This is a genomic window from Photorhabdus noenieputensis (genome assembly GCF_018448935.1).
Taxonomy (GTDB): Bacteria; Pseudomonadota; Gammaproteobacteria; order Enterobacterales; family Enterobacteriaceae; genus Photorhabdus; species Photorhabdus noenieputensis.
Window position 1 is genome coordinate 346,029 of sequence record NZ_RCWC01000001.1, and the last position, 57,671, is coordinate 403,699.

Sequence of the window (57,671 nt, forward strand, 5' to 3'; positions counted from 1 at the left end):
TGATCACGTATAGGTGATATTATTCGCTACAATTAAGCCTTACAGGAAATTATATGCCACAGATTAGTCGCTCTGCGTTAGTACCATTCAGCGTGGAACAAATGTACAAATTGGTCAATGATATAGGTTCTTACCCGGATTTTTTGCCGGGGTGTGTCGGCAGTCGGGTGCTGAGTGTTAGCAATAATGAAATGACTGCATCAGTCGATGTTTCGAAAGCGGGTATAAGTAAGACTTTTGTTACCCGGAATATTCTGGCCGATAACCAAAGCATTAATATGCAACTGGTCGATGGGCCTTTTCGTAAGTTAATGGGAGGCTGGCAGTTCATACCATTGAGTGAAGATGCCTGTAAAGTTGAGTTGCACCTTGATTTTGAGTTCACTAATAAACTGATTGAATTGGCTTTCGGTAAGATTTTTAAGGAACTGGCCGGGAGTATGGTGCAAGCTTTTACTCTGCGTGCACGCGAGGTTTATCGTGTCTGATATTAATGTCGAAGTTGTTTATGCATTGCCTGATCGCCAATATCTGCGTACGGTGAAATTGGCTCAAGGCGCAACTGTCGAGCAAGCAATAGTTGCATCAGGTTTGCTGACTTTGCGTAATGATATTGATCTGCAAAAGAATAAGGTTGGAGTTTATAGCCGTCCTGTTAAGTTGACGGATGTTTTGGAAGAGGGTGATAGGGTGGAAATTTACCGCCCATTATTGGCTGATCCAAAAGAAATGCGTCGTAAGCGTGCTGAGCGGGCTAAAAATAATGCTCAATAGTTACTATAGACAGCCAGTCATCCATTTTTTTGACTGACTGTCTATTTATATCTCTTTGGTTATTGAAGATCTTCGGTAAGTGAATTTTCGTTTTTAATGTCAGTCAGTACACCATTACTGTCAAATGTCAGTGTCAGAGTTTGTTGAGTCACTTTTTCGTGCCCAGGTTGCTGGCGAAATACATAAAACCACGTTTGAGTTCCAAACGGGTCCTGTAACATTGGTGTTCCTAATGTGTAAGCTACCTGTTGCTGGGTCATTCCTTTATGAATTTTTGATACACTAGTCGGTGTTAGGTAGTTCCCCTGATTAATGTCAGGGCGGTAAACAGCCCGTTCCAACGTAGAGCAACCCGCAGTCAGCATGACAAATGATACAGCAGCGGCAGTCAACATTTTACAGCGCATGGTAATTACATTCCTTTAGGAGTCAGGGGGTTGATAATAATAGACCTTGACGAGATTGAAAACCTTTATACCCGTTATCTTTCAAGTTGCCTCTTTGTTGGCTGCGCTCGCTCACCCCGGTCACATAGTTTGCTATGCTCCCGGGGATTCTCTCCCTTGCCGTCGCAATGCATCTTAAAATCCATAGGGTATACAAGCTTTAGCTATGACCTTAAATATACGCAAAAGTTGCGTCAAATTATGCTGCCAGCAGTTCTTTGGCGTTTGCCAGGGTATTTTTTGTCACTTCATTACCTGCGAGAAGCCGCGCCAGCTCTTGTAATCTGGCTTTTTTATCCAGCAACTGCATTTGAGTTTCAGTTTCTTCACCGTCAGTCTGTTTACTGACATAAAAATGTTGGTGGCCACAACCAGCTACTTGAGGCAGGTGGGTGACGCACATAACCTGTGTAGATTCGCCTAATTCACGTAATAGACGGCCGACAATTGCGGCTGTCGGGCCGCTGATACCAACATCTACTTCATCGAAAATCAAGGCGGACGTTTCCATTTTCTTAGCCGTTATAACCTGAATTGCCAGCGCAATACGGGAAAGCTCACCACCCGAAGCGACTTTTGCGAGAGATTGGTGTGGTTGACCTGGGTTAGTGGTGACATTAAATTCAACTTTATCTGAACCATCAGCATTCAGATGTTCAGGTGCAAAAGAGACATCAATGGTAAAGCGACCATGTGGCATGGCGAGCTGATGCATGCTGTGAGTAATGAGTTCACTTAATTCTTTGGCATATTGCTGGCGAACCAGATGCAATCTTTCTGCGACTTCCAATGCTTGCTTATGATGTTGATTAACTTGTTCACTAAGGTGGGTACAGTCATCTTCTTGCTGCGCCAATAATTGCTGTTCTTCCAATAATTGTTGATGTAGTGAAGGAAGTTCTTCTGGGACAACGTGATGTTTACGGGCTACCCTAATTTGTTGTGAAATTTTTTGTTCCAGTTCAAAAAGACGATTTGGGTCCATATCCAACTGATCACCGTAGTGGCGGAGTTCATCGCTGACTTCATTAATTTGAATGGATGCTTCTTCCAGCATAGTGAGTAATTGGTTGAATTTATCATCCATAGTGATGAGTTCTGCCAGCTCGTGTTTAGCGTAATTCAGCAGGCTGATAATATTTTGTTCATCGTTATCACTGAGTAGCTGGAGTGCGGTTTGGCTGACAGAGAGTAACTGACCGCGGTTTGCTAACCGTTTATATTCATTATCTTGTTCCTGATATTCACCTGGTTGCGGTGCCAACTCATTGAGTTCTTTTAAGTGATACTCCAGCAACTGTTGACGAGATTGACGTTCAAGCGCCTGTTGTTGAAATCGAGCAAGATCCTGACAGCTTTGGTGCCATTGCTGATATGCCTGTTTCATTTCATTGTGTAGATTGGATTGATTAGCATAAGTATCGAGCAAGCGTTTTTGGTGACCATTATTCAATAGTAATTGGTGAGCGTGTTGACCATGAATTTGAATAAGATGGGTACCTAGTTCACGTAATTGAGAAAGTGGTACGGCAGTGCCATTGATAAAGCCTCTGGAGCGGCCATCTGACGTTATTGTGCGGCGTAGTAAGCATTCATTGCTGTCATCAAGTTGGTGATCTTCTAACCATTGACGAGCAGAAGGCGTATCAGAAAGAGAAAATCGGGCGCAAATATCAGCACGAGAAGCCCCGTTACGCACCATATTGGCCTCACCACGATTACCCAGACATAAACCTAATGCATCAATTGCGATGGATTTACCCGCGCCGGTTTCACCCGTGATGGCTGTCATACCTGGCTGGAAGTCAATTTCCAGCTCACGAACAATGGCAAAGTTGCTAATGGTTAACTGGGTGAGCATCACACTTCTCCTGTGTATAAAAACACCTCTGTATCTTCATACAGTATAAACTGGTTTTTTATACAGTAAAGTGGTGAAATCTAATTTTTTTAGAACATTTTTTTAGACCAGCTTAGTTTTGTACTTAATGTATTGAAATAATTATAGTCTTTAGGGTGAATGAGATTGAGCTTCTGTTTGCTGCGGCTAATAATCACATCTTCTCCGTCCTGTATAGGCAGAACTATTTGGCTATCGCAACTGACTTCATAGTCGTTGCTATTTTGGGAAAATTTCAACCTTATATTGCTTTCGCTACTGATAACTAATGGCCGGGAAGACAATGTATGTGGGAACATCGGTACCAGGACGATAGCATTCAGGTTAGGTGTCAGAATTGGCCCACCCGCGGAAAGCGAGTAAGCTGTGGAACCCGTTGGCGTTGCGATAATGAGTCCGTCAGAACGTTGGGAAAAGGCAAAACGTTCATCGATATAGACTTCGAATTCAATCATATGTGCCACTTTCCCCGGATGGAGTACGACTTCATTGATTGCGGTACTGATGCGGGGTTTATGGCCGTTTCTTCTGACTTGGGCTTCTAGCAGGAAGCGGTGTTCGTTCCGATATTCGCCATCTAATACTTCAGAAAGTTGCTGTAGGGCATTATCAGGATCTAAGTCCGTCAGAAAACCCAGATTGCCTCTGTTAATGCCAATGACTTTTATGTCATAACGGGAAAGGACTCGGGCAGCGCCCAACATATTGCCGTCGCCACCAACGACAACAGCTAAATCAGCCTGTTTACCAATTTCAGTCAGACCGCCAGTTCGTGCATCTTTTAAACCAATGTCTTTGGCAACCTGACGATCAATAATGACAGAATAACCTTTGGATTTTAACCAATGATAAAGCATCTCATGAGTAGCAAGCGCTTCTGGGTGGCGAGGATGACCAACAATACCTATGCATTTGAATTTTTTATTCATCGTTGTAATTTCCTTCTAGCAAGAGGTTTTATCCTCACAATATGGCGGGTTCCCTTGAATCCCCAGTTTAGATCCCCATAATAGGCTAAGTAGCGAGATTAATGCCAAATACGCGGAGATATTCATGAGTAGTAAAGAACAAAAAATGCCTGACGAGCAAGTCTCGGAAGATATGGAAGTTGTATCTGAACAGCAAAACAGTGCGGATAAAGCAGAAGCATCGGAGACTGAAAGCGTTGTTGATCTGCGTGTCGCAGAGCTGGAAGAACAGCTCAAGCAGGCGCAACAACGTGAACGTGATGCCATTTTGCGTGCTAAGGCTGAAGTTGAAAATATCCGTCGTCGTACTGAGCAAGATGTGGAAAAAGCCCATAAGTTTGCGTTAGAAAGATTTGCCAATGAACTGCTACCGGTGATTGATAATCTTGAGCGCGCTTTGGAGGCAACAGATCGTACTAATACCGAAATAGCGCCTATGGTTGAAGGCGTCGAGCTGACGTTGAAGTCTTTCCTTGGGGCTGTGGGTAAATTTGGTATTGAAGTTGTTGGCGACACAAATGTTCCTTTTAATCCTGAAATTCATCAGGCCATGACCATGATGGAATCCGATCAGCATGAACCGAATCATGTCATGATGATCATGCAGAAAGGGTATACCTTAAATGGCCGTTTGTTGCGCCCGGCAATGGTAGCCGTATCGAAGTAATTTTAGCTTAGTCGTAATTTTAATTCAGTAATAAGTATCAGTGCCGCTCCGACAGGGGCGGCATTTTTTTATTGTGGCAATTCAGGTGTCCAGTTAATTGGTGCGACGCCTTGGTTTTCTAGCAATGCATTGGCTTTTGAAAAGTGTTTGCAGCCAAAGAACCCTCGGTGGGCAGATAGTGGAGATGGATGAGGTGCTTTGAGAACATGATGTTTATTAGCATCAATAAAGTAGCCCTTTTTTTGAGCGTGGGAGCCCCAAAGCAGAAAAACGACGCCTGAACGGTGCTCATTGATAGCGGCAATGACTTTATCAGTGAAAGTTTCCCACCCCAGATTCGCGTGGGAGTGTGCATTACCACGTTCTACGGTGAGTACGGTATTGAGTAGTAACACTCCTTGTTTAGCCCAACTGACTAGGCAACCGTGATTTGGATGCTGGAAGTCAGGTATATCGGATGCCAATTCTTTGTACATATTAACCAGAGAAGGTGGTGCAGGAATACCCGGTTGTACAGAAAAAGAGAGGCCATGTGCTTGATTGGGGCCGTGGTAAGGGTCTTGCCCAAGTATCACCACCTTAATATCAGCCAATTCGGTGTAGCGGAATGCATTAAATACATCCTGTTGTGGCGGATAAATGGTTTTACCTGCCTGACGTTCTTTTGCGACATAGGCCAGTGTGTCGAGAAAATAGGGTTGTTTTTTCTCGTTACCGATTACGTCATGCCATGTGAGAGGTGCGGACATAGTAAATCCTTTTTATAGATTACCAAATGGATGCTAGCTGACCGATTACAAAATCAGAGGAAAACCTTTGATGCACACTAAAACTAAATTCTTGATAACTATTTCAATGTTGTAAAGTATTTTTGAAAGTTTATCCAAAGAATTGCTTTGTGGTTAGCTATAGAAACTTATTTAAAACATAAGGTAGCAATATGTTTTATAGTAACTATATGAAATTAACTGTTCTGAATCAATGAGTATCCTCATTTGTGTGAGTATATCGGAATGAGACATATTGGCCTGATCGAATAACCCAGATAAGTCATTGATAATTTTGTTTATTGTGCGGACGTAGAGATAGAAATGATTACAAGTATGCAATACCGTGAAGGCCAGATTGTAGTTAAGGATTAAGCTGGATCGTTTGAATATCGTATGAAACCAAAACAATACTTGTTGTAAGCAGTCAGTTCACTTTGACTCTTTTCTGGCTATTTATTGACAAATAATAGGTATAAATTTCTCTGTTATCAGAGAGAAGAATCACAATTGATTAATTTTGTTAACAAAATTTAAACATTTATTTAACTTAATGGTATTCCCTGCCGATAGATTAGTTGTACTAATTAGATCGTCGATTATTTTCAACTATCTTTAGGGGAATTTTATGAGTTTATCAATTGAAATGAATCTATCAGTCGATTCAAGTTTTCCCGTTTTAAATAATCTTCAACTTGTTACACCGCCTTCTGTTCCAGATCAGAATATTGAAAAAGCGACCACAGAAGTTTTTTCCCTCTCTGAAACAACTAAACAAAGTAATAGAGTCTATCAATCATTAATTAATGAGCAGAGTATTAACATTAATTTAAAGTCAATCACCGGAATTAAGTCTGAACAAATTAGTGGTAAGCAATCTCATGAAATTGATTATATGTTAACCTTAATTTCTGATGATGTTTATATACGCACCACGATGGGAATAGGTGATTATGTTCGTCTTTCTGATGGTGAATTATTAAAGGCAGGAATAGAACCGGCAAATTTAAGGGATGAAACAACGGGTTTTCAGGCAGGTATTTATCGGAAAGATGATCTCTATATAGTTGCTTTTGTGGGCACTAATGATTTGAAGGATATATTAACTAATTTACGACAAGGTTTTGGATTTGATGAAGCTCAATATCATCAAGCCATTGATTTAGCTCGTACCGCCAGAATGGCATTTGGGGAAAACTTATTATTTACCGGGCACTCTTTGGGAGGGGGATTAGCCGCGACAGCCGCATTATCAGTTGGAAAGCCTGCGGTAATATTTAATTCAGCCGGTGTTTCTGACAATATGATGAAAAATTTGGGGTTTTCACCCCAAGAGGGTAGGGCTATCGCTGAAAATGGATTGGTGCGTCATTATGTTGTGGAACATGATTTGCTTGATGTATTACAACAGAAACTGCCCGTATCTCAGCCGATAGGACATAAAATCTTACTGAAATATAATGATAATTCAGGAGAATCAGATCAAGGGTTTCCTCATAATCTGATACGTGGACTAAAAGCACATTCTCTTAAAAAGATGCTGGAATTATTAACGATATACAAACCTTGGTCATCTTTAAATGATGAACAGCAAGAAGAATCTCTAGTCAAGCTTAATGAACCGGATCTGAGTGTTTCCATATAATAAAGAGAAGCGCGATGAAAATTGGTGAAGTAATTGAGCCTGAATCGGAACCAGATTGTCAGCGGAGTGAAGAAAATATAACTCCGTTACAATGGGCTATATTCAATCAGCGAATGGATGATGTTAATAATTTGCTGAAAGAGGGCGCTGATCCTACTCAACCTGGTTTGCAACAAGAAAGTGCTTTACATACGGCTGCAAAAATCAACAGCCCTGATTATCTTAAATCTTTGTTATCAGTCGTGCCGGATGTGAATATTATGCATCCTGTAACCTTAGCAACACCTTTACATGTTGCAGTTCAGGTAAGAAGAAGAATGCAGATTGAATTACTGTTGGCCGCCGGTGCTAATCCCAATCAGGCTAATCGGATTGGAGATACGCCGTTACATATTGCAGCCAAAATCAATTCGCCGGAACTGGTGTTGATATTGTTGAAGTCAGGCGCTGATCCTAGATTGCAAAACAAGCAACAATCAACGTTCCAGATGTATCTCAATCTTACACCGCTAAAAGCGCGGAGCTATGAGATGCAAGCGGAATATGATGAAGTCAATCATTGGCTGAAAGCTCAGCAAGTCAGCCGGTATTATTTGAAGTAAGATAAAAACGGGCTATTTGGCCCGTTATTTTTCATTTAAAGATCAATAAGTTATATCCTATTGATTTCAAGATGCATCGCGGCGGCAAGGGAGCGAATCCCGGGAGCATAGAGAACTATGTGACTGGGGTGAGTGAGTGCAGCCAACAAAGAGGCAACTTGAAAGATGACGGGTATAAATCAGTAATTGTGGGTTGGAGCATTAGGAGCAATTCACAAATCACCATGTTTTTATCGCGTTTTATGAATATTATATATTAATTTATTTCTCTTTGATTTCTCTGATGAAGTCAAGCGAGTAGCATTCAACTTTCAGCTTACGCGGGCCACGTGTCTCTGAGAAAAGACTTTATTTTCGTCCCCGGTTACCATCCGACTGGGATTCCTATCGGTTCATGCTTTATTTTTGTGGGCGACGACTTATGGTCAGTGTATTTGCGGATGGCATCATTGGCATCTACTGTGGAGGGGAGAAACTCATTATCGAATGTTGTCCAGATGGACGTATCTATATTTGTGGAGAAACAAATGACTTCATTTGCTGAACGAGCATCGCCTTATTCCGAAGCACTACGTTCCTCATCATTCCGGAAATTGCTTATTGGTCAAGGCTTGTCAATGATTGGTGATGCAGTCTGTTTAGCTGCCCTTCCTGTTGCGTTGATTCATGCCAAACTGAGTGGAGAGGTTTTTGGTGTCGTCATGGCTGCGGTAGGATTAGGGACGGTCATTGGGGCTGTCGCTGGAGGTCTGCTAGCAGACAGAAAGTCACCAAAACACATTCTCATTGCAACAGATACCGCCAGAGGGTTGGCGCAAGTTGCTGCAACTATGTTACTTGTGTTAAACGCCCCGTGGTGGGGATTAGTACTTGCCTATTTAATATTTGGTATTGGCATTGGCGTCTCTCGCCCATGTGCTCAAGTTCTGCTTGTAAACTTGCTACCCAAGCAAGCCTTAGTGGCAGGAAATGGAGCCATGAATTTTATAGATAACTTTGTGGCAGTAGTCTTTCCTGCCACAGTAGGAGTTATGATCATATTGTGGGAACCAGCATGGGGAATACTGGTTGATGGTATTACGTTTTTCGCAGCAGCTCTTTTTACTGCCCTGATACCCGATATAGGGGTTCGTGGTTCTGATAATAAATTCTCTATACGTGAGGTATTGAACGGTATCACAGTCATTACTGGTAACTCTGTATTGCTACTCGGATTTATCGCGACATTGATCCTGAATGTGTTGTGTTTCCCTATTTTCTTAGTCATCGCTCCATACGTAATCAGTGATAGATTCAGCGATACAATGTGGGGGTTTTGTCTGGCAGCTTCGGGAGCTGGTGCATGTATTGGCTCTGTTATTACAGTACTTACTGCTGGTCACCAACGTCTAATAAGACTTGCCGTGATTTGTGGTTTATTTCTCTGTAGTGCAATGCTTTTATTGGGGATAGGAGGCTTCTCTTGGATGGTCATTCTGGGGGCAATGTTTGTTGGGATTGTTGAAGCATCCTGGCTTACTGGTTGGGCCACTGCTATGCAAACCCTCTCTCCAGAAAAAGACCTTGGAAAAGTTGTAGCGGTAGATACTTTTGTTACCAGTGGTGCACACCCATTCATTTATCTTGGAGCAGGAATCATCGGTGCAACAGTGGGATATTCTGAAACTCTAACATTGACTGCAATCGTCAGTGCTATTGGAATCATTGCTATCGCACTTGCTGCGATCACTCGCAAAATATGAAAGGAGAATAACATGTCACTGACCACCATTATTAAAGATACCCCAATATGGGTCTGGATTCTTTTTGTTTTTCTCATCAGGCGCGGGATCAGTGCCTTGTCCGATCGTGAAATGCGAATTGATCGTCTTTTCTTACTACCAATAGTATTTCTGGTCTGGGGAGTATATAGCGTCATTTATGAAACCACATTCTCAGATTTAGCCTTGATAACGATGATAGCGGGTTTATTTGTCGGGATTGTAATAGGATGGGGTCTGTGGCGTTCTCAACCAAGATTACGTGAAAAAGCAGGCAGTGATTTAATCATCCGTCCTGGTACTTGGTTAACGCTGACGCTGATTGTTATCACATTTATCGTTAAGTTTATTATTATGGCGATGTTAAGTATTCACCCTGCGTTGTTGCATTCGTTACACTTCAATCTGTTTTTTGGCTTTAGTAATGGTGTGCTTGACGGTATTTTCTGGGGCGGAACACTAAATCTTTTTATTCCTTGGTATAGAAACAGGACCAAGAACGTCTACAAATAGTGTTTATGAAACCAAATAGCATTTATGAAACCAAATAGTGTGATTGCAAAAACTCGGGATGGCAAAATGCCCGATGAGTTATTTAAAGAAATAAAGAAGCGTTTGCTGAGGACCCTATTTACTCACAGAATAATCTTACTATGCGAAACTGCATATTATAATTAACGGGCCAATCGGCCCGTTTAAAGATTTACGCATCGCTACTGACTGGCGCTTCCGGTTTTGGATTACCGGAAGGTTTACGGCGTTTACCGATATTTTTACTATCCCGATGACGTATTTTGGCTTTTTTCTTCGATTCTTCCGCTTTCTTTTTCTCTTTGCGTTTAGCCAATACTTTTTTCGATGGCTTATTGCGGGCTTTATCACTTGGTGCTTTGGTTGTTGGGCGAAGTTCATCAACCATCCGCGATTTTAGTGGTTCATTCAGATAGCGACTGATTTTGCCTAATAAAGGATGATCATGCGCTTCCACTAAGGTAATTGCAGTACCTTTGCGACCTGCACGAGCTGTCCGGCCGATACGGTGTAGATAAACATCGGCAGTACGCGGTAAATCGAAGTTGAATACATGGCTGATATCATCAATATCCAATCCACGGGCAGCAACATCTGTTGCAACCAGAACAGTGACGCTGCCATCATTCAGGAGCTTAACTGCTTCCGTCCTTTTCGCCTGTACCATTTCCCCTTCAAGGAACCGGGCTTTAATGCCGGCTTGATGCAATTCACCCACAAGTTCGTGTACACGTTCACGTTTGCGAACAAAAATAATGGATTTAGTGACATCAGGTTGTTTCAGTAAATGGCAGAGCAGGGCTGTTTTGTGTACCGAATTATCTGCACGGTAGTAAAATTGCTGGATTTTTTTGCGTTCACGGCGTGAGGGTTCAGCATCAATTTCAACTGGATCTTCCAGTAAACGTTCAGCAAAATCACGAATGGCTTCCCCTTCCAGAGTAGCAGAGAACAACATGGTCTGTTTGCGCCAACGGGTTTCACCCGCTATGGTTTCAATATCATTGGCAAAACCCATATCCAGCATACGATCGGCTTCATCAAGGATCAGTGTTTCAACTGCCCGGCAATCAAAGTTTTCTTCCTTGATATATTGCAGCAGACGGCCTGTAGTGGCGACGACAATATCTTGATTCTCGCTGAAAATTTCTGCGTGATTCATATAGGCTACGCCGCCAGTAATGGTAGCGATATCCAAATGGGTATGCGCAGCGAATTCTTTTGCCTGATCTGCCACTTGCATGGCTAGCTCACGGGTGGGCGTCAGGATCAGAATGCGTGGTGGTCCAGATTTCTTGCGTGGAAAATCCAATAAATGCTGCATAGCTGGCAGCAGGAAAGCTGCGGTTTTACCGGTACCGGTAGGCGCTGATCCTAGTACATCACGCCCGTCCATTGCTGCCGGAATAGCAGCAGCCTGAATTGCTGTCGGGCGGGAGTAACCTTTATCGTTCAGGGCGTCAAGCAGGCGTTCATCAAGTTCAAGTTCAGAAAAGTTTGTTGCAGTCATCATATACCTCTGTTTAGGCCGCCGATTATAAACAGGTTGGGCGCATTGTTCATCTATTAAAGCGGTCAATTAAGGTAGATAGCTTTTACCGAAACATAATAACCCTTATCCTATGGCGAAATTTTTTTATACTAAATAGATGCAGGTTATTAATTTGAAACAGAAACGACTTTTACGCCGAGGTGGATTTACTTTCAAGCAATTTTTTGTTGGTCATGATCGGTGTGCGATGAAAGTCGGGACTGATGGCGTTTTATTGGGAGCATGGGCCCCGGTGAGTGGCAAAAAAGCGATTTTAGATATTGGCTGTGGCAGTGGGCTCATTGCGCTGATGCTAGCACAGCGTACCGATGAAAATACTAAAATTGATGCAGTGGAACTGGATACCGAGGCCGCATTGCAGGCGCAAGATAATGCAGAGCAATCTCCTTGGCAGAAAAAGATAGATGTTTATCAGCAGGATATTGGTGATTTTGCTGAACAGTATTCGCAATGTTATGACTTAATTGTCAGTAATCCCCCCTATTTTGAACCGGCTGTTGCTTGTCGAAATGAGGCAAGGGAACAGGCTCGTTATACGGGGTCGCTGACTCACCGGCGGTTATTACAGTATGCAGAGACGTTGATTACAGAGGATGGTCTGTTTTGTGTGGTATTGCCATATGCCATTGGGGAGGAATTTGAAACAATGGCATGTCGTCTGGGCTGGTTTTCCCATCATCGGGTCAATATTCGCGACAGGCAAAGCAAGCCATTGCATCGGGTGTTATTGGCATTTTCTCGTCAGGAAAAAACCGGCTTAACCAGTGAATTAACTATTCGTCAGCCAGACGGTACATATACGCAAGAATTTCAGCAATGGGTGACGGATTTCTACCTCTATTGTTGAATTATTCATTGAGTTATTGAAAGAACCACGCCGGAACGTGGTCATGCAGAGGTCTTGCCAGCAAAAATTAGGGTGTTAAAATCGTTGGTTTTGATTCTGGCAATAAATCGGGGTAATCCAGTGTGAAATGCAGACCTCGGCTCTCTTTCCTTTCTAACGCACAACGCACGATTAATTCAGCGACTTGCACCAGATTTCGTAATTCCAACAGATTGTTAGAAATCCTGAAATTGGAATAATAATCGTGAATTTCCTGTTGCAACATATTAATACGGCGTAATGCTCGTTCCAGGCGTTTGGTTGTACGCACAATGCCGACGTAATCCCACATAAATAGGCGTAATTCGTGCCAGTTGTGTTGAATGACGACCTGTTCATCTGAATTGTCAACCCGGCTCTCATCCCAGAAAGGGAGTTGCGGTACTTCTGCTATTGTTTCAATCTGTTGTTGGATACTCTCCGCAGCAGACCAGCCATACACTAGGCACTCCAGCAGAGAGTTAGATGCCATACGGTTTGCGCCGTGCAGACCTGTATAGCTGACTTCACCGATAGCGTATAAATTGTTGAGGTCAGTATGTCCCTGATGATCGACAACAATACCACCGCAGGTGTAATGGGCAGCAGGAACGATTGGAATCGGTTCTTTTGTTAGATCAAAACCCAGTGTCAGCAATTTTTCATAAATCATTGGAAAATGTTGGATAATGAAATCCGCTGGTTTATGGCTGATATCCAGAAACATGCAGTCAGCACCCAGGCGTTTCATTTCATGGTCAATCGCTCGTGCTACGATATCGCGAGGGGCGAGTTCAGCACGTTCATCGAAATCAAGCATAAAACGGCTACCATCGGGGCGTTTCAGATATGCGCCTTCACCTCGCAGGGCTTCTGTCAACAGGAAATTGCGTGCCTGTGGATGGAAAAGACAAGTCGGATGAAACTGGTTAAATTCGAGATTGGCGATGCGGCAGCCCGCGCGCCATGCCATTGCAATGCCATCGCCGGATGAAATATCGGGATTGGTCGTATATTGATAGACTTTAGCCGCACCGCCTGTTGCCAGTACCACGACCTTCGCGCGATAAGTTTCCACCTGTTCTTGCTGACGGTTCCAGATATAAGCGCCGACGACTCGGTTTTCACCATCTAACCGGGCTTTATTTGATGTAATTAAATCAACCGCGTTGCAGCGCTCTCTCACCGTGATATTTGGATGAGACATCGCTTTATCAACCAGTGTCGTTTCTACCTCTTTGCCGGTTGTATCAGCATGATGCAGAATACGACGATGGCTGTGACCACCTTCGCGGGTCAGATGATATTGTTTTTCTCCATCTTCGCTGGTTTCTGTATCAAACATAACACCTTGATCAATCAACCATTGCACGCAATGACGGGCATTACTGGTGATAAACTCAACAGCGCTTTTATCGCAAAGCCCTGCCCCGGCAATAAGGGTATCTTCAACATGAGATGTGATACTGTCCGTTTTATCAAATACAGCGGCGATACCACCCTGTGCATAATAGGATGCACCTTCACTAAGAATACTCTTACTTAATACCGTGATTTTATATTGTGAGGCTAGCCGTAAAGCCAGAGATAGGCCAGCGACACCGCTGCCAATAATAAGTACATCGCTGTAATGTTGAGAGAATAATGATTGCATAATTGATGATGTATGAATGAAGATGGGTAAAAATCATGTTAGCCTATCAGATATTATCAAAGCTATGATTGCAACAAAATGATGACAAAAATTGAACTTCGCAGAATTTTATTACTCAAAGCCATGCTTGCTCAGGAATAGGACATCATGGTTAGTTCAATAAATATCAATGTGGAGCTTTGCTTCGGGAGATTTAACCTCGGATGAGCGAGCAGTTAACGGATCAAATGCTGGTCGAGCGAGTGCAGAAAGGTGACCAAAAGGCGTTTAACCTACTGGTAGTCAGATATCAGCATAAAGTGGCGAGTCTTTTATCCCGCTATATTCCGCAGGGTGATGTTCCTGACGTTGCTCAGGAAACATTTATTAAAGCCTATCGGGCATTGGCTTCGTTTCGTGGTGATAGTGCTTTTTATACTTGGTTGTATCGTATAGCAGTAAATACTGCAAAGAATTATCTGACCTCTCAAGGGCGCCGTCCGCCGTCCAGTGATTTGGATGCCAGTGACGCAGAAAATTATGAAATTTCGAGTGCATTAAAAGAAATTTCGAACCCTGAGAATTTAATGTTGTCAGAAGAATTGAGGCAGGTGGTTTTCCGCACCATTGAATCTCTTCCCGAAGATTTGCGAATAGCAATAACGCTGAGGGAATTAGATGGGTTAAGCTATGAAGAAATAGCCACCATTATGGGTTGTCCGGTTGGTACGGTTCGTTCCCGCATCTTCCGTGCAAGGGAAGCCATTGAGGATAACATTCAACCACTGATTTAAAATTAAAAATAGTGGAACAATACTGAAGGGTACTTTGGCATGCAAAGAGAAAAACTTTCCGCATTGATGGATGGCGAAACTCTTGATAGTGAAGTCGTTAGTATTTTGTCTAAAGATTCTGTAATGCAGAAACGCTGGGAAAATTACCACTTGATCCGTGACACATTGCGCGGTGATGTGACGGAAGTACTGCACTTGGATATTGCTAGTCGGGTTGCATTGGCACTTGAAAAAGAGCCGGTTCATTCCGTCCTTGAGGCTATTCCTGAATCTCAGCCTCAACCAGAGAGCTGGCAAAAAATGCCGTTCTGGCAAAAGCTTCGTCCTTGGGTGAGTCAAATGGTTCAAGTAAGTGTTGCAGCCTGTGTTTCGCTGGCTGTATTGGTTGGTGTACAGCAGTACAACAGCCATAGTGCTGAGGATCTTGAATATCAATCTGATACGCCTGCATTTAACACTTTGCCAATGATGGGATCGGCTTCTCCGGTGAGTTTGGGAGTGCCTTCTGGTGATGATGTATTTGGCAATGATCAGCGCATTCAAATGCAGGAGCGTAATAAACGTATTAACATCATGCTGCAACAATATGAACTCGATCGCCGTGTGCATTTTAAGCAAAATGACGAACGGGGAATTTCGCCACAGGTTGCTATTCCGGTTCCCGGAACGCAATCTTTAGGAACACAATAGCAGTAATGAAACATATTTGGTTTTCCGTTTGCTTGCTGGCGGGCTGCTTGTTTGCTCCTTTACAAGCTTCGGCGCAGCTCAGCAGCGCTGAAGTTTTGTTGCAGGAGATGGGTAATGCCACTCAGTCTCTGACTTACGAGCTTGCTTTTATTAATCTCAACCAGCAGTCAATCGTCTCAGTTCGTTATCGCCACGCCGTTATCGATGATATTCCAATTGCTCAGATTATGCAGATGGATGGTTCTCGTAGGGAGATTGTCCAGCGTGGTAATGAGATCAGTTATTTTGAACCTGGATTAGATGCTTTCAGCCTTAGCGGTAATCATATTATTGATTATTTACCAGCCGTCATTTTTGCTGACTTCAATCAGTTGAAAAAATATTACAATTTCATTGATGTTGGTCGTACCCATATCGGTGATCGGCCTTGTAGGGTTGTACGTATCACCTCCAAAGATGAAGTGCGTTATAATTATATTTTACTGATCGACGAAGAGACTCATTTGCCATTACGTATTGATTTACTGGATCGTGATAGTGAGGCGCTTGAGCAATTTAGGGTTGTTTCTTCCACCATCGGTGGGGGTATCAATGATGCAATGAGTGTGATTACTCGCTTGAATATGCCGCCAATGCTGGTCATTCCACCGTCAGAAAAGGTCGTATTCAATTGGAAAGTGGGTAAATTGCCGGCTGGTTTCGTTGAGGTTTCGCGTAACCGTCGTAAATTGTCAAATAGTGACTCACTTGAATCCATTATGTTCAGTGATGGCCTATTTAGTTTTTCCGTGAATGTGACTAATGTTAATAAGACCGGTAAGTTGGAATATCCTCTCCGTCGTGGGCCCCGAACGATTTATAGTGTGATACGTGGAGCAAATGAGGTGACAATTATTGGTGAATTGCCATTGGCAACCGCCAAGCGTATCGCCGCTGGTGTTGCGTTTATAGGAGCTGATTGATGGTCAAAGAATGGGCAACAGTAATTCACTGGCAACAGGGGCGGGCATTATTACGTTATGGTTCCTCTTCTGGTTGTGGCAGTTGTCAGGCGCGAGCGACGTGTGGTTCTTATTTGCTTAATAAATTAGGGGCTGATGGCATACATCAGCTTGAACTTGAGATTTTACAACCGTTGCAACCGGGGCAAAAAGTGGAAGTTGGGATTCCTGAGGGGAGCTTATTACGTTCGGCGTTGCTGGTTTATTTGACTCCGCTGATTGGGCTATTCCTTGGTAGTGCACTTTTTCAGTTATGGATGACCAATCAATTATGGGTGTTTTGTGGCGGTGTTTTAGGCGGCGCGTTAGGATTCTTCTCTGCCCGCAGAATCGCCACTTACTGGGATAATCGGCAGGAATATCAACCTGTCGTTTTGCAAATCGGCTTGCCTCCTGATGCCATTCACATTCAGCAGCGGGAATAAACCTACTTTAATCATCCAAGACGTCTAACAATTCATACTTTAAAGCCGCAGGCATGACTAGGTTTTCGTAGATTTGGCATGTAGAATACAGCCTTTCAGGCCGGTGGCCGACCTAATAAACCGTCGCTTTATGTCCCTCTGTGTGTCCATTAGGCGAATGATTCAGAAATATCAAGGCAGAAAAATATTTATAATGAAGCAAATACGAAATTTCTCCATTATTGCTCACATTGACCACGGTAAGTCGACGTTATCTGACCGTATTATTCAAATTTGTGGTGGCTTAACAGATCGTGAGATGGCAGAGCAAGTGCTAGATTCAATGGATCTTGAGCGTGAGCGTGGTATCACCATTAAAGCCCAAAGCGTTACCTTGGATTACAAGGCGAATGATGGGCAACTCTATCAATTAAACTTTATCGATACGCCGGGGCACGTTGATTTCTCATATGAAGTTTCCCGTTCACTAGCTGCCTGCGAAGGGGCATTGCTGGTGGTTGATGCGGGACAGGGAGTGGAAGCCCAGACGCTGGCTAACTGTTATACCGCGTTGGATATGGATCTTGAAGTTGTTCCTGTGCTGAATAAAATTGATTTGCCAGCGGCAGAGCCTGAGCGTGTAGCGGAAGAGATCGAAGATATTGTCGGTATTGATGCTACCGATGCAGTGCGCTGTTCGGCCAAAACGGGTGTTGGTGTACAAGACGTCATTGAGCGCTTGGTTAAAGAGATTCCAGCACCGGAAGGCGATCCTGATGCGCCATTACAGGCTCTTATCATTGACTCATGGTTTGATAATTACCTTGGTGTTGTCTCCTTGGTGCGGATTAAAAACGGTACCTTGCGCAAGGGTGATAAAATCAAGGTAATGAGTACCGGCCAGGTATATAACGCCGATCGTCTCGGCATTTTCACCCCTAAGCGTATTGATCGTGATGTATTGGGTTGTGGTGAAGTGGGCTGGCTAGTGTGTGCAATTAAAGACATTCTTGGCGCGCCTGTCGGGGATACTTTGACATTGGCCCGTCAACCTGCGGAAAAACCACTTCCGGGCTTTAAAAAAGTGAAGCCACAGGTTTATGCGGGGCTGTTCCCGGTTAGTTCTGATGACTATGAAGCATTCCGTGACGCATTAGGTAAATTGAGTCTGAATGATGCTTCGCTATTTTATGAGCCAGAAAGTTCTTCTGCATTGGGTTTTGGTTTCCGTTGCGGTTTCCTTGGCCTGTTGCATATGGAGATTATTCAAGAACGTCTGGAACGGGAATATGATCTCGACCTTATTACAACGGCCCCAACGGTTGTGTATGAAGTGGAGACAACTAGCCGCGATATTCTCTATGTGGACAGCCCATCTAAACTACCACCGCTGAATAATATTGAAGATTTGCGTGAGCCAATTGCTGAGTGTCATATGTTGTTACCTCAGGAGTACTTGGGGAACGTGATTACATTATGTGTTGAGAAACGTGGGGTGCAAACCAACATGGTTTACCACGGTAAGCAGGTTGCACTGACTTACGAAATACCGATGGCGGAAGTGGTTTTGGACTTCTTCGATCGATTGAAATCTACCTCTCGCGGTTATGCTTCACTGGATTATAATTTCACTCGTTTCCAGTCATCTGATATGGTTCGTGTGGATGTATTGATTAACGGTGAACGAGTTGATGCATTGGCGCTAATTACTCACCGTGGCAATGCACAGTACCGTGGCCGGGAACTGGTGGAGAAGATGAGAGAGCTTATTCCTCGTCAGCAGTTCGATATCGCAATTCAGGCTGCGATTGGTAATCATATTATTGCTCGCTCAACAGTGAAGCAATTGCGTAAAAACGTCTTGGCGAAGTGTTATGGTGGTGACGTCAGCCGTAAGAAAAAGCTATTGCAGAAACAGAAAGAGGGTAAGAAACGAATGAAACAAGTGGGTAACGTTGAGTTACCACAGGAAGCTTTCTTAGCCATTCTTCATGTTGGTAAAGACAATTAATAAGCTTGTAAGGAGTCTAAATGGCTAACACTTTTGCCCTGATCCTAACGTTGGCAACGTTAGTCACCGGAATTATTTGGTGTATTGATCGTTTCAAATGGGCACCAGCGCGCAAGAAAAAACTTGCCAGATTGCAAGAGTTGACTGAAGGTACAATGGATCAGGAGCATCTGGCTGAAACTATTAACAAGCCAACATGGGTGGATACTTGCTCATCTATTTTTCCTGTGTTAGCCGTGGTTCTGATCCTGCGCTCCTTTGTTTATGAGCCTTTTCAGATTCCATCGGGTTCCATGATGCCAACTTTATTGATTGGTGATTTCATTCTGGTGGAAAAATATGCATACGGATTGAAAGATCCCATCACTCAAACAACATTGATTAAGACCGGCGAGCCAAAGCGTGGTGATGTTGCCGTATTTAAATACCCGTTGGACCCCAGTTTTGACTATATCAAACGGGTGGTTGGTTTACCGGGCGATAAAATTATTTATGATCCGGCAAAGAAAGAGTTACGTATTTTTTCTAATTGCAGCAAAACAGGGAATTGTCAGGAAGAATTACCGGTTTCTTACGGTTCACTATTCCCAAGTGAATGGACAATGCAGCAATATGGTGTCGATTCCAAGGGTGAAAGTTCGAAAAAGGTCGGTGTTTTCCAAATTCCAGTTGAAGAAACGTTGCCGCCTTACAGTATGCGACAAGGTGAACGGATTGAGAATTTGGACGCGGTAACTCACCATATTTTGGAGATTCCAGGTGTACTATCGGTACCTAATTTCCGTCAGCCTGGCTTGCCAGAGGGAATGTGGGTTGTGCCCGAAGGCCACTATTTTATGATGGGTGATAACCGTGATAATAGCGCTGATAGCCGTGTATGGGGCTTTGTCCCTGAGAAGAATCTGGTCGGTCGCGCTTCCGCCATCTGGATGAGTTTTGAAAAACAGGAAGGAGAATGGCCTACCGGAGTTCGCTTCAGCCGTATTGGTGGAATTAATTAATATTTTTATATTAGCGAAGCATTAATTTTACTCGCAGTGTAGAATGTCCTTTCAAACTTAATGACTGGCTCCCAAAAGGAGCCAGTGCAAACGCAACAGTTTTGTCAGGGGTTCCTGTAACAGGTCTGTTGCGTGTGCGTTTTTATTTGACGAATTCTGACCGATATTGGTAGCACATGAATCCCATCGTAATTAACAGATTGCAGCGTAAGCTGGGGTACACTTTTGATCAGCATGATCTGCTGATACAAGCGTTAACTCATCGTAGTGCCAGCAGTAAACATAATGAGCGGCTGGAATTTCTTGGTGACTCAATCCTGAGTTTTGTTATTGCCAATGCGTTGTATCATCGTTTTCCTCGGGTTGATGAGGGGGATATGAGCCGCATGCGTGCCACATTAGTGCGTGGTAATACGCTGGCTGAATTGGCAAGGGAATTTGAATTAGGTGAATGCCTGCGTTTAGGGCCGGGGGAACTGAAAAGCGGCGGTTACCGTCGTGAATCAATACTTGCTGACACCGTTGAAGCATTGATTGGTGCGATTTTCCTTGATAGCGATATCCAGACTATTGAAAGAATTATCCTGAGATGGTACGAAACTCGCTTGAATGAGATCAGCCCTGGCGACAAACAGAAAGATCCGAAAACCCGTTTACAGGAATACTTGCAAGGGCATCATTTGCCTCTGCCGTCATATCTGGTTGTTATGGTTCGTGGTGAAGCTCACGACCAAGAATTTACTATTCACTGTCAAGTGAGCGGTATCGAACTGCCAGTTAAAGGAACAGGCTCTAGCCGTCGCAAAGCGGAACAAGCAGCGGCTGAGCAAGCATTAAAACAACTGGAGCTTGAATGAGCGAACAAGAAACCTATTGCGGCTTTGTTGCAATAGTTGGACGGCCTAATGTGGGGAAATCCACGTTGCTGAATCAGCTTTTAGGTCAAAAAGTATCTATTACTTCCCGTAAACCGCAAACGACCCGTCACCGTATTATGGGTATCCATACAGAAGGTGCTTATCAGACTATTTATGTGGATACGCCAGGGTTACATATTGAAGAAAAACGGGCGATTAACCGGCTGATGAACCGGGCTGCCAGCAGTTCTATCGGTGATGTGGAGTTGGTTATTTTTGTTGTCGAAGGGACTCATTGGACCCCGGATGACGAGATGGTACTGAACAAACTGCGTAATCTGCGTTGTCCGGTTTTATTGGCTATCAATAAAGTGGATAACGTGACCGATAAAACCAGCTTGTTGCCACATATTGGTTTTCTCAGTAAACAGATGAGTTTTCTGGATGTTGTCCCAATGAGCGCTGAAAAAGGCATGAATGTTGATACGATTGCTAAAATTGTGCGCGGATATATACCGAAAGCGACTCACCATTTCCCGGAAGATTATATTACTGACCGTTCTCAGCGGTTTATGGCTTCTGAAATCATCCGAGAAAAGCTTATGCGTTTTCTTGGTGACGAATTGCCATATTCTGTCACGGTTGAAATTGAGCAGTTCGTGGCGAACGAGCGCGGTGGTTACAAGATCCACGGTTTGATTCTGGTTGAGCGTGAAGGCCAGAAGAAAATGGTTATTGGTAATAAAGGCAGTAAAATCAAGACCATTGGTATTGAAGCCCGTCAGGATATGGAAAGACTGTTTGATGTAAAAATCCACTTAGAACTATGGGTTAAAGTTAAAGCAGGTTGGGCTGATGATGAGCGAGCGTTACGTAGCTTGGGTTACGTTGATGATTTGAAATAAGGCATCCCTGTGGACGGTTGGCAACGTGTTTTTGTTCTTCATGGGCGACCTTACAGTGAAACTAGTCTGTTACTGGATCTGTTCGCTGAAAATGAAGGGCGGATTAGCGTGTTGGCAAAAGGTGCGCGTAGCCGTCGTTCCAATTTGAAAGGCTGCTTGCAGCCATTTACCCCATTGCTGGTTCGTTGGAGTGGGCGGGGGGCAATTAAAACGCTGCGTGATGCAGATCCTATCTCTCTGGCCCTTCCGCTTACCGGCAATGTATTGTACAGCGGTTTATATATCAATGAATTGCTGTCAAGAGTGCTTGAACAGGGAACGGCTTATCCCGCCTTATTCTTTGATTATCTCCAATGTTTGCAGATTCTTGCTGCCAGTGAATATACACCGGAATATGCATTACGTCGGTTTGAACTAGCGTTGCTGGCAAATCTTGGTTATGGCGTTGATTATCTGCATTGTGCGGGCAGTGGTGAACCTGTCGCTGACACGATGACCTACCGTTATAGAGAAGAAAAAGGATTTATCGCTAGCTTGGTTGTTGATCATTACAGTTTTACCGGGCGCGAATTAAAGTCACTGGCAACTCGTGAATTCCCTGATTTTGCAACATTAAAGGCAGCAAAGCGTTTTACGCGTATTGCATTGAAACCTTATCTCGGTGGCAAGCCTTTAAAAAGTCGCGAATTATTTCGGCAGTTTGTACGTCAGAAGCCTGAAAAGAAAGAAAACTAATGAATTTGTTTCTCTTCAAGATGGAAAGTGTAAACTTGTCATATTCTAATATGACTACAGGAGATAAATATGGCTGAAGTATTATTAGGCGTTAATATCGATCACATTGCGACGGTGCGCAATGCTCGCGGCACCAATTATCCTGATCCGGTTCAAGCGGCTTTTGTTGCGGAACAGGCGGGAGCCGATGGCATTACCATTCATTTGCGTGAAGATCGCCGTCATATTACCGATCGGGATGTAGAACTGTTGAAAAAAACTATCCAGACTCGGATGAACCTTGAGATGGCCGTGACAGATGAAATGGTGGATATTGCCTGTCGTATTAAACCTGAATTTTGCTGTTTGGTGCCTGAAAAACGGCAGGAAGTGACAACAGAAGGGGGTTTGGATGTTATTGGTCAGAAAGATAAGGTTGCTGCGGCGGTTAAGCGTCTATCTGATGCGGGGATTCTTGTCTCGTTATTTATTGATGCGGAACATCGACAAATTGATGCGGCTAGTGAAGTTGGCGCACCTTTCATTGAAATTCATACTGGTGCTTATGCTGATGCAGAAAATGAAGTAGAACAGGAAAAAGAGTTTCATCGTATTAAAGCAGCCGTGACTTATGCAGCGAATAAAGGTCTAACGGTTAATGCGGGTCATGGGCTGACATATCATAATGTACAACGTATTGCTGCTCTGCCAGAAATTTATGAGTTGAATATTGGTCATGCCATTATTGGACGTGCGGTATTCAGTGGTTTGACCGCTGCGGTGGCGGATATGAAAACCCAAATGCGGAAAGCTCGCCGTTAATGGCTATTATTGGGTTAGGTACAGATATTGTTGAAATTGCCCGTATTGAAGGGGTTGTCGAGCGCTCAGGTGAGCGCTTGGCAAAACGCATTCTCAGTGAATTAGAATGGGAACAATATCAGCAACATGAAAAACCGGTTCGTTTTTTGGCTAAGCGCTTTGCGGTAAAAGAAGCCGCAGCAAAGGCATTAGGTACGGGTATCCGTAATGGGCTGGCATTTAACCAGTTTGAAGTGGTCAATGATGCACTGGGAAAACCGATTTTGCGACTCTATGGTGCGGCAGCAGCGTTGGCTCAGCAATTAGGGGCGACCTCTTTGCATGTGACATTGGCTGATGAGCGCCGCTATGCCTGTGCGACCGTTATTCTTGAGCGTTGATTTCAGATTTTATCCGCATGATGCAGTAATACAAATTTATCCCACAGTTGCTCTTCTGTTTCTTGTCGGTCTGGATCGGTGATAATGGTATTATTTATCGGACAGACTGATTGACAGGTTGGAACATCATAATGACCGATGCATTCGGTGCAACGGTCGGCATCAATCTCATAAATTTCATCTCCCATCGATATAGCCTGATTGGGACATTCGGGTTCACACATATCACAATTAATACAGCTTTTTTTGATTAATAACGACATTTCAATAGATTAACTTATTTTTCATTTTATATTTGTTTTTTCATTCTTTTGGGAAAGAACAGCTCGAATAATAACAAAATATTTATGGCTGTTGTAGTATTAGTAATAACAAAATAATTAAGGCCGGGTTCTGCCTGAATCCCGGTCTTTTTGCTAATTATGATAATGGCGCAATTGGCCAGTCAATTTCCGGTGCTGTTGAAGTATCAACCCGGTTAAGCATCACTCGGTATTTTTTCCATTCTTTGATTAATCGTATTTCTTCGTCTGTTGCGATATCAAGTTCCATAGCATCAGAAAGTGGGGTTATTTTTTCATTTGCGTGAGAGATAAATTGCGTTCTTTGGCTTTCCGCTATGGATATCAACTCCTCTTTTGTTGGTGGTGGAATATCTTCCCAACAAGGAAGACCATCTTCGCCAGAGGAAAGTATTTTTCCTGTGGGCGGGATTCCCGAAAACTCATTGAATATGTTATCAGTTACAGGTAAAGGGTCATTTGGCCATGAGCCCGCTGCAATATAATTCTGTTGTAATAATAGTGGATAAAATGCTTTATTTGATGCGCTAAATACATAGTTTTTGTTATTCATAATTCTTTACCAATTTTAATTAAATAATCATAATGGTAAATTGATTATTTCTAATTAATATCCTATTGCCCTAAAAAATACTCCAACAGGAGAAGAAGTGTTATTAGCAGTAGGACTCCTATAGCATTGGAATTGACTCCGGCTTACTATGGCTACTGAACATATTCCGGCGTCTTGGGGGTTATAACCGCCATGAGTTAACGTAATATTTAAACATGCGTTAGGAAATGGTATTGGAAAAGTATTTAAATACCCAGCCTCAAGAGAGCCATGACCGTTAGCCAGTACAAATCCCCATGTTTCAATTAAACCTGAAGGTAATTTTTGCCAACCAGCGCTAGCTAAATTTGCGGTAAAATACGACATATCTGGAATTTGATTAACACCAATGCCCACTTCTCGTTTCGCAGCTTCATTTAAACCCAGGTTTTTTACAAACTCATTTTTATTGGGAATATCTGCCCCGTTTTTTGCTTTTTCCAATGCGAAATCGGAAATTTGATTTGTAAATTTTTTTTCTAGCGCTCTATTTAATTGAGCTTTGATCTTAACGGTATCACCCTCATCGAGAACATCACTGTCAGATTCTGTCGCGATAAAGTCAGCTACAACAGAGGCTATTGTGGATGATTGACGTAACGCTTTATTTAACACATGACGGAAAATTCTATCTTCTTCTGGAAACCCAGTTTTTAAAATTTGCTCTCCTTCATATGTTGCCTGGCTCACTACATTAGCGTTATTACCAATAGAAAACGCTTTAAAATCGTTTTTTGGATTCATATATATTTCCCTAAAATTCAATGGCGGGTTTTATAGATAATATCTTAAATTATTGTAGAGAAATTTCTCAACGCTCATAGTCTAGAGATAAAAAGGAATAATTAAATATCTTTATATATTATGGGGTTAATTATTTTTCGCATGTTTTAAGTAAGAAATAATTCAATATATTTCAGTTGAAAATATATCGGAATAATTCAGTTTCTCTTGTGAACTATCTTAAGTAATTTCCATGTTGAAAGATTTATTCTGGAAAGTAAATTTTGATGACGTGCAAGATCATTAATGTCGTATGAGCTATAAAGTCTTGGCGAAGAAGAGTTTGGATGATAATAGAATATTTACTATTGTAGTATTAGCAATAATAAAATGATTAAGGCCGGGTTCTGCTTGAATCCCGGTCTTTTTACTAATTATGATAATGGCGCAATTGGCCAGTCAATTTCCGGTACTGTTGAAGTATCAACCCGGTTAAGCATCACTCGGTATTTTTTCCATTCTTTGAGTAATAGTACTTCTTCGTCTGTTGCTATATCAAGTTCTTCTGCATCAGAAAGTGGGGTTATTTTTTCATTTGCGTAAGATATAAGTTGCGTTCTTTGGCTTTCCGCTATGGATATCAACTCCTCTTTTGTTGGTGGTGGAATATCTTCCCAACAAGGAAGACCATCTTCGCCAGAGGAAAGTATTTTTCCTATGGGGGGGGATTCCCGAAAACTCATTGAATATGTTATCAGTTACAGGTAAAGGGTCATTTGGCCATGAGCCAGCCTCAATATACTCCTGTTGTAATAATAGTGGATAAAATGATTTATTTAATGCGCTAAATACATAGTTTTTATCGTTCATATTAATACCCTATTGCTCTATAAAATGCTGCTACAGGAGTTTGTAAATTTGGAATACTGCTAAAACATTGGAATTGGGCATTATTGACTATCATTATTGAAAATATGCCAGCATGTTGAGGTGCATTACCAACGTGAGTTAATGTGACGTTGAGACATGTATTTGGGAATGGGATTGGAAAGTTATTTAAAGCACCAGGTTCGGCATAATCATTACCTTTTACTGATGCTATTCCCCACATTTCAATTAAGCCCGAAGGTAATTTTTGCCAGCCAGCCTTAGCTAAGTTTGCGGTGAAAAACGACATGTCTGGAATTTGATTAACATCAGTGCCCACATCTCGTTTTGCCGCTTCATTTAAACCCAGGTTTTTTATAAACTCATTTTTATTAGGAATGTCTGCCCCGTTTTTTGTTTTTTCCAATGCGAAATCGGAAATTTGATTTGTAAATTTTTTTTCTAGCGCTCTATTTAATTGAGCTTTGAGCTTAACGGTATCACCCTCATCGAGAACATCACTGTCAGATTCTGTGGCGATAAAATCAGCTACAACAGAAGATATTGTGGACGATTGACGTAACGCTTTATTTAACACATGACGGGAAATACTATCTTCTTCTGGAAACCCAGTTTTTAAAATTTCCTCTCTTTCATATCTTGCTTGACTCACTACATTGGCATTATTACCAATAGAAAACGCTTTAAAATCATTTTTTGGACTCATATGTATTTTCCTAAAATTCAATAGTGGGTTTTATAGATAATATCTTAAATTATTGTAGAAATAATTTCTCAACGCTCATAGTCTAGAGATAAAAAGGAATAATTAAATATCTTTATAGCTTATGGGGTTAATTATTTTTCGTATGTTTTAAGTAACAAGTGATTCAATGTATTTCAATTGAAAACATATCGTAATAATTAAATTTATCTTGTGTGAATTATCTTAAATAATTTACATGTTGGAAAATTTATTCTGGAAAATAAATTTCGATGATGTATATGGTCACTAATATCGCATGATCTATAAATTCCTGGTGAATAATAGATTGGATGATGATAGAATATTTGCCATTGTAGTATTGGCAATAAAGAAATGATTAAGACCGGGATTCTGTCTGAATCCCAGCCTTTTTGTTAATTACGACAATGGCGGAGTTGGCCAGTCAATTTCTGGTGCGTTTGAAATATCAACCCGGTTAAGCATAACTCGGTATTTTTTCATTCGTGTGAGATATAAATTGCGTTCTTTGGTTTTCCGCTATGGATATCAATTCCTCTTTCGTTAGTGGTGGAATATCTTTCCAATAAGGAAGGGCATTTTCGCCATAGGAAAGTATTTTTCCTATGGGAGGTATTCCCGAAAATTCATTGAATATATCATCAGTTACAGGTAAAGGGTCATTTGGCCATGAGCCTGCTTCAATATAATCCTGCTGTAATGATAGCGGATAAAATGCTTTATTTGATGCGCTAAATATATAGTTTTTATCGTTCATAATTTTCTGCTAGTTTTAATTAATACCCTATTGCCATAAAAAATGTAAAAGTAGTGAGTTTATGGTAATTAAGGTTTTTATAACACCGAAACTGATGCTGATTTTCTATTGTTGCTGAGAATATACCTGCTGCTTGAGGGTCATTACCACGGTGAGTTAACGTGATACTAAAACATGCATTTGGGAATGGTATTGGAAAATTATTTAAATACCCTGCTTGAGGGTCGCTATGGTTATAAACTTGTGCTAATCCCCACATTAAAATTAAACCCGAAGGCAATTTTTGCCAACCGTTCTTAACCAAGTTTGCTGTGAAAAACGACATGTCTGGAATTTGATTAATTCCATTTCCCACTTTCAGGTTTGCAGCTTTATCTAAACCTAAGTTTTTCACAAACTCATTTTTATTAGGAATATCTGCGCCGTTTTGCGTTTTTTCCAGTCTGTTATTGGCGTTATTATTTATATCGGAGACAAGCTTCTGTGTTGCAGCCAGTGTATTACTATTACCAATTACATCTGTGAGTTGAACAACACCTTTTTGTGTTAATGAGGCATCGGGAACTTTCTTTATAAATTTTTGTTCTAGCGCTTTATTTAATTGCTCAGTGAGTTTGGCTATATTGCCATCATCCAAAACATCACTGCCAGATTCTGTCGCAATAAAATCAGCTACAACAGAGGCTATTGTGGACGATTGTCGTAATGCTTTATTTAATACATGACGAGAAATCGTATCATCTGGTGGAAACCCATTTTTTAAATCTTTCTCTCCTTCATATCTTTCTTGACTCACTACATTAGCGTTATTACCAATAGAAAACGCTTTAAAATCATTTTTTGGATTCATGTTTATTTTCCTAAAATTCAATAGTGGGTTTTATAGATAATATCTTAAATTATTGTAGGGGTAATTTCTCAACGCTCATAGTATAGAGATGAGAAGAAATAATTAAATATCTTTATATCTTATGTGATTAATTATTTTCGTATATTTTAAGTGATAAATAATTCAATATGTTTCAATTTAAAGTGTGTCAAAATAACTAATATCTATCTTATGAAAACCATTTGAAATAATTTTCATGCCAGAAAGTTTATTCTGGGAAGTAAATTTCTATGATGGGTAATGTAACTAATATTGCATGAATTAGCAAATATTGACGGAGAATGGCTTTTATAACGACATAATATTTACTATTGTAGTATTATCAATAATAAAATGATAAAGACCGGGCGCTGTCCTAATCCCGGCCTTTTTATTAATTACGATAATGGCGCAATTGGCCAGTCAATTTTTGGGGCTGTTGAAGTATCAACCCGGTTAAGCATGACGCGGTATTTTTTCCATTCTTTGAGTAATCGTATTTCTTCGTCTGTTGCGATATCAAGTTCTTCTGCATCAGAAAGTGGAGTTATTTTTTCATTTGCCAGAGATATAAATTGTGTTTTTTGGTTTTCTGCTATAAATATAAATTCCTCTTTTGTTGGTGGTGGGATATCTTCCCAGCAAGGAAGACCATTTTCGTCAGAGGAAAGTATTTTTCCTATAGGCGGGACGCCCGAAAATTCATTGAATATATCATCGGTTACAGGTAAAGGATCATTTGGCCATGAGCCTGCTTCAATATAATTCTGTTGTAATAATAGTGGATAAAATGCTTTATTTAATGTACTGAATGCATAGTTTTTATCGTTCATAATTCTATACCAAATTTAGTTAAATAATCATCATAATGAATTAATTTTTTAATTAATATCCTATTGCCCTAAAATAGGTATAAACAAAAGGTTGGCCGTCACCTGAACCTCTATAACATTTGAATTGACTCTGATTTACTACGGATGCCCCGAATATTCCTGCTGCTCTCGGGTCCCAATCATTGTGAGTTAATGTGATGTTAAAACATTTATTTGGGAACGGTATTGGGAAGTTATTAACATATCCGAGATCAGGTCTTCCTCCGGCAGAAACTCGTGCTATTCCCCACATTTCAATTAAACCTGAGGGTAATTTTTGCCAACCACTCTGAACCAAGCTTGAGGTGAAAGATGACATATCTGGAATTTGATTAACTCCAGTTCCGACTCCCCGTTTTGCGGCTTCATTTAGCCCAAGATTTTTTAAAAATGCATTTTTATTGGGGATATCGGCACCGTTTTGCGTTTTTTCTAGTCTGTTATTGGCGTTATTATTTATATCTGAGACGAGCTTCTGAGTTGCAGCCAGTGTATTACTATTGCCAACCATATTTGTAAATTGAACAATACCTTTCTGTGTTAATGATGCATCGGGAATTTTTTTTGTAAGTTTTTGCTCTAATGCTTTATTTAATTGTGAAGTAAGTTTTATTGTATTACCGTCATCCAAAACATCACTGCCAGATTCTGTCGCAATAAAATCAGCCACAATAGAGGATATTATGGACGATTGGCGTAATGCCTTATTTAATAAGTGAGTGGGAACATTATCTGGAGGAAATCCAGAATACAAACTCTGACTTTCTTCGTATCTTTCTTGACTGACTACATTAGCATTATTGCTAATAGAAAATGCTTTAAAATCATTCTTATGGCTCATACATATATCCTTTAAGTAAATAATATTATTTTGTAATTAACACATTGATTTATAGTATAGATGATTTATCGAAATTAATTTCAATCATAGTCTACGGCAAAAATTAGATAATAATATTTCATTATTAATTAATTGATTGATTAATAATGTGTGGCTAGTGATAATAAATTTTTTAATATTTTTTAATAGAAAGAATATATCAAAATTTTTTATTTTACATTTGGAAATTATTTCATCTTGTCTATTTTGTCAATTTTTAAACAGTTTTAACAAGTTTTATTAAAATAGATGGTGTCAGAATAGTGGTTACGAAAGTGGTATTATTTTGTCTGTTGATTGAATTGTTATATTTTTTTGTTTGCTCTATAAATATAGGTAAATATTCCTATCAAATAGGGAGATAAATTTTTCCTAAAAAATAAAATGGGAAAAGGGCTGCCATGCAGCCCATAATTTTAATCAGCAATATAAATTTCTGTAATATCAGGACAATCTTCTTTGTTTACTATAGATAACCTCAGCCCTGAATCTGACGAATGCACAACGAGCCATCCTCTTGAACCATATCCGGCACCAACCAAAATATTATCGATTGGAGGCATTTGTAAAGGTAAAAATATACCTGGACTACCAGTACGTAAATATATACATCTTCCTCGTATGTCCTGACTCAATAATATGCTACTTCCGCTGTCTCCACCGGCTCCTATTTTCCGCCATCCCTGATTAGGACCTTTCTTTTGATATCGCTCGTCGGATTCTGAGCGTGAATATGCCCCCACATCTCTGGCTTCCAGATTGATGTCTTCAACCAGCGCTTTGCCGTTAATTTTCCTGTTATTAGGAACCGCATTTTTCGCCAATGCTACGGTTTCTGATAAACCAAGTTCATTTATAGTCGGTTTGTTTTTGGTTGTATAAATGCTAGTCCAATCTTCTTCAAATCCATAATTATCACGAGCCGAGCGATAAGCGATACCCCCATTTTTGTAATGCACTTTCAACTGAAAAGCCGGACAGCTCCCAACTCCATTATAGAAATGCACAACATGATCACTAAATTTCGGATGCAGTAAATCATATGACCCTGAATCTACATTCCACGGGACTTGGTTATCAACAGAATATTTTCCTGTTAATCCGAGTTTAAATGCCCCCACATCACTAGCCCCTAAAGTGATATCTCCAGTCAGGGCTTTACCATTAATTTTCCTACTATTCGGCACAGCATTTTTCGCCAAATTGACGGTTTCCAATAAATTGAGATTTTTCACAAACTCATTTTTATTGGGAATATCTGCCCCATTTTGGTTTTTGGCTAATCTATTGTTAGCATTATCATTTATATCAGAAACGAGCTTCTGAGTTGCAGCGAGTGAATGACTATTACCAACAACATCTGTAAGTTGAACAATACCTTTCTGTGTTAATGAGGCGTCGGGAACTTTTGGTATCATTTTCTGTTCCAGTGCCTTATTTAATTGATCGGTAAGTTTCTCTATATTTCCGTCATCCAGAACATCATTGCCAGATTGTGTCGCGATAAAATTAGCAACTACAGAGGATATTGTGGATGATTGACGTAATGCCTTATTTAATATATTAGTGGTGATACCGTCGGGTGCAAACCCAGTCTTCAAATTCTGACTTTCTTCATATTTTTCTTGGCTCGCTGCATTAGCATTAATACTAATAGAAAAAGCCTTAAAATCATTTTTAGGACTCATACTATACTCCTTAAATTAAGTGGTAAACTTTATAAATAACATATTGAATTATTGTGAAAGTAATTCCTTATTTAATGCGTTGAATACATGGTTTTTATCGGTCATAATTTTTTCTATGTTAATTAAATGATTATGGCAAATTGATTTTTATTAAATTAATATCCTATCGCCCTAAAATACGCGCCAACAGGCGTAGGATGATTAGTAGGGCTTCTATAACATCGGAATTGACTCCGATCTACTACGTGTACTGAACATATTCCGGAGTCTTGAGGGTTATAACCACCGTTAGCTAACACAATATTTAAACATGCGTTCGGAAATGGTATTGGGAAACTATTTAAATACCCGGCTTCCATAGAACCATAGCCGTGAACTAATACAAACCCCCACATTTCAATTAAACCCGAAGGTAATTTTTGCCAGCCGGTAGAACTTAGGTTTGCGTTGAAAAACGACATATCTGGAACCTGATTAACGCCAGTTCCTATTTCCCTTTTTGCAGCTTCATTTAAACCTAAGTTTTTTATAAACGTATTTTTATCAGGAATATCTGCGCCGTTTTGTGCTTTTTCTAATGCGGAGTTGGAAATTTTAGTTATAATTTTTTGTTCTAATGCTCTATTTAACTGGGTGATTAGTTTAACAATATTCCCATCATCCACAACATCATCGCCAGATTGTGTTGCGATAAAATCAGCCACGGCAGAGGTTATTGTTGACGATTGACGTAATGCTTTATTTAACACATGAATAGTAATATATTCTGGTGGAAACCCGGTTTGTAAATTCTTACTTGTTTCATATTCTTGTTGACTCACTACGTTGGCATTGTTATTAATAGAAAAAGCTTTAAAATCATTCTTGGGACTCATATACACTTTCCTTAAATAAAATAATGTTCTGTTATAATTAGCATGTTGAGTTATATTATAGGCAATTTATCGAGATTGAGTTCAATTATAGTCTACTCCAAAAAGAGGATAATAAGATTATATTATAACTTAAACGATTGATTGTTTATGTATGATTGATGACAATAAATCGTTTAACATCTTGTAATCGAAAGCATATTTAAGATGTTTATGTTTCATGTCTGAAAATTATTTTATCTTATTTCTTTAGGCAATTTTCCCAATGGTTTTCATAAGTTTTATTAAAATACAGGGTGTAAAAATAGTAGCTACGAAAATATTGATATTTTATCTATTGGTTAGATTATTATATTTTTCTATGCTTTCACCATAAATACAGAAGATTATCTTTATCAAATAGGAAGGGGAGTCATCTTCTAAAAAAATAAAAAAAGGGCTGCCATGCAGCCCACAATTCTAATCATAAATCATACTTGACCGGAGTAATACTTCAAAAGCATCGGCAATCGGCCGGTCAAAACAGTCATTATCATCACTGAAAAAAATCGGGGATAGAATAATGCCCGGTATTGATAATTTTATTATTCTGGTATTTGTGGCCACTCAATATCTGAAACCATTGAAGTATCAACACGGTTCAGTAATACCACATACTTCTTCCAGGCAAGTAATAATGCTTTCTCTGCGTCTGAGGCCATCTCAGTCTCAATAGCATATTGTAATAAAATGATGGCTTCATTAGCTTGTTCGCGAAGAATGACACGGTGTTGTTCCGCCTGTTTCATCTGATTGGCTTTTTGAGCTTCAATATCTGTTACCCATTTTTCGCCATCCCACTTATCAAAATCGGTGCTTGGTTGTTTGAATGTCAGCGTTTCTGGTAATTCACCCGGTTTAATGATTTCCTTCTGTTCCACAGTTTGGGTGTTGTAAGCTATTTTCCCGCGATAATCTGGTACCATTTGCCAGCCGGTTAAATCAGGTGAACGACAGGCGACATATCCCTCTTGGGTTTCAGGTGGTGCGTCTGTGCAGGAATTGGCAGGAAGGCCGATACCAACGGGAAGGTACTCATCAGAACTGTTTAAATATTCCAGCGTAATCGCATCGTAATTAAACACAACGATATTTCCGGCACTGATGGCAATATTATTTTTATCCAGTATAGCCTTATTCATCATGCAATCCTCACAATGTAATTAAATGCCACATTTCGTGGGCGTGTTTCTATTCCCGTTGAAGCAGCAATCGCATTATCCATATAACCGTAACTCCCAGATCCCATACCGATAGCGATGCCTATTCCGCGAGGATCAATGCCGTAGTTAACGTTTTGGTAGATACTATTGAGAATACGGCCTGCTGCACCTACCCCGTCGGTTCCGCCATTTGAGTTGGACCACATTCGGACAACCCTATGACTATGTGGAGCAATATCTGCCAGTTGCCCAGATAATAGGTATCGGCCAATATCCACTCCACGCCCATCATCCCAGCCCCGGATAAATTCACCCCGTAAATCAGGTAATCTACCAGTAGGATAAGCTTGCGCTAATTTTGGATATAAAGTTTGATCAAAGATTGCTCCATTGCATTTCACCCACCCATTTGGTGGTATGTCAGTCGGCCAAGGGAGTGGTATTCCTACCGGGATTTCTTCAAGTACCAACGTGCTCATTATGCTGCCCTCATCGTATAGTTAAACGCTAGGTTATGTGGCTTTGATACCCCTATATCGGTAATCCGCCACTAGGATAAACTTCCGTTAATTTTTGATATAAAGTTTTATCGAAGATCGCTCCATTACATTTCACCCACTATTTGGTGTATGTCAGTCGGTCAAGGATGTGGTACACCTACCGAAATTAACTTTTCCGGTTTTTCATAAATACATTTTTATTAGGAATATCTGCAACATTTTGTAATTTTTTCAAAGCGTAATTGGAAATTTCAGTTATAATTTTTTGTTCTAACTCTCTGCTTAATTGAGTGTTAGATTTAACGATATCACCATTATCGAGAACACTATCACCAGATTGTATCGCGATGAAATTAGCCACAGCAGAGACTATTGTTGACGATCGACGTAATGCCTTATTTAATGAATGAGTGGGAACATTATCTGGTAAAAATCCAGAATACAGACTCAGGATTTTTTCGTATTTTTCTTGATTTACTACACCAGCATTATTGCTGGTAGAAAAATCCTTAAAATCATTTTTTGGACTCATATAGTTTCCTCAAATTAGGTTATGTATTTATAGACCATACCTTGAGTTGTTGTAAAGATAGTATCCGTTCATTTATAATTTAGTTCAGAAAAGGAATCATGGAGTGATTTATAACTTAAGTTGTTAACTATTTATATGTGGCTGGTAGTAATAAATAATCAATGTTTTATAATTGGAAATATACCAAAGCTATTAATATCTTATTTCTATAAATTATATACCCTATGGATTTCAAGATACATCGCGACGGCAAGGGAGAGAATCCCCGGGAGCATAGCAAACTATGTGACCGGGGTGAGCGAGCGCAGCCAACAAAGAGGCAACTTGAAGGATGACGGGTATAGTTAACTATTAAGATCCCATTATCCACCTAAATTCAATATTTGCTCCCTGAGTAAAAGTGAAGTTGGCGGCTGTAATTCTATAGGAATAAAGAGCGTTAGGAGGTGCATAAAGTATTTTACTTTCTCCATATATGACATCGATATAATTATAGAGCTGATATTCTCCAAATGGGGCCGCCCAGTAAAATGAAACCCTAACTGGTGCTGGGCCTCTGTTTGTTATAACGGCATTATAAACTGGCAGAGGGAGTACTATATTACTATGACTATCAATCTCGATAGTTTGATTAGGGGCTATGTATATAGTGCCTTTCTGTGGGTTTGTTTGGTGTTCTGGTTTCATTATATTATCTCCTTATTATGGCAGTTGTTTGGTTGTTTATATAACAGGTGATTTCATCTGTTATATTTAACTTAACATTTTCCTCAAATGGTTAAATATTGAAATTTATCAGTGATGTAAAAGGAATTTCTTAGATTAAATATAGGGGAATAAATAATAATATCTCTATTATCATTGCTAATGTTCAAAATTATATTTTATTTAACGAGGCTAAAGTTAATAAAATTAACTGGATTATTTCCAAAATGGCGTTGTTTTTATTTAAGCAAAGGAGTAGATTGTGTTACGTTATAATAATGTTTTATTTTATTTTCATTAATAACATAATTATTAAAATAAATTTATTGATTGTTTTTACACTGATGTTAGCTTTGTATTTGAAAATTTATATGTAAATAAGCTTTTGGTAAATGAAATCTATTATTTTTTGTGAGGAGGGTAAATGAGTAATAAAAATGACTTTAAAGCGTTTTCTATTAGTAATAACGCTAATGTCGTGAGTCAAGAAAGATACGAAGAAAGCCTGAGTTTATATTCTGGTTTTCCACCAGATAATATTCCCACTCACTTATTAAATAAGGTACTACGTCAGTCATCGACAATAGCCTCTGTTGTGGCTAATTTTATGTCCACTCAGTGTGGAAAGGATGTTTTATACCCTATGGATTTCAAGATGCATCGTGACGGCAAGGGAGAGAATCCCCGGGAGCATAGATAACTATGTGACCGGGGTGAGCGAGTGCAGCCAATAAAGAGGCAACTTGAAAGATGACGGATATAGATAATGGTGATTTGGTAACCCTTAATTAGTATTTTAAAATGAATAACAATCCTAACTTGTTTCGGATTGTTATTCATTTAAAGTAAATATAAAGATGTTATAAAATAGAGTTGTATTATATATTCTATTGTTAATTTTTTGGATATTTTAGTAGCAAGAAATATATAAAATGATCTCGGGGATCTATTCCCAATGGATTAATAAGAAAATATATCTGGAAAGTAAGTAAAATAAATCGTTATAATTACCCCTGATACAACCAAATGAGATACCGCAGTGATTGAAGTATATAGTGATGAATATTGGATGCAGCAGGCCATTGAACGAGCAATAAAGGCGTGGGAGCAGGGGGAAATACCTGTTGGCGCTGTATTGGTCGCTGATAATAGAATCGTCGCAGAAGGTTGGAATCAATCTATTATCGCGCATGATCCCACCGCTCATGCTGAAATTATTGCGTTACGCAAAGGGGGAGAGCGGTTACGAAATTATCGTTTGATAAATACCACCTTATACGTCACGCTTGAGCCTTGCACTATGTGCGCTGGTGCTATGATACATAGCCGAATACAGCGGCTGGTTTATGGCACCAGTGATATGAAAACTGGTGCCGCGGGTTCTTTGGTTGATATATTGCGCCATCCTGGCATGAATCATCAAATTGATATTACCAGTGGCGTGCTTGCTGAGGAATGTTCGACGATGTTGAGTGCTTTTTTCAAACAACGTCGGCTGCAACATAAAGCATTAAAAGCCGCCAGAAAACAGCAGGAAGAAAATCAATAGATATTATTGATTCACTCTTTTAGTACCCATATATGGTACTCGCCGTTTATCATCTCTGCGCCCTCTAGAATTTTTTCAAAGCCAGGGAACTTGTTATTCCATTCACCGAGTTGGCGAATATATTGTAACCGGGGCGCAAGTTCATCACCAAAACGTTCTCCCGGTAGGATTATTGGTATACCTGGTGGATAAGGAATAACACTCACAGCCGATATGCGCCCTGCCAGTGCATTAAGTGGTAGATGTTCAGTACGGCCTCCCATATGATCAAGGTGTGCTTGTCGGGGGAGTTTCACTATCTCAGGTAATTGGCTAAATGATTTCTTTTGCTCAATATCCATTTCATATTCTTTTATATACCCAAATATCTTATCCGAAATATCCTTTAGCCCCATATTTTCATAATATTCAGGGTATTGCTTCGCGAGTTTTGGCAAACATTGTTTAAGTGAAGTATTAGCGTCATAGTGTTTCTTGAAATTCAACAACACATTGATCAATGTTCCCCATTTACCTTTGGTGACGCCAATAGAAAACAGGCAAAGAACGATAAAATCGGTGGTACGTGCCGGCACAATATCATGCTGACTGAGATAAGCGGAAAGGATTTCGGCTGGAATGCCACTTTCCAGCAATTCATCATTATCATTCATTCCTGGGCATAAAATACCAACTTTTGTTGGATCTAGCAGGCACCATTCTTCTGATAGATTGGTAAATCCATGCCATTTGTCTCCCTCTTTTAATACCCAACAGGAAGGGTCCGTTGCCAATTGTTCTCTGTTGGCGTCATGGAAAGGAATTAATTTACCGCTATCTGCGCTGATAATCTCTCTGGCATTCCAGGGTAAGAAGAACCAATCATCTTTTTGTTTAAATTGATGATGGATTTTTGCTAATGTCAGACGGAAGTCTACGGCTTCATTAATAGCGTTTTGTATCAGTCTTTGCCCCTGTGGGCCATCCATCATGGCCGCTGCAATTTCATTAGTGGCGATAAGCGAATATAGCGGTGAAGTTGTGGCGTGCATCATATAAGACTCGTTGAAACGGGAATGTTCAACGGGTTTTTTACCATTGCGGATATGGATATAGGATGATTGTGATAGCGCTGCCAACATCTTATGTGTGGATTGAGTGGCAAATATTGTCGGACCATTATTGTCAAAATCATTTGGGTCATCACGCATTGAGTATCGATATTTATACATAGGATTAAAACGAGCATAAGCAAACCAAGCTTCATCAAAGTGAATTTGATCAACACTTTTTGCCAATAAACTTTCTGCTTGTTCTGCGTGATAACATATTCCATCGTAAGTACAATTGGTGATGACTGCATAAACAGGTTGATTGTCTACTGCACACTCTTTTAGTGGGTGTTTATTAATGAGTTGTTGGATATATTCTGGTTGAAATTGATCTCTGGGAATCGGGCCTATAATGCCATAGCGGTTGCGTTGAGGAATAAGATATACGGGCAAAGCTCCAGTCATTATTAAGCCTTGTCCAATAGATTTATGGCAATTGCGATCACATATAACAATCTCTTTCTCACCAATAATGGCACCCATGATAATACGGTTAGAACCTGAAGTGCCATTAAGAACGCAATAGCTTTGATGGGCACCAAAAATAGTTGCGGCATATTCTTCTGATTCTTTAATAGCACCTGTATGATCTAGCAGTGAACCAAGTATTTTTCTTTCTATGCCAATATCACTTCGGAATAAATTTTCTCCAAAGAAATTAATTAATTCTCTTCCTGCCGCTGTTTTAGCCAATGCGACACCGCCTTGATGTCCGGGAGCAGTCCAAGAATATTCTGGGGATTCTTGGGTATATTGAAGTAATGCACGAGTAAAAGGAGGTAATAATTGAGCATGATATTTCTTAATTAGTGAACTGGCGCGAGAGGCGATAAATCCAGCCGTGTCTTCAAGCATCCAGACGAATTCATCTGCTAATCCCATAACTTCAAGTGTCAGCGTGTCGATGCTGGAATATTCCGCGGTCAACAATACCGGAATGGTTGTATTGTGTTTGCGTATTTCTTTCAGTAATTCTAAGACTTGTTTATGAGATTCGTAGTTATTATCTCCTGAAGTCCAATCAACAAAAATACAGCATAGTGAGGAATCAGAAGAAACTGTGGCTATACCATCTTGGAATGTAGCCGCCAGGATAACAGCGAAATTGTTCTTTTTTAATGCTTCTATTAGCTCTGTAAAGGCTCGACCATTCGCAGTCGTCGGGCTAAATACATGGCTGCTGACGACCATAATTTTGTTTTGTTCGTTAATGTCTAAATTAATCATGATTTATCCTTTGAGAGAGATAGTGTTCTGATGAATTTAGTATGGTTAGCTGAATTAGCTGTCAAACATAATATAACTGAGGATATATAATGGCTGTAATTGACTCCTTAGGGCCTTATATTTGTTTACTTTTATTTTTATTTTGGTTGATTTTCTTGGGGAATTAATTTTTTCCGGTTTTCTTTGGCCTGTAAATATCCGACTAAACTAAGCTGATAACGGCGAATATTTTCAATATAGCGATAAGCTTCATGTCCACGGGCATAGCCATAGGTAGTATTTGTATAATATTTTTTCTGGCTTAATAGCCGGAGCCGTTTTTTGACATCGAGCCAACTATCAGGATTCCCTTTCTGTGATGCCGTTAGTTTGCGGGCATCTAACATATGTCCATAACCCATATTGTAAGCAGCCAGTGCAAACCAGATACGCTCATCTTTAGGAATATTTTCAGGTAATCGTTTCATTAGATTTTGCAGATAGATCGCGCCTCCCTTAATGCTCTCCTCAGGATCAAGGCGATCAACGACGCCTAACCCTTTAGCCGTCTGACTGGTTAACATCATCAGGCCACGCACACCCGTGGGTGAGGTTGCCTGTGGGTCCCAATGAGACTCTTGCCAGGCAATGGCAGCGAGTAGTTGCCAACTGATATCACCGGAATATTTTTCAAATAGTGGCCGATAGGTAGGCAGAATATTATCGATGGCGCTTAGAAAAGAGAGTGTATCGAAATAATCAAATGAGTGGACATGACCAAAGTATTTCTCCTCCAGTCGTGGCATAACATTTTTTTCCGTTAGCTGACTGAAAAAATCCAGCATGGCCGCGTAAAGGCTGTAGTCGTCAGTGCGTTTTAAATACCATGTCAGCGGGTTATCTTCACTAACATCAAAAGCGACGGCCAGATTAGGGTGAGTACGTTGCTGCAATGCGACATTAATCGAATCACCTAACGTATAATCCAGTTTACCTTCTGATACCTGTTCCAGTAGTTCGCGAGTGTTATATTGCTGTGTCTCCTTCCATTCGAGTTCAGGAAAAAGATCTGTTTTTAACTTTTTCAATGTGCTGACATGAGCAGAACCAGAAGCGACCAGTAGTTTACCTTTTAAATCTTTAAAAGAACGAGGGCGTGGAGTTCCTTTGCGATAAATCAGTTGTTGAGATACAGAATAGTAAGCCGGACCTGCGCGGGTTTGAGCCAGTCTTTCTTGATGATAAGTCAAGCCAGCGGCCAGAAAATCAGCCTCACCGTTTTCCAGGTCATCGAATAACTGATTGATATTTTTTCTGAATTTGATTTCCAATTTGACGCCAAGATAATCCGCAAAGCGTCGTGCCAGCTCGTAATCAAATCCATTTGGTTCTTTCTTACTGGTAAGATGGAGCAGAGGTGAGCTAATGGTGCTGATCCGTAGCTCTCCTCTGGTAATGATCCTGTTAATCTGCTCCTGTTGTTTATTCGGCCAACTGATGTTCAGACTGATGATAGCGGCAGAAAAAAGAGCGATAACAATGATAACGAAATAATTTATTTTTATATTATTCAATCTGTTATCTCGGTGTAACGCGGTGTGGTGCTATGCGGAAACGCGCTATTTTATTATGGTTAAATTTCCAGTGACTGAGCATTTTGCGGAACAAAAACCGGCTGTGCAACCTAATTGATACTATTTGCATGACCTGGCCAAAGGACAATTGGCGGTAATAATCGTCACGCAAACGGTTTCGTCATGGATGACAATCCTCTATAATGTACTCATTTCCCCTTAGGCATCTATTAAGCTTTGCTTCTAAGATGAGAGAATTGATTACTATGAAAATTCTACGTGGTTCACCTGCTTTATCTGCATTTCGTATCACTAAACTCCTTTCTGTGTGTCAAGAACAGCAACTTCCGGTCAATGATATTTATGCGGAATATGTTCATTTTGCAGAGATTAATGCACCTTTGAGTGATGTTGATTCAGCAAAGTTACAACAATTACTAAGATATGGACCTTCGCTGGCTGAACATGAACCCCAAGGTACGTTACTGTTAGTGACGCCTCGTCCGGGAACGATTTCCCCGTGGTCTTCCAAAGCAACCGATATTGCTCACAATTGTGGTTTGTCCCAGGTTGCGCGTCTGGAGCGTGGCCTGGCTTATTACATCCAAAGTGGTGAAATGAGTGATGCACAGTGGCAAATATTGTCATCACTGCTGCATGATCGGATGATGGAAACGGTCTTTACCCAATTGGAACAGGCGGAAAAATTATTTTCTCGTCAACAACCCGTTCCGTTAAAACGCATTGATATCCTGCAAGTAGGACGCGGTGCGTTAGAAACTGCCAATATTGAACTTGGATTGGCATTGGCTCCAGATGAAATTGATTATCTGATGGACGCCTTCCAGAAATTAGGGCGCAATCCAACAGACGTTGAGCTTTATATGTTTGCTCAGGCTAACTCAGAGCATTGCCGTCATAAAATCTTTAATGCTGATTGGACTATTGATGGTGAAGCACAGCCAAAATCATTGTTCAAAATGATTAAAAACACCTATGAGCAGACACCTGATTATGTCCTATCAGCCTATAAAGATAATGCCGCTGTGATGGAGGGTTCTTCTGTTGGCCGTTTCTTTGCCAGTGCGGAAAACGGTTCATATGATTACCATCAGGAACAGGCCCATATTCTGATGAAAGTGGAAACGCATAATCACCCGACTGCGATTTCTCCTTGGCCGGGCGCATCGACAGGTTCTGGTGGTGAAATCCGCGATGAAGGGGCGACCGGCCGTGGTGCTAAGCCAAAAGCGGGTCTGGTGGGATTTTCGGTATCCAATTTGCGGATACCGGGTTTTGAACAGCCGTGGGAAGAGGATTTTGGTAAACCGGAGCGTATCGTCAGTGCTCTGGATATCATGATGGAAGGCCCTTTAGGGGGGGCGGCATTTAATAATGAATTTGGTCGTCCGGCATTGTTGGGCTATTTCCGTACCTATGAAGAAAAAGTAAACAGTCATAACGGCAGTGAATTACGTGGTTATCACAAGCCCATCATGTTGGCAGGTGGGATCGGTAATATCCGAGATGAACATGTCAAAAAGGGTGAAATTTCTGTTGGCGCTAAACTAATTGTACTCGGTGGCCCGTCCATGAACATTGGTTTAGGTGGGGGGGCTGCATCTTCTATGGCATCCGGGCAATCCGATGCTGATCTGGATTTTGCTTCGGTTCAACGAGATAACCCGGAAATGGAGCGCCGTTGTCAGGAGGTTATCGATCGCTGTTGGCAGTTAGGTGAAAATAACCCGATCCTGTTTATTCATGATGTTGGCGCTGGTGGACTTTCCAATGCGATGCCTGAGCTGGTCAGTGATGGTGGTCGCGGTGGACGATTTGAGTTACGCAAAATTCTTAACGATGAGCCGGGGATGAGTCCGCTGGAAGTCTGGTGTAACGAATCACAAGAGCGTTACGTACTGGCGGTTGCGCCGGAACAACTTCCGCTGTTTGAAGAGATTTGTCGGCGAGAACGTGCGCCTTATGCTGTTATCGGCGAGGCAACAGAGGAACGTCATTTACTGCTTAATGATGAACACTTTGATAACCAGCCAATCGATATGCCTCTGGATGTACTGCTAGGTAAAACGCCGAAAATGTTGCGCAATGTCAGTACATTAAAAGCTAGCGGTGAAAGCCTTGAGCGTCGGGATATCGATCTGACAGAAGCTGTTAAGCGCATTATGCATTTGCCGGCGGTGGCAGAAAAAACCTTCCTGATCACAATAGGCGATCGTACTGTGACTGGCATGGTTGCCCGTGATCAAATGGTGGGGCCGTGGCAGATCCCGGTTGCGGACTGTGCTGTTACTACCGCCAGCCTTGATAGCTATTATGGTGAAGCGATGTCTATGGGGGAACGTGCGCCGGTCGCTTTGTTGGATTTTGCTGCTTCCGCCCGAATGGCTGTCGGTGAAGCTTTGACCAATATCGCTTCTGCTTATGTTCAGGACTTAAAACGCATTAAACTTTCAGCAAACTGGATGTCTGCTACGGGTCATCCTGGTGAGGATGCTGGTTTGTATGCGGCGGTTAAAGCGGTGGGTGAGGAGTTATGCCCTGCGTTAGGGCTGACTATTCCGGTGGGTAAAGACTCCATGTCGATGAAAACCCGTTGGCATGAACAAGGTGAAGAACGTGAGATGACTGCGCCTTTGTCACTGGTGATTACTGCTTTTGCCAGAGTGGAAGATGTACGTCGTACAGTAACGCCGGAGCTTTCCACTGATGAAGATAATGCGTTGTTATTAATCGATCTGGGGCAAGGAAAGAATACGCTGGGCGGTACCGCATTGGCACAAGTTTACCGTCAACTGGGTAATAAAACCGCGGATGTACGTAGTGCTGAGCAATTGGCGGGTTTCTTCAATGCGATTCAGCAACTGATTGCGGAACAAAAATTACTGGCTTATCACGACCGCTCTGATGGTGGTTTACTGGTAACGTTGGCTGAAATGGCTTTTGCCGGGCATTGTGGCATTGAAGCTGATATCAGTGTGTTTGATGAAGATATTCTGGCTGCCCTCTTTACCGAAGAGTTGGGTGCTGTAGTCCAGATTCGAGCATCGGATAGAGGATTGGTTGAAAGCGTTTTGGCAGAACAGGGTCTGGCCGATTGCGTGCATTACCTAGGGAAAGCCAAAGCAGGTGATGATTTTGTTATCTTTAGTGGCAATACTGAGGTGTATCGCCAGAATCGCAGCACCTTGCGCTTATGGTGGGCAGAAACCACATGGCAAATGCAGCGTCTGCGTGATAACCCGGAATGTGCAGATCAGGAGCATCAGGCTAAACAGGATAATCAGGACCCTGGACTGAACGTAAAACTGACCTTTGATATTTCGGAAGATATTGCAGCGCCTTACATTTTGCAGCAGGTAAGGCCGAAAGTGGCTGTACTGCGTGAACAGGGCGTTAACTCCCATGTTGAAATGGCCGCGGCGTTTCACCAAGCAGGTTTTGAGGCGATTGATGTTCATATGAGTGACTTGTTGTCTGGACGTATTGGATTGAGCCAATTCCAGACACTGGTTGCCTGTGGTGGTTTCTCGTATGGCGACGTGTTGGGGGCAGGTGAAGGTTGGGCGAAATCTATTCTGTTTAATGAACGGGTTCGTGATGAATTTGCTGCTTTCTTTGCGCGACCAGATACGTTGTCGTTGGGGGTTTGTAATGGTTGCCAGATGATGTCTAACTTGCGCGAGTTGATCCCAGGCGCAGAACATTGGCCGCGTTTTGTGCGTAACCGTTCAGAGCGTTTTGAAGCGCGATTCAGTTTGGTGGAAATTACCGACAGCCCGTCACTGTTCTTGCAAGATATGATAGGTTCCCGTATACCGATTGTGGTTTCTCATGGGGAAGGGCAAGTGGAATTCCGTGATAGACAGCATCTTGAGATGCTTGAAAGCAACCGGTTAGTGGCTTTGCGTTATGTGAATAATTATGGTCAGATTACGGAAAACTATCCAGCTAATCCCAATGGTTCAGTGAATGGTATTACCGCAGTGACAAGCCTTGATGGTCGAGCAACCGTGATGATGCCGCATCCAGAAAGGGGATCTCGCACGGTGAATAATTCGTGGCATCCGAATGAGTGGAGCGAAGATGGTCCGTGGATGCGAATTTTCCGTAATGCCCGTAAGCAGTTAGGGTAGTGCTGCAATCTAATAAACAAGAATTGTTAAATTAAACAGTTGAAGGGTGCTTTCAATTGATACAACAAGGGGGAGCAAAAATTGCTCTCCCTTTAGGCTAATGGAATGTCAGAAATTCAGTCTCTACGCAGGCAATATTGGATCAGTGCTTGGCGTAAACTCTGCCGTGTATTTAGGAACAGTGTAGCAATTACGGTATGGTTAGCTTCATCTATTTTGTAGATTGCTCGCAGTTGCAATTTGGTATCCACATAGTTATGGTGGCTGGTTAACCCAATATCAGCCGTTTCCTCACATAGCGGAGCACTTTTAGGATATTTAAGAACACGAGTTTCAAAATTGTGTAAAAAGGTTTCCAGAATTTTCCAAGATGCTTCTGCACCGATATGTCTGGTTAAATAGCCAAAACGTTCATGAAGCTGGTTTTCAAATGTCTGGGTATATTCAATTTTATTTATGATCACCGTTTGCTAATTTCCGTAAATTATTTCGTAGTTCACTAGATGACACAATTCGTCCAGATTTTATGTCTTTTTCAGCAAAAGACAGCAGTCGCAACAATGCCATTTGTTCTTGTTGCATTTCAAACTGAGCCGGATCTTGAACCACATATAACGGCTCCCCGTTTTGGGTTACTGTGACTGGCTGCGATACATCCATAGAAGCCAATTCTTTTTTAAACGCGGAGACTGTCGTAATCCGCGAATTTGGGGTTTGATACATAAGTGTCCTCCGAGTAGAAACTCTGTTGCTTCTGTAATAATACATCATTTGCTGATAAAGGCCATATATGGGGTAAATATGGACTATTAATGATTCAGATGTAAAAGTCTTATATCGGTGAATGTTTAGGCGTTTAGATGCCCGGTTGCTCTATTGTCTCAATTACCCGACAAACATGCGTTATGGATGTCTCAAAAAGGAGACATTTAATTATTTGATTTTAATCTATTTTTATTCGCATGATTTTAGGTGTCTTTAATTGGCGACAGAAAATAAATTTTACTCATACCGGAAAGGAAGCTGTTTGGTGGCTGAAACGTGACGTTTAATTTTTTCTAAAGTAAAAACAGTTGGTTATGATTATTTTTTTAATGTTGGCACGGAATCTGCATTAAGCTGGCACAGTTGCTCATTCAACTTCTTATGTCGGCCCACATTTGGGTGGAGAGATGCCACATAAACTATCGAATGATGCCAGAGTAAGGTGCCTACCGTCCAACTCAGTGATATCGCTTTCGAGCCTTATCAAACATCGGGCGACACGTGGAGTGAGGCACCAACCTATGTCTGACTGTTGTAGATAAACAGCGGGCATGCGTTATCCTCACTGGCGGGATAGTAGCAAAAACTATTATCCCGCCGTCATCGCTCAGGTGTTTACCTGCCCCTTTGTACTGTTTGCGTCTTACACTGATTTTCAGTCACAGCACAATATTATCAGCCGATGGGTTTTTCTATTCGCCCTTTGTCGGTTAGCATTGGTGTACTGACAGGTTACGAGATGATTTCCTTGAAAAAATGGCGTTTATTTCCGCGCTCATTGCGCCAATTAGTTGTCATGGCCTTCTGGCTGGTGTTATTGCCGTTATTGGTTTTGGCTTATCAGGCTTATCAAAGTCTTGATCAACTCAGTGAACAAGCGGCTGATATAAACCGTACCACGCTCGCGGATGCCCGCCGTAGTGAAGCTATGACAGGTATCGCATTAGAGATGGAACGCAGTTACCGTCAATATTGCGTGTTAGGGGATAAGACGCTAGAAAACCTCTACCAAAGGCAATATCAGCAATACCTTAAGATGTTAAAAGATCAGATGGCTATGCTTGATGATCAACAATACATTAAGGCGCTTAACAGTTTATTGTCACAATTGACAAAAATCACTTGTCTCAATAGTGAACCTACCCAACCTGCCGCTCAATTACTTGAGCAATTCTCCAATGCTAATAGCCAGATGGTGCAGGCTACCCGCGATATTATTTTCAGCCGAGGAGAACAGCTACAGAGAGATATTGCTGAAAAAGGACAATTTTTTGGCTGGCAGAGTCTTATTTTATTTCTACTGAGTGCGTTATTGGTCGCGTTATTTACTCGCATGATTATCGGGCCGGTTAAAGGGATTGAACGCATGATTAACCGATTGGGGGAAGGGCAATCATTGGGCGTTCGCATAGATTCTTTTCAGGGGCCGCGAGAACTCCGCTCTTTGGCGCAACGGATTATCTGGCTCAGTGAACGCCTGGCGTGGTTGGAATCACAACGCCATGAGTTTTTACGTCACATTTCTCATGAACTGAAAACTCCGCTGGCAAGTATGCGGGAAGGAACAGAATTACTGGCTGATGAAGTGGCAGGGCCATTAACGGCTGATCAGCAAGAAGTGGTTGCTATTCTTGATAATAGTAGTAAACATTTACAGCAATTGATCGAGCAATTACTGGATTATAACCGCAAACTGGCAGATAGCCCGACGGAGCAACAGCAGGTTTCTCTGCGGGAAATTGTTAATGAAGTAGTTTTATCACACAGTTTACCGGCGAGGTCGAAGAATATTCAGACGGAAATTCAGCTTGATACTGATATTTTATGGGCAGAGCCTACGCTATTAATGCGGGTTATTGATAATCTCTACTCTAATGCGGTGCACTATGGCGCTGAATCCGGTAACATTTGGGTTTCAAGTCGTCAGATTGGCAAATATGTTCAAATTAATGTTGCTAATACCGGCACGCCAATTCCTGAATCAGAACGTAGTATGATTTTTGAACCGTTCTATCAGGGAACGCTCCAGCGCAAAGGCGCAGTGAAAGGCAGCGGTCTTGGGTTAAGTATTGCGCAGGATTGTATTAAGCGTATGGGGGGCGAACTGATATTGATTCAGAGCGAATTTGCTGACGTATGTTTTCGTATTAAATTGCCATTAACTGCTGAGAATGAATAAATAATGCATAACAGGTCTACTTACCGTTTTGTACAAAAGACGGATCGGCAGAATATTGCAGTACAACCTGGGAAAAACGTGTTGGTTGCCAGATTGTTATTACCCCGAATTTCAATTTGGGGTTTTAGCATGATTCTGTTGATCTTCGTCGTTTTTTTATTGGCGGGTTGCGTCAAAAATCCGGTTAATAATAATTTAACCACAGTTGCGCAAATGGTAATACCAGAGCAACGGGTAACGGATTACCGTATTGCAGAGTGTGAGTTAATGTGGGATTTAGAGACGCCGCCATCGATTGAGAACGCGCTTTACTGGCTGCGATTGATGGACTGTTCAGATCGCCTGACATCAGCCAGAGCACGTAATATGGCGAAATACACTCTTCCGGTGACTTGGGATACGGCTTTTAAACAAAGTATTTTACTTAATAGTGCCGGGCCTACGTTGTCTGAACGTCGGAAAATGGTTGAAAATTTCAACAAATACCGGTTGAAATTCCCAGACTCGCTGCGGGCATTATTACAGTTATGGCGCGAACAGCAGGTTCAGAAAATTGCAGTTGCTGAGGAACGGGCAAGATTCCAAAAATTACAGGCAGATACGGATAATAAATTGGATCGTCTGCGTGAAAGTCGCGCACGATTGGAATTTGAGCTACAAGAAACTTCTCGTAAACTGGAAAACCTGACAGATATTGAGCGTCAGCTCTCTTCCCGTAAGCAAAATCAGGGCAGTGCTGGATCAGACAATTCGGATAAACATGTTGAAACACCAGCGACGACGGTATTACCTAACAAAAATAGTACGCCAAACGATACCTCTGAATCAGATAAAGGAGCCGCACCATGACAGCGCGTAAGCCAGCCCATCTTCTTTTGGTTGATGACGATCCTGGTTTGTTGAAATTGTTGGGAATGCGTCTTACCAGTGAAGGCTTTCGTGTCACAACCGCAGAAAGTGGCGGTGAAGCGTTGAGACTGTTAACTAAAGAAAAAGTCGATTTGGTGATCAGTGACCTGCGTATGGATGAAATGGATGGTATGGCACTATTCGCTGAAATCCAGAAGCAACAACCGGGCATGCCGGTTATTATTCTGACTGCTCATGGCTCAATTCCAGAGGCAGTAGCGGCCACTCAACAGGGTGTCTTTAGTTTTCTGACTAAACCGGTTGATCGGGATGCGCTTTATAAAGCGATTGATGGCGCATTAGCGTTGTCCACGCCCGCCAGTGATGAACAGTGGCGGGAGCAGATAGTTACTCGCAGTCCTGCTATGTTGCGTTTGTTGGAGCAGGCGCGAATGGTCGCGCAATCTGATGTCAGTGTACTGATAAACGGTCAGAGTGGTACCGGGAAGGAAGTGTTAGCCCAGGCAATTCACCGCGCCAGCCCTCGGGCGAAAAAACCATTTATCGCGATTAACTGTGGTGCTTTGCCAGAACAACTCCTTGAGTCAGAACTGTTTGGTCATGCCAAAGGCGCATTTACCGGTGCGGTCAGCAGTCGTGAAGGGCTATTCCTTACTGCGCAGGGAGGAACGCTGTTTCTTGATGAAATCGGTGATATGCCGCTGGCTTTACAGGTTAAATTATTGCGGGTATTGCAGGAACGTAAAATACGCCCGCTCGGCAGTAACCGCGATCTGGATATTGATGTACGGATTATCTCCGCGACTCACCGTGATTTGCCGAAGGCAATGGCAAAAAATGAATTTCGCGAAGATCTCTATTACCGCCTAAATGTGGTGAACTTGAAAATTCCCGCTTTGAATGGCCGGGTTGAAGATATTCCTTTATTGGCGAATCATCTGTTGCGTGAGTCCGCGAAACGTCATAAACCTTTTGTCCGTAGTTTCTCCATTGATGCAATGAAATGCCTGATGGCGGCAAGTTGGCCCGGCAATGTGCGTCAGCTTGTTAATGTGATCGAACAGTGTGTTGCGCTAACTACCGCGCCGGTTATTAGTGAAGCCTTGGTTATGCAGGCGCTGGAAGGGGAAAATACCGCGTTACCTACTTTTGTAGAAGCCAGAAATCAGTTTGAACTGAATTATCTGCGTAAATTACTGCAAATGACCAAAGGGAATGTGACTCACGCAGCGCGTATGGCGGGACGTAACCGGACTGAATTCTACAAATTACTGGCGCGTCATGAATTGGATGCGAATGATTTTAAAGAATAACTTTTCTGCTACTCAGGAAGTTTTTACACTGGTATAAAAATTGATGGCTTGGGAGAGCCAAATTTTATGAGCCGTACTCTTAATATTGCCCTTGCACAGCTTAATTGGATGATTGGCGACATTGAAGGCAACTGTGAACGTATGTTGCAGACAGTACAGGAACAACAGCAACAAAGTGCTGATTTAGTTATGTTTTCTGAACTGGCGATATCCGGTTATTCTCCAGAAGATCTATTATTCCGGGCTGATTTTCATCAGCGTTGCCGTGAGCAATTGGCACGTTTACAGGCTGCCAGTTGTCAAACTGCTATTTTAGTTGGTCATCCTTGGGAGCAAGACGGGGAGATTTACAACGCACTTTCCTTGTTCTGGCAAGGGAAAATCTTGGTCCGCTATTTCAAACAACGGTTACCAAATTATGGTGTTTTTGATGAAAAACGCTATTTTAAAGCGGGCGATCAAAGCTGTGTTGTGCCATTTAAGGGCTACAATCTTGGCTTATTGATTTGTGAAGACTTATGGTTTGATGAACCGATTAATGCCTTAAAACAGGCCGGTGCAGACTTAATTCTTTCCATCAATGCTTCGCCATATAATCGTGAAAAACCTTATATTCGCTATGAACTGATTAGAGAACATTGCCAACGCACAGATTTACCCATGATTTATCTTAATCAGGTTGGTGGTCAGGATGAGCTGATTTTCGACGGCTGTTCTAAAGTTTTTAATGCAAGTGGTGAAGTGACTCATCGGTTAGCTGCATTTAATGAACAAATCCAGCAATGTCGCTTTAATGAATTAAAGATTGAACCTATGGTTAATCCGGCACCTGAATTACCGCCATTGCAGCAGGTATATCAGGCATTAGTCCTTTCAGTGCATGATTACGTTCGCAAAAATGGCTTTCAAGGCGTGTTATTAGGCTTATCTGGAGGAATTGACTCTGGCTTAACGCTGGCAATCGCGGTTGATGCATTGGGCAAAGATCATGTTCAGGCTGTTATGATGCCATTCCGCTATACATCTGAAATGAGTATAGAAGATGCTAAAGAACAAGCTGAGATGTTGGGTGTTGAGTTTAATGTGGTGTCGATCGAACCGATGTTTGATGCATTTATGGCACAATTTGAACCTCTGTTTGCGGGTACGGCCAAAGATACCACCGAAGAGAATTTACAGGCGCGTTGCCGTGCCGTTATTCTGATGGCGATGTCGAATAAACGCCATCGTCTCGTGCTGACGACCAGTAATAAGAGTGAATCAGCGGTGGGATATTCCACACTATATGGTGATATGGCGGGTGGTTTTAATGCGCTGAAAGATGTACCGAAAACATTGGTATTTGAATTAGCAAAATATCGTAATACCGTTTCGCCGGCGATACCTCAACGAGTCATTGATCGTCCGCCATCGGCAGAATTGGCACCTGGGCAGCTTGATCAAGACAGTTTACCGCCTTATGACATTCTGGATGATATTCTGGAAGGTTATGTGGAGCAGGATAAATCGGTTGATGAGCTGGTGGCTGCGGGGTTTGATGAACAGATTGTACGTAAAGTTGTTCGTTTGGTTGATATCAACGAATATAAACGTCGTCAGGCTCCGGTGGGGCCGCGTATTACGCCACGTAATTTTGGTAAAGACAGACGTTACCCGATTACCTCTGGTTTCGGCCGTAAAAACTGGTAACAACAGGAAAACTTCATGAAAAAGATTGATGCGATTATCAAACCTTTCAAGCTGGATGATGTGCGTGAAGCTCTGGCGGAAGTGGGTATCACCGGAATGACGGTAACAGAGGTGAAAGGTTTTGGCCGCCAGAAAGGGCACACCGAGCTGTATCGTGGTGCGGAATATATGGTGGATTTTTTGCCCAAAGTGAAAATAGAAATTGTCGTGCCAGATGATATTGTCGATACCTGTGTTGAAACCATTATGCAGACGGCGCAGACCGGGAAAATCGGTGATGGTAAAATATTTGTATTCGACGTGGCGCGTGTTGTGCGTATCCGTACGGGTGAGCAGGACGAAGAGGCGATTTAACTTAATTTAAATTTTTGGGGGAGTGGTGACAGGTAGATATAAGACGCCACTCTCAATAAAAGTAGCCGGAATTCTTCGATGACCGTTTAGACGGTCATCGATAGTAGATACATGCATTTATAATCTTATATACTCAATCAAGGCGATGAACTACCTTACAAGTAAAGGTTCTATCACATACCCATTTTCTGTAACTCGATTTTCTCCGACAATAATCTTAGTGTCAGGTAAAATGAAATATGAATATATGATTTTAAGTCTTCTGACTGACATGATGTAACCACGCCAATCGTCGACAACCCAAGAATCTCTATAACCTCCAGAAACTATAGTAAAATAATCGTCGGACACTTTGAATTGTGCTTGATCAGTGCTCCAGTAGTTAATTGCAACTTCAATCGTGTCACATTTCGTATTGTTGGTAACGTGAATCATGCCCATATTACAACTCCCTTACTATTTCAATCTGATTTCATTAAGATTTGACTTTATTAGGATGCCGTTTCGGGCTAGCAACATTAAATATAAATGAGCTAGCTTACAAATAAAGGTTTTATCACATACTCATTTTCTGTAACTCTATTTTCTCCGACAATAATCTTGGTGTCAGGTAAAATGAAATATGAAAATGTAATTCCTAGCCTTTTGACTGACATGATATAACCGCGCCAATCGTCAACAAACCAGGAAGCCCTAAAATATCCAGGACTGATATTAAAATAATCGTCGGACACTGTGAATCTTGCGTAATCAGTGCTCCAGTAGTTAATCGCAACTTCAATCGTATCATTTTTCATATTGTTGGTAACGTGAATAATGCCCATATTACAACCACTCACTATTTCAATCTGATTTTATTAAGATTAGACTTATTAGGATGTTGCTTTGGACTAACAACATTAAGTATAGATGAGAAATTCTTATTTAATTTAATATTCTTTATCGTTTTTATTTCATAAAATAACTGATCACTATAATTAATGTTTGGAATAAATTATCAAAGCAGTTTTTAATTTAAACTATCGGATGATTTATTACGGCTTGAAACTAGTTAAATCTTTTCAAACCGTAAATAGTGGTAAATAAGAATTGCGTGAAAACCTCTTACTTGCTGAAAATATGTTGGATTATTTTTGCCTTGGCTTTCTGGACAGGTCATCATAAATATCATTATTATAAATTAAATACTATTTCTGTTCACTTTACTTTATTGGTTATTATCACCGCATAACATTTTTAATATTAAGTTGAAAATTTAAATCACCTTATGTGGGCCAAAACATTCATAGTGAATAAATTGTTTATCATTACTTCTGTCCTCTATCCTCTGTCCTCTGTCCTCTGTCTTCTGCTATTTCATCATATTTTCTTATGAACTCATTGCATGATTGATTAAAAAATATCATAATTGCTTCTTTTGTGATCATTTCGCGTGGGTATATTGTGGACTGACAACTCAATTATAGGTAATAGTTGCTTATGGTTAATGATTTTAATGTGGAACGAACCGGGCTGGTTTTTACTCTCACGGCCGGTAATCTCCCTGTGAAAACTTTTGCTGTGGTTGAATTTACACTGAATGAAGCCTTGTCAACGCTATTCAGTTTGCAAGCCACAGTGACTTGTGCCAATCCAGATATTGATTTTGCAGATGTTCTGGATCAATACGCCACATTGACCGTTTATCGTGACGGGCAGCCTGAGCGTTATATCACCGGGATTGTGACTCATTTTGTGCAGGAAACAACGGGACGTTATCGTAGTTGTTATTACCTGACTCTCCACCCTTCCTTGTGGCGTGCCGGATTGCGGGTTAACTCCCGAATTTTTCAGAATAAATCCGTCACCGATATTATTGATAGGCTATTGAAAGAAAATGGCGTTCGGCAATTCTCTTGTCTATTGCGCTATGAACATCCAGTACGGGAGTTCTGTGTTCAGTACGATGAGAGTGATTTGGCTTTTTTACAGCGTCTGTTAGCTGATGAAGGGATCTTTTATTACTATTACTTTGATCAGGATAAGGGCGAGCCGACAATGATTTTTGTCGACTCTTATACCAAGAATGGCTCTCTTTCACTGCCCTACAACCCAGAACCTGATGTTACAGGCAATCAGTGTTGCATCAGCCAGTTTCGTTGGGGAGAAAGGGTGGGCGTTGCTGAAGTTTCGGTGAGAGACTACACGTTTAAACATCCCCGGTGGTATTCTGATTTTCAATTCCATGAAAATCACAGGTACATCAGTAATCAGCGTTCGGATTTAAATAGCTACTATTACTATGACTTTCCCGGACGTTATAAGGATGGAAATGGGCAACGGATAAGTCAGTACCGGTTGGAGGCGTTACGTAATGATGCTTTGCTCGGCTGTGGGCAAAGTGACAGTTTTGCTCTCTTGCCGGGCATGTGGTTTACGCTTACCGATCATCCGAAAGAAAAATTTAATGCGCCGTGGCAAATAATCCAAATTACTCACCGTGGCCATCAACCTCAAGCAGATGAATCTCATTTTGATAGCAGAGGGACGATTTTAACGAACAGTTTTACCTTTGGTAGTCCCAATCGGGTATGGCGTCCCTTTCCTTACCCCAAGCCACATATTGATGGCCTGCAAATTGCCACCGTGGTGGGACCAGAGGGAGAAGAAATATTTTGTGATGAATATGGGCGGGTACGGGTGCAATTTGCCTGGGATCGATATGGCAAGCTTAATGATCAAAGTTCTTGCTGGATAAGAGTTAGCCAATCTTGGGCTGGACACTGTTGGGGAATGATGACCATCCCGCGTGTTGGTCAGGAAGTACTGGTTGATTTCATGCATGGCGATCCTGACCAGCCGATTATTATTGGTCGTACCTATAATGCCATTAATCTCCCACCGAACCGTTTGCCGATGGCAAAAACGCAGATGGTAATCCGATCAAAAACCCATAAAGGGGAAGGATTTAATGAACTGCGTTTTGATGATGATAAAGGCGGTGAGGAAATCTATATTCATGCTCAGAAGAACATGAAAACGGAGATTTTAAACGATGAAATGGTCAATATTGCACATAATCAGACTCATCATATTAAACACGATGCTCACTTACGTGTTGATAATGAATATCGTGTTCTGGCGCAGCAAGATATTTCCGTTTCAACCGGACAAAAACTTCATATTAAAGCTGACGATGCGTTGTTGGTACAAAGTGGCAATGAAATTCATCTCAGTTCCGGGGCGAAGGTGGTTATTGATGCTGGCAGTGAGCTAACCTTACAGGCTGCGGGGCATTTTATTAAAATTGATGCCAGTGGCATCAGTAGTAGTGCCGGAATTAGTTTTGCCAGTGGAACACCGGGCACAGGTTCGGGTTGGGGAGGAAAACTGCCGGATATGCTGGATAAATTGGAACAGGTCAGTGCTGAAATATCCACTCCTGTTGCTCAAGAACTACTTAAAGAAATTTGTCTCAGTTGTTTGATGAAAGCTGAACTTGAAGAAGCAATAACCGTTATCCGGGGGTAATTATGACACTTGAATTAAGCGAAAAATTGGTTAATTACCAGAAAAAACATCCCGGCATTCGGCTTTACGCGCTGGTGAATGGTTTGCAGTATGAACGCTGTTTTGGTGAGGAGATTAATTATATCGTGGGTGTCAACAATCCACTATTCCGGCACTATCCAGATTCAAAACTTGCATTTGCAGGCCCGTGGCTGTTTGATATGGAATATGCGCATCAATGGCAAGAGAAATTGTCAATACTTGAAGAAACGTATCCGGCAGTATCATGGTTATTAACCTCTCTGTCATTAGATAAGCTGACCCGCCATCTTGTGTCATATTTAAATATTCAACTGCCGACAAAACAGATGGCGCTTCTACGTTTTTATGATCCTCGTATTTTGCATCGCATCAGTGACATTTTTAGCCATGAGCAATTGTCTGTATTCACACATTGTATTAATAAATGGGTTTATAAATACAATGCCACTTATTATTCGGTGTCAGGAGTTCCATTATGATTGAATTGACTCAGGAACAGTTTGATATTATCACCAAGCTGGAAAAACAGACGGTGGTTGATCGTATACAGGCCGAACTTCTTGCCAAACATGCGGATTTAATTCCTTCCCCATCTTCGCTGAACGAACGGTTAATGGCTGCTTATGATTATTTGCTGACATTAAACTTTCAGGATAAATACTTGATTCAATCCTATTTATCTCTGGTCGCGTTTAATCCTGATTTTCAGCATGCCTCGTCAATCAAGTCTGCTTTGGAATCTCCTGATCAGAAATCCGAGCAACAGTTTAAAGATATTCTTTGTATTGCAAAAAATAAGATAAACAGGAAATGTTAATATGCCAATACCCTTATTAGCCCCTGTTGCAGTGGGAGCGGCTGAATATGTCGCCAGCGCCTGTGCCGGAGTATTAATTGCAGTCGGTATCATGGAAGCGGGTAAAGATAAATCCGTAATAGATGATGACAGTATTCAACATAAGAAAACGGACTTTGTAATCAGTCCTGACATCACGGATGAAGATCGAAATATTGTCTGGAGTGCCGAAGCTTATGCGGATTTCTGGGAGGATGATGACTTAGGGGAAGAATCCGTTGATACCAGTGCGGTTCAAGTTAAGGCTCAGTCTAAGACGGAAGAGTGTGAAAAAACGGAAACTAAAAAAGAGTGTCAGGCTTGTCTGGCTATTCCGGTGACGAGTGAAAAATATCGCAAGGTGAGTCGCTGGAGCGCCATCACGATTAACTATCAGCGATTTATTGCTAAAACTAAATATGATCCAGCCACACAAATGATTCAGGAGTTTCAGTGCCTGAAAGTGACGTTTGATGGCTGGCGGCCAGCGTATTGTTTATTTTTAGAGGCCAAAGCGCGGTATGACCAGTTTTTTAATAATGGGGGTGGCCCCAAAGAGTGGTGGAAAGGTGAACGTTCTGGGCGAGATCAGGCAGCACGACAACAGGGAGTATGTAATCTACTAAACTGTACACCTAATGTGGAATGGCATTTTTTACAACCGATTAGTTATCGTTATTTTCAACGAATATTTCATATTTATAAAAATATTAGTGTTCACTATACGCCGTGCCCTGAATTGAATGGCATTGTTTAAAGTAAAAGGA

55 protein-coding genes and 2 pseudogenes are annotated in these 57,671 nt (G+C 41.3%); 32 read left to right on the plus strand and 25 right to left on the minus strand.

Annotated elements, in window-relative coordinates:
* The first annotated feature begins 53 nt into the window (after positions 1-53).
* The gene (locus tag EAE91_RS01635; RefSeq protein WP_036777828.1) at positions 54-488 is read left to right on the plus strand and encodes a type II toxin-antitoxin system RatA family toxin; all 435 of its coding nucleotides are present in this window, start codon (positions 54-56) and stop codon (positions 486-488) included.
* Positions 481-774: an RnfH family protein gene (locus EAE91_RS01640; RefSeq protein WP_214086963.1), complete on the plus strand. Its 294-nt coding sequence runs from the start codon at positions 481-483 to the stop codon at positions 772-774. Before EAE91_RS01635 ends, EAE91_RS01640 begins: the two co-directional genes overlap by 8 nt.
* 59 nt (positions 775-833) lie before the next feature.
* Here the strand turns inward: EAE91_RS01640 and bamE are convergent, their stop codons facing one another.
* The 3 genes from bamE to nadK form a co-directional block, all read right to left on the minus strand.
* Complete coding sequence (gene bamE, locus EAE91_RS01645) at positions 834-1,181, minus strand: outer membrane protein assembly factor BamE (protein WP_011147559.1); 348 nt, start codon at positions 1,179-1,181, stop codon at positions 834-836.
* Between the two features lie 238 nt (positions 1,182-1,419).
* Positions 1,420-3,081 carry a DNA repair protein RecN gene (gene recN / locus EAE91_RS01650; RefSeq protein ID WP_214086964.1) on the minus strand — a complete coding sequence of 554 codons (1,662 nt, stop codon included), beginning with the start codon at positions 3,079-3,081 and terminating at the stop codon, positions 1,420-1,422.
* Positions 3,082-3,170: 89 nt separating this feature from the next.
* Positions 3,171-4,049, minus strand: a complete 879-nt coding sequence (gene nadK / locus EAE91_RS01655) for an NAD(+) kinase (RefSeq protein WP_214086965.1) — start codon at positions 4,047-4,049, stop codon at positions 3,171-3,173.
* Positions 4,050-4,173: 124 nt separating this feature from the next.
* Here nadK and grpE point away from each other — a divergent pair, with 124 nt between their 5' ends.
* Complete coding sequence (grpE, locus tag EAE91_RS01660; RefSeq protein ID WP_214086966.1) at positions 4,174-4,755, plus strand: nucleotide exchange factor GrpE; 582 nt, start codon at positions 4,174-4,176, stop codon at positions 4,753-4,755.
* A gap of 68 nt (positions 4,756-4,823) precedes the next feature.
* On the opposite strand, the gene ung is transcribed toward grpE, so the two are convergent.
* Positions 4,824-5,504: a uracil-DNA glycosylase gene (ung, locus tag EAE91_RS01665; RefSeq protein ID WP_214086967.1), complete on the minus strand. Its 681-nt coding sequence runs from the start codon at positions 5,502-5,504 to the stop codon at positions 4,824-4,826.
* Positions 5,505-6,150: 646 nt separating this feature from the next.
* Between ung and EAE91_RS01670 the strand changes: the two genes are divergently transcribed.
* The 5 genes and pseudogenes from EAE91_RS01670 (at position 6,151) to EAE91_RS01685 (ending at position 10,042) form a co-directional block, all read left to right on the plus strand.
* Positions 6,151-7,167 carry a Tle-like phospholipase domain-containing protein gene (locus tag EAE91_RS01670; protein WP_214086968.1) on the plus strand — a complete coding sequence of 339 codons (1,017 nt, stop codon included), beginning with the start codon at positions 6,151-6,153 and terminating at the stop codon, positions 7,165-7,167.
* 14 nt (positions 7,168-7,181) lie between these two features.
* Positions 7,182-7,769: an ankyrin repeat domain-containing protein gene (locus EAE91_RS01675; RefSeq protein WP_214086969.1), complete on the plus strand. Its 588-nt coding sequence runs from the start codon at positions 7,182-7,184 to the stop codon at positions 7,767-7,769.
* Between the two features lie 385 nt (positions 7,770-8,154).
* Positions 8,155-8,313: pseudogene (locus tag EAE91_RS24875) on the plus strand (hypothetical protein); the annotation flags it as partial.
* Positions 8,297-9,511 carry an MFS transporter gene (locus EAE91_RS01680; protein ID WP_339922425.1) on the plus strand — a complete coding sequence of 405 codons (1,215 nt, stop codon included), beginning with the start codon at positions 8,297-8,299 and terminating at the stop codon, positions 9,509-9,511. The pseudogene EAE91_RS24875 and the gene EAE91_RS01680, both read left to right, overlap by 17 nt.
* Before the next feature lie 12 nt (positions 9,512-9,523).
* A complete protein-coding gene (locus EAE91_RS01685) occupies positions 9,524-10,042 on the plus strand; it encodes a DUF6622 family protein (RefSeq protein WP_214086971.1) in 519 nt (172 codons plus the stop codon).
* Positions 10,043-10,232: 190 nt separating this feature from the next.
* Here EAE91_RS01685 and srmB read toward each other — a convergent pair whose 3' ends face one another.
* The gene (gene srmB / locus EAE91_RS01690; protein ID WP_214086972.1) at positions 10,233-11,570 is read right to left on the minus strand and encodes an ATP-dependent RNA helicase SrmB; all 1,338 of its coding nucleotides are present in this window, start codon (positions 11,568-11,570) and stop codon (positions 10,233-10,235) included.
* A 139-nt stretch (positions 11,571-11,709) separates the two neighbouring features.
* Between srmB and trmN the strand changes: the two genes are divergently transcribed.
* Entirely contained in the window at positions 11,710-12,459 is a 750-nt protein-coding gene (gene trmN, locus EAE91_RS01695; RefSeq protein WP_214086973.1) for a tRNA(1)(Val) (adenine(37)-N(6))-methyltransferase TrmN, read from the plus strand.
* 67 nt (positions 12,460-12,526) lie between these two features.
* On the opposite strand, the gene nadB is transcribed toward trmN, so the two are convergent.
* Entirely contained in the window at positions 12,527-14,131 is a 1,605-nt protein-coding gene (nadB, locus tag EAE91_RS01700; protein WP_214086974.1) for an L-aspartate oxidase, read from the minus strand.
* A gap of 203 nt (positions 14,132-14,334) precedes the next feature.
* Between nadB and rpoE the strand changes: the two genes are divergently transcribed.
* From rpoE to acpS, 11 genes are all read left to right on the plus strand, one after another.
* Complete coding sequence (gene rpoE / locus EAE91_RS01705; RefSeq protein ID WP_214086975.1) at positions 14,335-14,904, plus strand: RNA polymerase sigma factor RpoE; 570 nt, start codon at positions 14,335-14,337, stop codon at positions 14,902-14,904.
* A gap of 39 nt (positions 14,905-14,943) precedes the next feature.
* On the plus strand, positions 14,944-15,594 hold the full coding sequence (gene rseA / locus EAE91_RS01710) for an anti-sigma-E factor RseA (protein ID WP_214086976.1): 651 nt from the start codon (positions 14,944-14,946) through the stop codon (positions 15,592-15,594).
* Positions 15,595-15,599: 5 nt separating this feature from the next.
* Entirely contained in the window at positions 15,600-16,556 is a 957-nt protein-coding gene (gene rseB, locus EAE91_RS01715; protein ID WP_214086977.1) for a sigma-E factor regulatory protein RseB, read from the plus strand.
* Positions 16,556-17,020 carry a SoxR-reducing system protein RseC gene (gene rseC, locus EAE91_RS01720; RefSeq protein ID WP_214086978.1) on the plus strand — a complete coding sequence of 155 codons (465 nt, stop codon included), beginning with the start codon at positions 16,556-16,558 and terminating at the stop codon, positions 17,018-17,020. Before rseB ends, rseC begins: the two co-directional genes overlap by 1 nt.
* Positions 17,021-17,213: 193 nt before the next feature.
* Positions 17,214-19,010: a translation elongation factor 4 gene (gene lepA / locus EAE91_RS01725; RefSeq protein WP_214086979.1), complete on the plus strand. Its 1,797-nt coding sequence runs from the start codon at positions 17,214-17,216 to the stop codon at positions 19,008-19,010.
* A gap of 20 nt (positions 19,011-19,030) precedes the next feature.
* Positions 19,031-20,011 (plus strand): signal peptidase I, encoded by a 981-nt coding sequence (gene lepB / locus EAE91_RS01730; protein ID WP_214086980.1) that lies wholly within the window; start codon positions 19,031-19,033, stop codon positions 20,009-20,011.
* Between the two features lie 176 nt (positions 20,012-20,187).
* Entirely contained in the window at positions 20,188-20,868 is a 681-nt protein-coding gene (gene rnc / locus EAE91_RS01735) for a ribonuclease III (RefSeq protein WP_046396035.1), read from the plus strand.
* Complete coding sequence (gene era / locus EAE91_RS01740; RefSeq protein WP_049582190.1) at positions 20,865-21,773, plus strand: GTPase Era; 909 nt, start codon at positions 20,865-20,867, stop codon at positions 21,771-21,773. The genes rnc and era overlap by 4 nt, the downstream gene beginning before the upstream one ends.
* Before the next feature lie 9 nt (positions 21,774-21,782).
* Entirely contained in the window at positions 21,783-22,508 is a 726-nt protein-coding gene (recO, locus tag EAE91_RS01745; RefSeq protein WP_214086981.1) for a DNA repair protein RecO, read from the plus strand.
* Between the two features lie 69 nt (positions 22,509-22,577).
* Positions 22,578-23,309: a pyridoxine 5'-phosphate synthase gene (gene pdxJ, locus EAE91_RS01750; RefSeq protein ID WP_214086982.1), complete on the plus strand. Its 732-nt coding sequence runs from the start codon at positions 22,578-22,580 to the stop codon at positions 23,307-23,309.
* On the plus strand, positions 23,309-23,689 hold the full coding sequence (acpS, locus tag EAE91_RS01755) for a holo-ACP synthase (RefSeq protein ID WP_011147524.1): 381 nt from the start codon (positions 23,309-23,311) through the stop codon (positions 23,687-23,689). Before pdxJ ends, acpS begins: the two co-directional genes overlap by 1 nt.
* A gap of 2 nt (positions 23,690-23,691) precedes the next feature.
* Here the strand turns inward: acpS and EAE91_RS01760 are convergent, their stop codons facing one another.
* The 15 genes and pseudogenes from EAE91_RS01760 to EAE91_RS01835 all read right to left on the minus strand — a co-directional run bounded on the left by EAE91_RS01760 (position 23,692) and on the right by EAE91_RS01835 (position 35,776).
* Positions 23,692-23,952, minus strand: coding sequence for a YfhL family 4Fe-4S dicluster ferredoxin (locus EAE91_RS01760; protein ID WP_214086983.1), 261 nt, complete (start codon positions 23,950-23,952; stop codon positions 23,692-23,694).
* Between the two features lie 157 nt (positions 23,953-24,109).
* Complete coding sequence (locus EAE91_RS01765) at positions 24,110-24,544, minus strand: tail fiber assembly protein (RefSeq protein WP_214086984.1); 435 nt, start codon at positions 24,542-24,544, stop codon at positions 24,110-24,112.
* Positions 24,545-24,598: 54 nt separating this feature from the next.
* Positions 24,599-25,327, minus strand: coding sequence for a gp53-like domain-containing protein (locus EAE91_RS01770; protein ID WP_214086985.1), 729 nt, complete (start codon positions 25,325-25,327; stop codon positions 24,599-24,601).
* Between the two features lie 413 nt (positions 25,328-25,740).
* The gene (locus EAE91_RS01775) at positions 25,741-26,049 is read right to left on the minus strand and encodes a tail fiber assembly protein (protein WP_376744721.1); all 309 of its coding nucleotides are present in this window, start codon (positions 26,047-26,049) and stop codon (positions 25,741-25,743) included.
* Positions 26,050-26,177: 128 nt separating this feature from the next.
* Entirely contained in the window at positions 26,178-26,900 is a 723-nt protein-coding gene (locus EAE91_RS01780; RefSeq protein WP_214086986.1) for a gp53-like domain-containing protein, read from the minus strand.
* A 486-nt stretch (positions 26,901-27,386) separates the two neighbouring features.
* Positions 27,387-27,675: pseudogene (locus EAE91_RS01785) on the minus strand (tail fiber assembly protein); the annotation flags it as partial.
* A gap of 19 nt (positions 27,676-27,694) precedes the next feature.
* Positions 27,695-28,525 (minus strand): phage tail protein, encoded by an 831-nt coding sequence (locus EAE91_RS01790; protein WP_214086987.1) that lies wholly within the window; start codon positions 28,523-28,525, stop codon positions 27,695-27,697.
* A 416-nt stretch (positions 28,526-28,941) separates the two neighbouring features.
* A complete protein-coding gene (locus EAE91_RS01795) occupies positions 28,942-29,376 on the minus strand; it encodes a tail fiber assembly protein (protein ID WP_214086988.1) in 435 nt (144 codons plus the stop codon).
* A 52-nt stretch (positions 29,377-29,428) separates the two neighbouring features.
* Positions 29,429-30,256 carry a phage tail protein gene (locus EAE91_RS01800; RefSeq protein ID WP_214086989.1) on the minus strand — a complete coding sequence of 276 codons (828 nt, stop codon included), beginning with the start codon at positions 30,254-30,256 and terminating at the stop codon, positions 29,429-29,431.
* Between the two features lie 455 nt (positions 30,257-30,711).
* Positions 30,712-31,983: a phage tail protein gene (locus tag EAE91_RS24005; RefSeq protein WP_244868594.1), complete on the minus strand. Its 1,272-nt coding sequence runs from the start codon at positions 31,981-31,983 to the stop codon at positions 30,712-30,714.
* A gap of 155 nt (positions 31,984-32,138) precedes the next feature.
* Positions 32,139-32,858, minus strand: coding sequence for a gp53-like domain-containing protein (locus tag EAE91_RS01815; RefSeq protein WP_214086990.1), 720 nt, complete (start codon positions 32,856-32,858; stop codon positions 32,139-32,141).
* 581 nt (positions 32,859-33,439) lie between these two features.
* Positions 33,440-34,039: a tail fiber assembly protein gene (locus tag EAE91_RS01820; protein WP_214086991.1), complete on the minus strand. Its 600-nt coding sequence runs from the start codon at positions 34,037-34,039 to the stop codon at positions 33,440-33,442.
* Complete coding sequence (locus EAE91_RS01825) at positions 34,036-34,536, minus strand: phage tail protein (protein ID WP_214086992.1); 501 nt, start codon at positions 34,534-34,536, stop codon at positions 34,036-34,038. The genes EAE91_RS01820 and EAE91_RS01825 overlap by 4 nt, the downstream gene beginning before the upstream one ends.
* 187 nt (positions 34,537-34,723) lie before the next feature.
* Positions 34,724-35,089, minus strand: coding sequence for a hypothetical protein (locus tag EAE91_RS01830; protein ID WP_214086993.1), 366 nt, complete (start codon positions 35,087-35,089; stop codon positions 34,724-34,726).
* A gap of 351 nt (positions 35,090-35,440) precedes the next feature.
* A complete protein-coding gene (locus EAE91_RS01835) occupies positions 35,441-35,776 on the minus strand; it encodes a hypothetical protein (protein WP_214086994.1) in 336 nt (111 codons plus the stop codon).
* 442 nt (positions 35,777-36,218) lie between these two features.
* Between EAE91_RS01835 and EAE91_RS01840 the strand changes: the two genes are divergently transcribed.
* Together EAE91_RS01840 and tadA are read left to right on the plus strand one after the other, a co-directional pair.
* On the plus strand, positions 36,219-36,494 hold the full coding sequence (locus EAE91_RS01840) for a hypothetical protein (protein ID WP_376744720.1): 276 nt from the start codon (positions 36,219-36,221) through the stop codon (positions 36,492-36,494).
* Between the two features lie 339 nt (positions 36,495-36,833).
* Positions 36,834-37,343: a tRNA adenosine(34) deaminase TadA gene (tadA, locus tag EAE91_RS01845; RefSeq protein WP_214086995.1), complete on the plus strand. Its 510-nt coding sequence runs from the start codon at positions 36,834-36,836 to the stop codon at positions 37,341-37,343.
* An 11-nt stretch (positions 37,344-37,354) separates the two neighbouring features.
* Here the strand turns inward: tadA and EAE91_RS01850 are convergent, their stop codons facing one another.
* Both EAE91_RS01850 and mltF read right to left on the minus strand, forming a co-directional pair.
* Positions 37,355-39,661, minus strand: coding sequence for an Orn/Lys/Arg family decarboxylase (locus EAE91_RS01850; RefSeq protein WP_214086996.1), 2,307 nt, complete (start codon positions 39,659-39,661; stop codon positions 37,355-37,357).
* Positions 39,662-39,798: 137 nt separating this feature from the next.
* On the minus strand, positions 39,799-41,214 hold the full coding sequence (gene mltF, locus EAE91_RS01855; RefSeq protein WP_214086997.1) for a membrane-bound lytic murein transglycosylase MltF: 1,416 nt from the start codon (positions 41,212-41,214) through the stop codon (positions 39,799-39,801).
* 266 nt (positions 41,215-41,480) lie between these two features.
* Here mltF and purL point away from each other — a divergent pair, with 266 nt between their 5' ends.
* On the plus strand, positions 41,481-45,368 hold the full coding sequence (gene purL / locus EAE91_RS01860) for a phosphoribosylformylglycinamidine synthase (protein ID WP_214086998.1): 3,888 nt from the start codon (positions 41,481-41,483) through the stop codon (positions 45,366-45,368).
* 116 nt (positions 45,369-45,484) lie between these two features.
* Here the strand turns inward: purL and EAE91_RS01865 are convergent, their stop codons facing one another.
* Both EAE91_RS01865 and EAE91_RS01870 read right to left on the minus strand, forming a co-directional pair.
* Positions 45,485-45,832, minus strand: coding sequence for a type II toxin-antitoxin system RelE/ParE family toxin (locus EAE91_RS01865; RefSeq protein WP_214086999.1), 348 nt, complete (start codon positions 45,830-45,832; stop codon positions 45,485-45,487).
* Positions 45,819-46,091 (minus strand): type II toxin-antitoxin system prevent-host-death family antitoxin, encoded by a 273-nt coding sequence (locus tag EAE91_RS01870; protein ID WP_011147507.1) that lies wholly within the window; start codon positions 46,089-46,091, stop codon positions 45,819-45,821. Before EAE91_RS01870 ends, EAE91_RS01865 begins: the two co-directional genes overlap by 14 nt.
* Before the next feature lie 781 nt (positions 46,092-46,872).
* Between EAE91_RS01870 and EAE91_RS01875 the strand changes: the two genes are divergently transcribed.
* The 9 genes from EAE91_RS01875 (at position 46,873) to EAE91_RS01915 (ending at position 57,661) form a co-directional block, all read left to right on the plus strand.
* Positions 46,873-48,312 carry a sensor histidine kinase gene (locus EAE91_RS01875; RefSeq protein ID WP_214087000.1) on the plus strand — a complete coding sequence of 480 codons (1,440 nt, stop codon included), beginning with the start codon at positions 46,873-46,875 and terminating at the stop codon, positions 48,310-48,312.
* 3 nt (positions 48,313-48,315) lie between these two features.
* Complete coding sequence (gene qseG / locus EAE91_RS01880) at positions 48,316-49,161, plus strand: two-component system QseEF-associated lipoprotein QseG (RefSeq protein ID WP_244868595.1); 846 nt, start codon at positions 48,316-48,318, stop codon at positions 49,159-49,161.
* Positions 49,158-50,495 (plus strand): two-component system response regulator GlrR, encoded by a 1,338-nt coding sequence (gene glrR / locus EAE91_RS01885; protein WP_214087001.1) that lies wholly within the window; start codon positions 49,158-49,160, stop codon positions 50,493-50,495. The genes qseG and glrR overlap by 4 nt, the downstream gene beginning before the upstream one ends.
* A gap of 66 nt (positions 50,496-50,561) precedes the next feature.
* Entirely contained in the window at positions 50,562-52,184 is a 1,623-nt protein-coding gene (locus EAE91_RS01890; RefSeq protein WP_214087002.1) for an NAD+ synthase, read from the plus strand.
* 15 nt (positions 52,185-52,199) lie between these two features.
* Complete coding sequence (gene glnB / locus EAE91_RS01895; protein WP_011147501.1) at positions 52,200-52,538, plus strand: nitrogen regulatory protein P-II; 339 nt, start codon at positions 52,200-52,202, stop codon at positions 52,536-52,538.
* A gap of 1,479 nt (positions 52,539-54,017) precedes the next feature.
* Entirely contained in the window at positions 54,018-56,048 is a 2,031-nt protein-coding gene (locus EAE91_RS01900; RefSeq protein ID WP_244868596.1) for a type VI secretion system Vgr family protein, read from the plus strand.
* 2 nt (positions 56,049-56,050) lie between these two features.
* Entirely contained in the window at positions 56,051-56,548 is a 498-nt protein-coding gene (locus EAE91_RS01905; protein WP_214087003.1) for a DUF4123 domain-containing protein, read from the plus strand.
* Entirely contained in the window at positions 56,545-56,886 is a 342-nt protein-coding gene (locus EAE91_RS01910; protein WP_214087004.1) for a hypothetical protein, read from the plus strand. Before EAE91_RS01905 ends, EAE91_RS01910 begins: the two co-directional genes overlap by 4 nt.
* A 1-nt stretch (position 56,887) precedes the next feature.
* Positions 56,888-57,661 (plus strand): restriction endonuclease fold toxin 5 domain-containing protein, encoded by a 774-nt coding sequence (locus tag EAE91_RS01915; RefSeq protein WP_214087005.1) that lies wholly within the window; start codon positions 56,888-56,890, stop codon positions 57,659-57,661.
* Positions 57,662-57,671: the final 10 nt, after the last annotated feature.

Coding starts and splice junctions, on each gene's coding strand:
- trmN (WP_214086973.1), top strand. CDS start 11,710: ATGCAGGTTATTAATTTGAAACAGAAACGACTTTTACGCCGAGGTGGA.
- EAE91_RS01825 (WP_214086992.1), bottom strand. CDS start 34,536: ATGAGCACGTTGGTACTTGAAGAAATCCCGGTAGGAATACCACTCCCT.
- EAE91_RS01900 (WP_244868596.1), top strand. CDS start 54,018: ATGGTTAATGATTTTAATGTGGAACGAACCGGGCTGGTTTTTACTCTC.
- EAE91_RS01685 (WP_214086971.1), top strand. CDS start 9,524: ATGTCACTGACCACCATTATTAAAGATACCCCAATATGGGTCTGGATT.
- nadB (WP_214086974.1), bottom strand. CDS start 14,131: ATGCAATCATTATTCTCTCAACATTACAGCGATGTACTTATTATTGGC.
- EAE91_RS01675 (WP_214086969.1), top strand. CDS start 7,182: ATGAAAATTGGTGAAGTAATTGAGCCTGAATCGGAACCAGATTGTCAG.
- rpoE (WP_214086975.1), top strand. CDS start 14,335: ATGAGCGAGCAGTTAACGGATCAAATGCTGGTCGAGCGAGTGCAGAAA.
- EAE91_RS01830 (WP_214086993.1), bottom strand. CDS start 35,089: ATGAGTCCAAAAAATGATTTTAAGGATTTTTCTACCAGCAATAATGCT.
- EAE91_RS01890 (WP_214087002.1), top strand. CDS start 50,562: ATGAGCCGTACTCTTAATATTGCCCTTGCACAGCTTAATTGGATGATT.
- rnc (WP_046396035.1), top strand. CDS start 20,188: ATGAATCCCATCGTAATTAACAGATTGCAGCGTAAGCTGGGGTACACT.
- ung (WP_214086967.1), bottom strand. CDS start 5,504: ATGTCCGCACCTCTCACATGGCATGACGTAATCGGTAACGAGAAAAAA.
- EAE91_RS01835 (WP_214086994.1), bottom strand. CDS start 35,776: ATGAAACCAGAACACCAAACAAACCCACAGAAAGGCACTATATACATA.
- grpE (WP_214086966.1), top strand. CDS start 4,174: ATGAGTAGTAAAGAACAAAAAATGCCTGACGAGCAAGTCTCGGAAGAT.
- EAE91_RS01780 (WP_214086986.1), bottom strand. CDS start 26,900: ATGAGTCCAAAAAATGATTTTAAAGCGTTTTCTATTGGTAATAATGCC.
- pdxJ (WP_214086982.1), top strand. CDS start 22,578: ATGGCTGAAGTATTATTAGGCGTTAATATCGATCACATTGCGACGGTG.
- EAE91_RS01760 (WP_214086983.1), bottom strand. CDS start 23,952: ATGTCGTTATTAATCAAAAAAAGCTGTATTAATTGTGATATGTGTGAA.
- glnB (WP_011147501.1), top strand. CDS start 52,200: ATGAAAAAGATTGATGCGATTATCAAACCTTTCAAGCTGGATGATGTG.
- era (WP_049582190.1), top strand. CDS start 20,865: ATGAGCGAACAAGAAACCTATTGCGGCTTTGTTGCAATAGTTGGACGG.
- EAE91_RS01775 (WP_376744721.1), bottom strand. CDS start 26,049: ATGAGTTTTCGGGAATCCCCCCCCATAGGAAAAATACTTTCCTCTGGC.
- rseA (WP_214086976.1), top strand. CDS start 14,944: ATGCAAAGAGAAAAACTTTCCGCATTGATGGATGGCGAAACTCTTGAT.
- rseB (WP_214086977.1), top strand. CDS start 15,600: ATGAAACATATTTGGTTTTCCGTTTGCTTGCTGGCGGGCTGCTTGTTT.
- EAE91_RS01870 (WP_011147507.1), bottom strand. CDS start 46,091: ATGTATCAAACCCCAAATTCGCGGATTACGACAGTCTCCGCGTTTAAA.
- EAE91_RS01850 (WP_214086996.1), bottom strand. CDS start 39,661: ATGATTAATTTAGACATTAACGAACAAAACAAAATTATGGTCGTCAGC.
- glrR (WP_214087001.1), top strand. CDS start 49,158: ATGACAGCGCGTAAGCCAGCCCATCTTCTTTTGGTTGATGACGATCCT.
- EAE91_RS01770 (WP_214086985.1), bottom strand. CDS start 25,327: ATGAATCCAAAAAACGATTTTAAAGCGTTTTCTATTGGTAATAACGCT.
- purL (WP_214086998.1), top strand. CDS start 41,481: ATGAAAATTCTACGTGGTTCACCTGCTTTATCTGCATTTCGTATCACT.
- EAE91_RS01795 (WP_214086988.1), bottom strand. CDS start 29,376: ATGAACGATAAAAACTATGCATTCAGTACATTAAATAAAGCATTTTAT.
- srmB (WP_214086972.1), bottom strand. CDS start 11,570: ATGACTGCAACAAACTTTTCTGAACTTGAACTTGATGAACGCCTGCTT.
- qseG (WP_244868595.1), top strand. CDS start 48,316: ATGCATAACAGGTCTACTTACCGTTTTGTACAAAAGACGGATCGGCAG.
- EAE91_RS01915 (WP_214087005.1), top strand. CDS start 56,888: ATGCCAATACCCTTATTAGCCCCTGTTGCAGTGGGAGCGGCTGAATAT.
- acpS (WP_011147524.1), top strand. CDS start 23,309: ATGGCTATTATTGGGTTAGGTACAGATATTGTTGAAATTGCCCGTATT.
- EAE91_RS01910 (WP_214087004.1), top strand. CDS start 56,545: ATGATTGAATTGACTCAGGAACAGTTTGATATTATCACCAAGCTGGAA.
- rseC (WP_214086978.1), top strand. CDS start 16,556: ATGGTCAAAGAATGGGCAACAGTAATTCACTGGCAACAGGGGCGGGCA.
- EAE91_RS01790 (WP_214086987.1), bottom strand. CDS start 28,525: ATGAATCCAAAAAATGATTTTAAAGCGTTTTCTATTGGTAATAACGCT.
- lepA (WP_214086979.1), top strand. CDS start 17,214: ATGAAGCAAATACGAAATTTCTCCATTATTGCTCACATTGACCACGGT.
- EAE91_RS01680 (WP_339922425.1), top strand. CDS start 8,297: ATGACTTCATTTGCTGAACGAGCATCGCCTTATTCCGAAGCACTACGT.
- EAE91_RS01905 (WP_214087003.1), top strand. CDS start 56,051: ATGACACTTGAATTAAGCGAAAAATTGGTTAATTACCAGAAAAAACAT.
- recN (WP_214086964.1), bottom strand. CDS start 3,081: ATGCTCACCCAGTTAACCATTAGCAACTTTGCCATTGTTCGTGAGCTG.
- EAE91_RS01820 (WP_214086991.1), bottom strand. CDS start 34,039: ATGATGAATAAGGCTATACTGGATAAAAATAATATTGCCATCAGTGCC.
- bamE (WP_011147559.1), bottom strand. CDS start 1,181: ATGCGCTGTAAAATGTTGACTGCCGCTGCTGTATCATTTGTCATGCTG.
- EAE91_RS01800 (WP_214086989.1), bottom strand. CDS start 30,256: ATGAGCCATAAGAATGATTTTAAAGCATTTTCTATTAGCAATAATGCT.
- EAE91_RS01670 (WP_214086968.1), top strand. CDS start 6,151: ATGAGTTTATCAATTGAAATGAATCTATCAGTCGATTCAAGTTTTCCC.
- EAE91_RS01635 (WP_036777828.1), top strand. CDS start 54: ATGCCACAGATTAGTCGCTCTGCGTTAGTACCATTCAGCGTGGAACAA.
- EAE91_RS24005 (WP_244868594.1), bottom strand. CDS start 31,983: ATGAGTCCTAAAAATGATTTTAAGGCTTTTTCTATTAGTATTAATGCT.
- nadK (WP_214086965.1), bottom strand. CDS start 4,049: ATGAATAAAAAATTCAAATGCATAGGTATTGTTGGTCATCCTCGCCAC.
- lepB (WP_214086980.1), top strand. CDS start 19,031: ATGGCTAACACTTTTGCCCTGATCCTAACGTTGGCAACGTTAGTCACC.
- EAE91_RS01815 (WP_214086990.1), bottom strand. CDS start 32,858: ATGAGTCCCAAGAATGATTTTAAAGCTTTTTCTATTAATAACAATGCC.
- EAE91_RS01840 (WP_376744720.1), top strand. CDS start 36,219: ATGAGTAATAAAAATGACTTTAAAGCGTTTTCTATTAGTAATAACGCT.
- EAE91_RS01875 (WP_214087000.1), top strand. CDS start 46,873: ATGATTTCCTTGAAAAAATGGCGTTTATTTCCGCGCTCATTGCGCCAA.
- EAE91_RS01765 (WP_214086984.1), bottom strand. CDS start 24,544: ATGAATAACAAAAACTATGTATTTAGCGCATCAAATAAAGCATTTTAT.